Source organism: Streptomyces sp. NPDC014861, from assembly GCF_043081625.1.
Lineage (GTDB): Bacteria > Actinomycetota > Actinomycetes > Streptomycetales > Streptomycetaceae > Streptomyces.
The window spans coordinates 1-56,371 of record NZ_JBIBWV010000008.1 but is presented as its reverse complement, the minus strand read 5'-3'; the positions used below and the strand labels follow the sequence as shown (position 1 = coordinate 56,371).

Genomic DNA, 56,371 nt, shown 5'->3' with positions numbered 1-56,371 from the left:
CTTGTACGGGAACTTGAGGTCCTCGTAGATCCACCAGTCGGTCGGCGGTCCGTCCGGGTCCATCGTGATCTGGTACTTCCCGCCGACGTAGGCGAGCTCCCCGATCCCGGCGGTGACCGCCTGCGGCCCGCGCTCCCGGTACTTCGCGGGCAGCCACGTGTCGAAGAGGTGGGCGGGCTCGATCACGTGGTCGTCGACGCTGATGATGCGGGGCAGGTCGGTCATGGAAGCCCTCCAGTAATCTGATGGAGCGTCAGATCTTGCTGAGGCAAGGCTAACCCCGGGGGTCTGGACCGACAAGGACCGTCCCCTTACGCTCTCCGCACGAACTGACGTTCCGTCAGATCAAGGCGTCCCAGGAACGCACGGAATGGAGGCTCAGGTGACCGCGACCGAAACCGCGCAGGCCCTGGCACTGGGCGAGTCCCGCACGCTCTGGGAGCTCGTCGAGCGCCGCGCCGCCCTCACCCCCGACCGGCCCATCCTCCTCCAGGACGACCGCGTCCTCACCTTCGGCGCCCTGCGCGAGCGCGCCGAGCGCTGCGCCGCCGGGCTCCACGACCGGGGCGTCCGGCCCGGCACCGTCGTCGCCTGGCAGCTCCCCACCCGCCTGGAGACCGCCGTCCTCTCCTTCGCGCTCGCCCGCCTCGGCGCCGTCCAGACCCCCGTCATCCCCTTCTACCGGGACAAGGAGGTCGGCTTCGCGCTCCGCGCCTCCCGGGCCGAGCACTTCGCCGTCCCCGGCGTCTGGCGCGGCTTCGACCACACCGCCATGGCCCGCCGGCTGGACGCGCCCGGCGTCTTCGAGGCGTACACCTCCGAGAACCTCCCCGACGGCGACCCGGCCGTCCTCCCCCCGCCGCCCGCCTCCGGCACCGACGTCCGCTGGATCTACTGGACCTCCGGCACCACCTCGGACCCCAAGGGCGTGCTGCACACCGACCGCTCGCTGCTCGCCGGCGGCGCCTGCCTCGCCCACGCGCTGCGGCTCACCGCCGCCGACGTCGGCTCGATGGCCTTCCCGTACGCCCACATCGCCGGGCCCGACTACACCGTGATGCTCCTGCTGTACGGCTTCCCCGCCGTGATGCTCGAACAGTTCGCACTGCCCGAGTCGCTGGCCGACTACCGCCGCCACGGCGTCACCGTCGCCGGCGGCTCCACCGCCTTCTACTCCATGTTCCTCACCGAACAGCGCAAGAACCCCGGCGAACCCGTCATCCCCACCCTGCGGCTGCTCGCCGGCGGCGGCGCGCCCAAGCCGCCCGAGGTCTACCACGCGGTGCGCAAGGAGCTGGGCTGCCAGCTCACCCACGGCTACGGCATGACCGAGGTCCCCATGATCACCATGGGCGACCCCGAGGACACCGCCGAGAACCTCGCCACCACCGAGGGCAGGCCGCCCGCCGCCATGGAGGTCCGGATCACCCCGTCCGGCGAGATACGGCTCCGCGGCGAGGCCGTCTGCTCCGGCTATCTCGACCCGGCGCAGACCGCCGCCGCCTTCGACGAGGACGGCTTCCTCGTCACCGGCGACGTCGGGCACCTGACGCCGAGCGGCCACCTCGTCCTGACCGGACGGATCAAGGACATCATCATCCGCAAGGGCGAGAACATCTCGGCCAAGGAGATCGAGGACCTGCTCCACGAGCACCCGGCCGTCGGCGACGCCGCCGTCATCGGCCTCCCGGACGCCGCGCGCGGCGAGCGGGTCTGCGCCGTCGTCGAACAGCCGGCGGGCGCCCCGCCGCTGACCCTGCCGGACCTCACCGCCTTCCTCCGCGCGGCCGGGCTCTCCGTCCACAAGCTGCCGGAACAGCTGGAGGTCGTGGACGCCCTGCCGCGCAACGAGACGCTGCGGAAGGTCCTCAAGTACAAGCTCAGGGAGCGGTTCGGGGCAGCAGACCGGGAGTGGCCTGGGGCGGCAGCGGGTCCGCGGGGGGCGGGGCCGGCCTGAACCGGGGCTCCGGGACGCGTACGGCGGTGGACTCCTCGCCCGCCAGGGCCGCCGGCAGGTCCGCGTACACCTCGAAGAGGCGGGTCACGCCGAGCGCGGCGAAGACCCGGGTGACATGGCTCTGGCCCTCCTCCGCCTCGGGGAGGACCAGCCTCAGCCGCCCGCCGCAGGAGCGCACCAGCCGGCGGACGCCGACGAGCACGCCGATGCCGCTGGAGTCGCAGAACAGCACCCCGGACAGGTCGACGACGAGGTCGTGCCGCCCCGCGGCGACGGCGTCGTGCACCCGCCGCCGTATCAGCGGCGAGGTCACCAGATCCAGCTCGCCGCGCAGGCTCAGCACCATCCATCCGTCGCGGTCGTTCTCGTCGGCCTCGATCGTCGTCACGGACGGGCGCCTGCCCCGAGGGGCGTGGCCGAAACCCCTTGAGCCGGGTATGACGCTTTCCTTACCATCCGTTCCTGCGTGAAGGCCGCACTTGCGGCAAACAGGCGTGCGTTGTCGGCCGGTCGCACTAGTTTGGGCGGAGGACACGACAGGACAGGGACCGGCGGCGGGCGAGGCACAGCGGCGACAGGCGTTCGACGGCAGACGCCCGGGTGGCAGGCGCTCGACGCCGGACGCCCGGTGGCAGGCGCTCGACAGCGGGCGTTCGGCGGAAGCGGAAGGTGGAGGCTCGGATGGCGAACGACACACCACCCCGCTGGGACCGCAGGATGCAGCAGCGGCTCGCCCGCGGGGAGGCCGCCGCCCTCGGCGAGCTGTACGACCGCTTCGCCTCCCTCGTCCACAGCCTCGCCCACCGGGTCCTCGACGACGACCAGGCGGCCGACCAGGTCACCCGGGAGGTCTTCGGCTACATCTGGGAGAACCCCGACGCCTACGACCCCCGGCAGGGCAATCTGCGCTCCTGGGTGGCCCGGCTGACCCAGCGGCAGGCCGTCCACCGGCTGCGGGAGACCGAGGCGACGGCGTACGCGGAGACCGGCGTCGGCTCGGCGGAGGAGCTGGAGGCCAAGGTGCGCCGGGCCTCCGCCGCGGCCCGCGCCGACTACATCGTCACCTCCATGCCGGCCCCGCTCCGCAAGGCGCTCGAACTGGCGTACTTCCAGCGGCGGGACTACCGCCAGACCGCCGCCGACCTGTCGATCAGCCACGAGGAGGCCCGCCGCCGGCTCCGGCTCGGCCTCCAGCTGCTCTCCACGGCGAACACCCGCCCCCTCGACGGACCGCCGGGCGGCTACGGGCGGGCGCTGTGACCGGGGCGAACGGCGAGGGCGACGACCTCGCACGCGCCTCCTGGATACCGGGCCCGCGCGAGGCTGCGGACGACCACGCGGACCTCACGGGCGCGGTGCCCCCGGAGCTCTCCCACACGGTGCTCAAGTCCCTCCTCGGGGCGTGGGCGCTGTCGGCGTGTTCGGGCGCGGAGAGCAGGGCCGTCGAGGACCACCTGACCGTGTGCGCGCCCTGCGCGGACGAGGCGCTGCGGCTACGGGACGCGGTGGCGCTGCTGCACGAGGACCGGGACCTGGACCTTGATCCGCTGCTGCGGTCGCGGGTCCTGGAGAACTGCCTGGGCCGCCGCCCGGCCCGCATCCCGCTGCCCGGATGGGCGACCCCGTACGACGCGGAGACCGCCCGCCTCGACGCGCTGCTGCGGGACATCGGCGAGTCGGAGTGGCACGCGCCGGTCCGGCTCAAGTGGTACGAGGACGACCGGCCGATCCGGCGGAAGTCGACCGTCGCGGGGGTGATCGGCCACCTCCTGGCGGTCGACGGCCTGGTGTCCGGGGCCCTCGGCCTCGCCGACCCGCTCGGCCCCGACGTGCCGGAGCTGTCGCCGACGGAGCGCACGGAGGCGTTCTGGGAGGCGCTGGACCGGCCGCCGAACCGGACGCTGCGAGCACCGTGGCGGGACCAGAGCCACGCGCTCGTCCGGACGGTGTCCTTCGCCGGCCGCGGGGTCTCGGACCTGACGGTCACCTACGGCGACTTCGCCCTCCCGCTGAAGGACGCGCTCCTGGAGCGGGCCTTCGAGTGCTGGGTCCACGCGGACGACATCGCGAACGCCGTCGCCTACCCCTACGACCCGCCGAGCGGCCCGCACCTGCACGCCATGATCGACCTGGCGGCCCGGCTCCTCCCGGCCGCGGTCGCCCATCGCCGCCGCGCCGGCCGGGCGGCCACGCCCCGCCGGCTCGTCACCGCGGGCGCGCCGGGCCGCTCGCTCCACCTGGAGGTCGAGGGCGCGGGCGGCGGCCACTGGTACGTCCCGCTGGACTCCCCCGCCGCACTCGGCTCCCCCGACCACACGGTCGCGCACGTCGCGATGGACGGCGTCGAGTTCTGCCAGCTCGTGGCGGGGCACATCTCCCCGCAGGAGGCGGCGGCCGGCCAGGAGGGCGACCGCGAGGCCATCCGGGACGTCCTCTCCGCGACGGCGTCCCTGAGCCGCCTCTAGGGCCTGGCACGGCCGGCCGGCAAAGGGGCGCCGGCACGGCCCGTGGCCGGCCCGCTCCGGGGCTACGCGAAGATGACGGTGCGGCGGCCGTTCAGGAGGATGCGGCGCTCCGCGTGCCACTTGACCGCGCGAGCCAGCGCCTGGCACTCCACGTCACGCCCGACCGCGACCAGCTGGTCCGGCGTCACCTCGTGGCCGACGCGCTCGACCTCCTGCTCGATGATCGGCCCCTCGTCGAGGTCCGCCGTCACGTAGTGCGCCGTCGCCCCGATGAGCTTCACGCCGCGCGCGTGCGCCTGGTGGTACGGCTTGGCGCCCTTGAAGCTCGGCAGGAAGGAGTGGTGGATGTTGATGATCCGCCCGGAGAGCCGCTTGCAGAGGTCGTCGGAGAGGACCTGCATGTAGCGGGCGAGGACGACCAGCTCGACGTTCTGCTCCTCGACGAGCGCCAGCAGCTCCGCCTCCGCCTCCGGCTTGGTCTCCTTGGTCACCGGGATGTGCCGGAAGGGCAGGTCGTAGGAGGCGACCAGCTCGGCGAAGTCCGTGTGGTTGGAGACGACGGCGACGATCTCGACCGGCAGCCCCCCGATGGACGACCGGAAGAGCAGGTCGTTCAGGCAGTGGCCGAACTTCGAGACCATGAGCACGACCCGCATGCGCTCCTCGGCGAGGTGGATCTGCCAGTCCATCTGGAAGGAGTCGCCCACCGCCGCGAAGCTCGCCCGCAGCTTCTCCACGGTCACCGGCGCCTCGGCCGAGAAGTGGACCCGCATGAAGAAGAGACCCGTGTCCCGGTCTCCGAACTGCTGGCTGTCCTCGATGTTGCATCCGGTGATGAAGAGGTAGCTCGACACGGCGTGCACGATGCCCTGCTTGTCCGGGCACGAGATGGTGAGGACATACTGGTCGGTCATCCGGACAGCGTGCCACACCCCGCCGCCCGGTCCGTACCGCCGTCCGTCCACCGGACCCGCCCCGCGCGCGGGTTCACGCGCGCGTGAGGATCCTCAGCACGTCGAGCGAGCGCGGCGGCACGTCCGGGTCGTCCCCGTCGGCCGTCGCGAGGCGCACGTGCGCCTCGCGGGCCGCCTGGACCGCCTCGGGCCAGCCGGCGTGCTCCTGGTAGGCGGAGAAGGGCGCGTCGGGTCCGACCTGGTGGAGGATCCTCAGGACCCGCAGGACGGCGACGTCGACGAGCTGCGCCTCGCCCGAGTCCCGGAAGATCGCGCCGACGTAGCGCTCGGCGGACCAGTTGTCGAGCCAGGTGTCCTCGACGAGCCGGTAGACGGCGTCGGTGACGTCCCCGTACCCCTCCTGGCCGGCGAGCCAGACGGACCGGTGGAACCCGGGGTCGGAGAGCATGTGCAGCGCCGAGCGCGCGTTCGCGCGCCAGCGCCACCACGGCATGTCGTTGAGCGGCATGCCGCCCATGGTGGAGGAGCGACGGCCGCGACGGGAAGAGTTAACCGGACCGGGGACGGAACCGGGGGCGGAACTGGACATCGCTCGATCGTACGGTTCCCCTCCGACAACCGGATTCCACCCCTCCTCTTAGGGGCCCCGACCCTCGCAATTCACCGTCATGTCACCCACCGTTGAACGGTGCACACTCCCGCGTTACCCCTGGCGCGGAATGGTGCATGCCCATGACCGGTAGGCGACTGACCTCACTCCTCGCGTCCGTCACCGCTGCGGCGGCGGGCGCGTCGCTCCTCACCGGGTGTGGCGTGCTCCCTGGTGCCACGGGGGGCTCCAGGGAGCCCGTCACGGTGATGACCTGGGCCCCCGACCAGACCCGCGCGACCAACATGCCCGGTATGCCCGCCATGGCCCAGGCGTACGCGCGCTGGGTCAACTCCCAGGGCGGCATCGACGGGCACGAACTGCGCGTCCTCACCTGCAACGAGCAGAACACCCCGGCCGGCGCCGCCGCGTGCGCCCGCCGCGCGGTCCGCGAGGGCGCGGTCGCCGTCGTGGGCTCGTACAGCCAGAACGGCCGCGCCTTCATGGCCCCCCTCGAAGCGGCCGGCATCCCGTACATCGGCGGCTACGGCCTCACCGAGGACGAGTTCACCAGCCACCTCTCGTACCCCGTCAACGGCGGGCTCGCCTCGCTCATCGCCGGGCACGGCATGCAGCTCGCCGAGGGCTGCCGCCGGGTCTCCCTGGTGCGCCCGGACACCCTCGCCGGCGACCGGCTGCCCAAGCTCCTCGACGCCGGCCTGAAGAAGGCGAGCAAGCGCGGCGCCTTCGACATCCCGGCCGTCGAGGACGCCACCGAGTACACCGCCCAGGCCACCCGCGCCCGGGAGAAGGCCGGTACGGAGGACGGCTGCGTCGCCGCCGTCCTCGGCGAGCGGACCCAGACCTTCTTCGACTCCTTCCGCCGCCTGCCGGAGCGCGGGGACGAGTCCGGACGGACCGGCGGCGGGGGGAAGGGCGGGAGCGAGGGCTCCGTACGGATCTCGTCCGTCCTCGGCAGCGTCGGCCAGCCCGTCATCGACCGCACCGGCGGCGCCCGCAGCCCCTTCGAGGGCGCCTACGTCACCGGCTGGTACCCGGACGCGGACGACAGGAGCTGGGAGCCGATGCGGAAGGTCATCCGGGACCACGCCTTCGTCGACAACCGGGTCGACCCGTCCGACACCGGCGTGCAGACCACCTGGATCGCCTACACCGTCCTCAAGGAGGTCATCGAGTCCCTCGACAAGGACACCGTCACCGCCTCGCGCATCGCCGACGCCCTCGACCGGGGCGCCCAGGTGGACACCGGCGGCCTCACCCCGAAGCTGCGGTGGATGTACGAGGACCTGCTCGGCGCCCCGGACTTCCCCCGGATCGTCAACCACGAGGTGACCTTCCAGGTCGTGCGGAAGGGCCGGCTCGTCGCGCAGAAGCCCGGCTTCGTCGACGTCGGCCCCACCGTCACCAACCGCGGCTGACCCGCACCGGTCCGCCGCCCCCGGCTACAGCTGGGTGGCGGACCGCTTCGACAGTCCGAACTTCTCGGCGGTCGGGTTCCACAGCCCGGCCGCCTCCTTCTTGGCCTTGGTGGCCGTGCCGCTCTGCTCGTTGGCCGCCTTGAGCCGGTTGGTGCTCTTGGCCTTGCCGCCCTTGCAGGCGTCCTTGGCCTTCATCTGGTCCGCCCAGCCCGCGTAGTGGTCGTCGGCCGCGGCGGACGCCTGCCACGCGCGCGTGAGCGCCGACGCCAGCTTCTGGTGGTCGGGCAGCTTGTCCATGCCGATCGTCTGGAGCTTGGTCACCAGGCTCCGGCGCTGCTCGGCCGCGCCGCGCAGGTCGGCGGCGGCCTTGTCGAGGTTCTTGCACTGCTTGATCGCCTCGACCGAGCTGATCACCGCGTCCCGGCTGTCGTTGCTCGTCGCGAGGAGCTTGTCCAGCTCCTTCGCCTGCGGCTCCGCCGGGTCCGCCTGCTTCTCCGGCGCCTCGGAGGCCTCGCCGCTGGGCGCGGGGGCCTGCGAGCTCGGGGCGGCGCTCGGCCCGGCCGTGGGCTCCTTCTCGTCGCCGCCGCTGAGCAGCGCGCCCACGCCCAGACCGACGACCGCGCAGCCCACCACCACGGCGGCGATCAGCGCGACCGGCGACTTCCGGCGCGGCGGCTCCGGCTCGTCGTCGTAGTAGTAGGCCTCCTGCTGCCCCCCGGGCGCCTGGTACCCGCCGCCCCCGCCCTGGAAGCCGTACTGCTGCTGCGGCGGCGCCTGGTGGTGCTGCTGGGGGTGCTGCTGGTACGGCGCCGGGGCCGGAGGCTGCTGCTGGTACGGCGGGGGCGCGGGCTGCGACGGCGCCGAGTCCCGGAAGAGGCTGTCGAACTCCGCGGGCGGCTGCGACGCCCCCGGCCCGCCGGGCACGGGACCACCGGGCACGGGCCCGCCCGGTACGGGCCCCGCGGCCACCGGCGCGATGAACTGGGTGGCGTCCGAGGCCCCCGGCGCGGCGGGCTGCTGAGGCAGCCGCCCGGTCCCGAGGAACTGGGTATGCCCGCCGCCGCCCGGCCCGCCCTGCGGCGGCACGGGCGCGATGTGCTGCGTCGCCTGCATGTCGCCGTGGGCCGCGACCGGCGGCGGATAGCCGTACCCCACCGGCGGCACACCGCCCGGCACGGGCGCGATGTGCTGCGTCGCCTGCATGTCACCGTGGGCCGCGACCGGCGGCGGATAGCCGTACCCGGCCGGGGGCATCGCCCCCGGGGCGCCCTGCGGCTGCGGCGGCACCGGGGCTATGTACTGCGTGGCCTGGAGATCACCGGCGGCCGGCGCCTCGGGCGGCAGCGGCTGCGCGGGAGGCAGCGGCTGCCCGCCCGGCTGGGGAGGCCAGGCACCGCCCCACGCCTGCGCGCCCCCCTGCTCCGGACCCTGTCCGTTCTGCGTCACCGGGACTCCTACTGATGGACCTACGGAATCGTCGGGTCACGCTACCGGGTGCGCCCCGGGCTCCGCACACACGTGTGAGCCCGGTAACACCCTTCGTACGGAACGCCTCCCGCCCGCCGACCGTCCGGCCGCCGCGGACCCGGCGGGATCCGGAACGAACGGCCTACGCCGCGTGCACCTCCACGCGCGCCTCGAACTCGCGGACCACCGGCTCGGCCGCGAAGGGTTCCAGGCGGTCCCTCAGGTCCTCCAGGTACTCCGCGCCGCGGGACGACCGCAGGGTGCCGAGGAGTTCGAGCGCGCGCGTGCCCGTACGGCACGCCTCCTCGACCTCCCGCTGCTGTGCCCGCGCCGACGCCAGCAGCGCCAGCCCGATCGCCCGCCGCCGGGCGCGCCCCTCCGGGTGCCCGGCCAGCGACTCCTCCGCCGCCCGGACCGCCGCCTCCGAGCGCCCCAGGTCCCGGTAGCAGTGCGCCAGTTCGTCCGCGAGGTACGCCTCGTCGAAGTGGGCGATCCACACCGGGTCGTCGCCCGACTCCGGATCGGCCGCCTCCAGCGCGCGTGCCGCCCGGCCCGCCGTCGACTCGAAGGCCCGCACGTCACCCATCAGCGCGTGCCCGCGCGCCTCCGCCGCCAGGAACATCGCCTCCGCGCGCGGCGGCACCCGCCCCCGGGTCCCCTCCTGCGCGGCGCGCGCCAACTGGGCGATCTCCCGCGGGTTCCCGAGCTCCGCCGCCAGGTGGCTCATCGAGGCGGCCAGCACGTAGCCGCCGTAGCCCCGGTCCCCGGCCGCCTGCGCGAGCCGCAGCGCCTGGATGTAGTACCGCTGGGCCAGGCCGGGTTCGCCCGTGTCCACGGCCATGTACCCGGCCAGCTCCGTCAGTCGGGCGACCGCCCCGAACAGCTCCCGGCCGACCGTCTCCCGGTACGAGCCCGCCAGCATCCCCGAGACCACGCTGTCCAGGTAGTGCACCACCACCGGGCGGACGTGCCCGCTGCCGAAGCGCCGGTCCAGATCGACGAGCGCCGCCGTCATCTCCCGTACCGCCGCCACGTCCGCGCGGCCCACCCGCGCCCCCGCCGCGCGCGCCACCTGCGCGTCCGCGCCGGTGATCAGCCAGTCCCTGCTGGGCTCGACGAGCGCCGAGGCGGCGACCGAGGACCCGGTCAGGAAGTCCCGGCGGCCCACGTCGCTCCGGTACAGCTCGCAGACCTGCTCGATCGCGCCGAGCACCGTCGGCGCGAACTGGAGGCCGATGCCCGCCGCGAGGTGCCGGCCGTTGGCCATCCCCACCTCGTCGATCGTCACCGTGCGCCCCAGCTTGCGGCCGATGGCCTCGGCGATGACGCCGGGCGCCCGGCCGCGCGGCTGCTGCCCGCGCAGCCAGCGCGCCACCGAGGTCTTGTCGTACCGCAGGTCGAGGCCGCGCTCCGCGCCGACCATGTTGACCCTGCGGGCGAGGCCGGCGTTGGAGCACGCGGCCTCCTGGATGAGCGCCTGGAGCCGTTCGTTGGGCTGTCGCGGCACAAGTGGCCTGGCTGCCATAGGTGGAACCCCCAGACGGGACAGGTACGGACACGAAGTGATCACTGCCCTGCGGATATCAGGTCAATGCCGATGTGAACACGCGAAACCGGACACGTCGGTCGGCGGCCCGCGGGACCCCGCCCCGCCCCCGTCCCGTGTCCGCCCCGCCCTCTTCCGTACCCCTCCCCCGCTCCCCGGTCCCCCGCGCGCCCCCGCGCGTGCACCCATGCGCCCCGCATGCAGGATCGATGCCTCACCCCCGGCGCCGCCGTGCCCGTAACCCCAGGTGACGGGCGCAGTTGTCTTCACCGTGGATGAGACCATCGGAGTCACGACGGAAGCCGCACAGATCCCCCAGCAGCGAGGCGAGCAGCTGCTCGACAGCGCCGTGCGGTATGCGGAAGAGCGGCACTGGGACGTGTTCCCGGGGACTTGGCTGGAAGCCGTCGAGGGCCGGGAGCACTGCTCCTGCGGCACGGCCGACTGCCCCCTGCCGGGCGCCCACGCCGTGAAGCCCGACTGGGCGACGCTGGCGACCGGGAGCGCGGTCGGCGCCCGCCGCATGTGGTCGAAGCAGCCGAAGTCCTCGATCCTCCTCCCCACCGGCCGCACCTTCGACGCGATCGAGGTGCCCGAGGCGGCCGGTTTCCTGGCGCTCGCGCGGATGGAGCGCATGGAGCTCACGCTGGGGCCCGTGACCTGCACCCCGGACCGCCGGATGTTCTTCTTCGTGCTGCCGGGCGCCTCCGCGAAGGTGCCCGACCTCATCCGCAAGCTCGGCTGGGCCCCGGCCTCGCTCGACCTCGCCACGCGCGGGGAGGGCCATTACGTGGCGGCGCCGCCCACCCGGATCGGCGGCCGGGGCGCGGTGCAGTGGGCCCGCCGGCCCACCCCGGCCAACCGCTGGCTGCCGGACGCGGAGGAGCTGATCAGCGCGCTCGCGTACGCGTGCGGGCGCGAGGCGGCCGAATCGCGCGCACGCCGCCAGTGACCTGGGGTTTCCCCGGGGTCGCCCCTTAGGCTGGCCGAAATGGCGCGAACAGCGCCTCACGGGGACAACCGAAGGGTTGGCGGACCATGCCTGACCAGGCATCTGACGGAATGTTCGAACCGACGGGCGCCGCACCGGAATCATCCGGTGCGGCGCCCGCGGTGCAGGTGGAGGGGGTGTGGAAGCGGTTCGACCAGCAGATCGCGGTGCACGGCATCGATCTGGTCCTGCCGGCGGGGAAGTTCATCGGGCTCGTCGGGCCGAACGGCGCCGGCAAGACCACCACCCTCTCCATGATCACCGGCCTGCTGCGGCCCGACTCCGGCCGGATCCGGGTGGCCGGCCACGACGTGTGGGACGACCCCGAGTCGGTGGCGCGGGTGAAGGCGCGGATCGGGATCCTGCCGGAGGGCCTGCGGCTCTTCGAGCGGCTCTCGGGCCGTGAACTCCTGGCGTTCAGCGGGCGGCTGCGGGGGCTGCCCGGCGCGGAGGTCGACAAGCGGGCCACCCAGCTCCTCGACGTGCTGGACCTGGCCGGTTCGCAGCACAAGCTGGTCGTCGACTACTCGACCGGCATGCGGAAGAAGATCGGGCTCGCGGCGGCGCTGCTCCACAACCCGGACGTGCTCTTCCTCGACGAGCCCTTCGAGGGCGTCGACCCGGTGTCGGCGCAGACCATCCGGGGCGTCCTGGAGCGGTACACGGGCTCGGGCGCGACCGTCGTCTTCTCCAGCCATGTGATGGAGCTGGTGGAGTCGCTGTGCGACTGGGTCGCGGTGATGGCCGGGGGCCGGATCAGGGCGCAGGGTCCGCTGGCCGAGGTGAAGGGGGACGCGGCCACCCTCCAGGAGGCGTTCCTGGAGCTGGTGGGCGCGAACGGGCGGATCGCCGCGGGCGATTCGCTGGACTGGCTGGGCGGCAAGGGCGAGACGCGATGACGGCGCCGACGACGGCACCGGGGGCGGGGGCCGCCGCGGCCCCGGTGTCGCTCACCCCGGTCTTCGTCCGCCTGAAGCTGGCGCTCATGCGGAACGGGCTGCGGCAGTCGAGCGGGCGCACGGCCGCCTTCGTGGCCTCCCTCGTGATCGTGCTGCTCTTCGCCGCCTTCATGGTGCTCGGTTTCCTGCTGCTGCGGGGGAACGCGGCGGCCGGGGCGGTCTCGGTGCTGTCGGTCGCGGTCTTCGCGCTGGGCTGGGCGGTGATGCCGCTGTTCCTGCCGAGCGGGGACGAGACGCTGGACCCCTCGCGGCTCGTGATGCTGCCGCTGCGGCCCGAGCCTCTGGTGCGGGCGCTGCTCGTGTCCTCCCTGGTGGGCACGGGCCCGCTCTTCACGCTGTGTCTGGCGTTCGGGGCGGCCGTCGCCGTGGCGCACGGCGTCGCCGCGGCGGTGACCGCGGTGCTCGCGGTGCCGCTGGTGCTGCTGGTGTGCGTGGCGCTGTCGCGGGCGATCGCCACGGCGAACGTGCGGCTGCTGACCTCCCGCAAGGGGCGGGACATGGCGCTGCTGTCCGGTCTGGTGATCGCGCTGGGCATCCAGGTGGTCAACTTCGGCGCCCAGGCGCTGGGCCGGGCGAAGGACCTGTCGCTGCTCGACACGGTCGCGTCGGTGGTGGGCTGGCTGCCGGCGGCCTCCGCGGTGGCAGCGGTGCGGTCGGCGTCCGACGGGGACCTCCTGCTCGCCGCGGCGCGGCTCGCGGTCTCGGTGGCGGCGGTCGCGGTGCTGCTGTGGTGGTGGCGCCGGAGCCTGGTGCGGCTGATGGTCGAGCCGGACGGTTCGACGATCGGCGCGGCGCCGGACACGGTCAAGGACCCGGCGGCGGGGCGCGGGCTGCTCGTCAGGATGCTGCCCGGAGGCCGTACGGGCGCGGTGATGGAACGGTGCTTCCGCTACATCTGGCGGGACCCCAAGACGAAGGCCTCGTGGGTGACGGTGCTGGCGATCGGCGTGCTCGTGCCGGTCTTCAACGCCTTCCAGGACGCCGGCTCGGTCTACTGGGCCTGCTTCGCCTCGGGCATGCTGGGCATGCAGATGTTCAACCAGTTCGGGCAGGACTCGTCGGCGTTCTGGATGGTCGCGCAGACGATCTCCTCGCCGGCGGACGCGTTCGCGGAACTGCGGGACCGGGCCTACGTGATGAGCGCGATCACCGTGCCGTACACGGTGGTCGTCGCCGTGGTGACGGCGCTGATCGGCGGCGGCTGGTCGCAGCTCCCCGAGGTGTTCGGCCTGGCGTTCGCGCTACTGGGCGCGATGCTCGCGCTGGGCGTGGTCGTCTCGGTCACGTACCCGTACGGGATCCCCCAGGATTCGCACCGCAACATCGCGCCCGGCCAGGGCGGCATGGCGGTCGCCGCGATCTTCGGCGGCATGTTCGCGGGCCCGCTGCTGTGCGCCCCGCTGATCGGCCTGCTGATCTGGCTCCGCGTGAGCGACCAGCACGCGCTGCTGTGGCTCCTGCTCCCCCTGGGCGTGACCTACGGCGCCCTGCTGACCTGGGGCGCCCTCAGGATCATGTCGGTGCGGATGGCGAAGCGCCTGCCGGAGATCCTCACGGCGGTCAGCAAGGGCTGACCGCGCGACGAGGCGAAGGGGCCGCCCGGCGCGACACCGCGCCGGGCGGCCCTTCGGCGTCTTCCCGGGCTTCCCGGCCCGGGGCTCGGCCGTCTCCGCTCAGCGGAAGGTGTGGGTGACGGTGATCGGGCCGACGATGTGGGCGTTGAAGTCGTCCAGGTCCTCGGCGGGGACCCACAGCTCCAGGATGGTGCGACCGCCGGCCTGCTGGACGGGGTAGCGGGAGACGAAGGCCGTGTCGACCTCGAAGCGGGTGACGTGGCCGACGCCGCTGTGCTTCACGTTCCAGTCGCGGGCGATGCGGATCGCGTACTCCTCGTCGAGCACCGGGTAGAAGATCGGCTGCTCGGGCAGGCGGGGCGGCCAGGCGCGCCAGTCGAGCCCGCGGACCAGGGCGAGCTCCTCGGGGCCGGTGGGGCGCCAGAGGGTCGTCGTCGGTCGCCGCGGGGCGCGCTGGGGCCGGGTGCTGGTCATGGCCGAGACGTCAGCGGGGCGAGGATCGCGGCAGCGACGGGTTTTCCACAGGGGGTTGTCCACAGGGGTGTCGGGGGCGGGGGGTGGCGGTCATGATGCTGGGGAGGGGTTCGGGTGGCGATGGGGGAGGTTCGCGTGGGGGTCTTCGGGCGGCGGAGGCGAAAGGTCGAGGCGGGGCGGGGCGCGGGCGGTGAGGACGCCGGCGCGGGCTCGGGGATGACGGAGGCGGAGCGGGAGCGGCTGACACGGCTGACGCAGGAGGCGTACGAGCAGGGCGTCGGGCACCAGGTGCTGCCGAGCCGGGCGGGAGCGGCGCTGGAGGCCTTCGACCGGTCGGCGCGGTATCTGGACGAGCTGTGCCGGGCGGCGCCCGACGACCCTCGGCTGTGGCACATGCGGGGCGCGCTGCTGTACTCGCGGGCCTCGACGCGGCTGGCGCTGGGGCAGGCCGAGGAGGCCGTGGCGGACCTCGGGGCGTGCGTGGACGCGTACGGACGGAGCGGCCTGCCGAACGGCGCGCTGCTGGCGGCGGACGCGCTGATACGCCGCGCGCGGGCGTACGGGGACGCGGGGCGTCCACTGGCCGCGCTGACGGACGTGGACCGGGCGATCGGCGCCTATGTGGCGGTCGGCGCTTACGAGTCGCCGCATCCGCTGCTGCCGGACTTCGCGCGGGTCCTGGCGCTGGCGTCCGTGGTGCAGCTGAAGGTCGGGGACGTCGACCAGGCGCTGGCGTGCGCCCGGCAGTCGCTGGCCCGCTACAAGGACCTGACCGGGCAGCGGGGCGGGCTCGGCCGGGAGGAGGCCGGGTACATGGCGGACGCGGCCGGCGACACCGCCTCGCGGCTGGAGGCGGCCCGGGGCAACTGGGACACCGCGCTCGGGGTCGATCTGGTGGTGCGGGAGGCGGCCGAGGCGGGTGTCGGCGGGCTCGGGCGGGCGCTGGCCCGGGAGGGGCTGCACCTGCGGCTGGCCGGCCGGGTGCGGCAGGCCGCGCCGCTGCTGGCCCGGGCCGACGAGCTGGAGCCGGGGGCGGTGGACCGGGAGGAGCGGGCGGCCGCGCTGCCGCTGCCCCCGTCGCTGGCGGACGCGCTCCTGGCGGGCGAGGACCTGCTGCGGGACCGGCGGGACGGGCAGGCTGCGCGGGGTGAACTGGCGCGGCTGCGCGAGGAGTTGACCGCGCACGAGTCGTACTCGTCGTCGGTGCGGGTGCGGATGGGGTCGACGTTCGCGCCGAGCGCCGCCGTCCTGGTGCGGGCCGCGGACCTGCTGCTGCGGGAGGGACGGGTCGCGGAGGCGTGGCGGATCGCGCTGGAGACCCACCTCATATGCGACTCGATCGTCCGCCGCGCGGGGGACGAGGCGCCGGGCCTGCTGCCGGGGCTCGCCGGGCCGTGGGGCGACGCCCTGGAGGTGGCCTCGCGGGCGGCGGTCGCGGCGGGCCGGGACTCGTTCGTGGCCGACGTGTCGTCGGCCGCGGCGGCGCTGCGCGCCACACTCGCGGAGCTCCCGGCCGCAGCGGACGCCACGGCCGCCACCCCGGCGGACAGCTGAGGGGCTGAGCACCCAGGGGGCGGGACCGGGTTGGGGCGGGCAGGGCCGGATCGGATCGGATCGACGGATCGGGTCGGGCCAGGCCGGTCGTGGCCGGCCAAGCGGGTCGGCCCGGCTTCTGGAGGGTCCTGGCGGCTCAGGAGGCCAGGGTCGCGGCCTGTGCCTGCCTGCTGTCGTAGTCGGCGCGGGCGCGGGCGATCTCCTGCTGGTGGGTCTCCGTCCAGCCGACGAGGGCCTGGATGGTGGTGTGGAGGGTCGCGCCGAGCGGGGTGAGGGCGTACTCGACGCAGGGCGGGACGACGGGGTAGACGGTACGGCTGACCAGGCCGTCCCGTTCGAGCTGGCGGAGGGTCACGGTCAGCATGCGCTGGCTGACGCCCTCGATGCGGCGGCGGAGTTCGGAGAAGCGGAGCGGCTGACGGTCGAGGTGGGCGATGGTCAGCAGCGACCACTTGTCCGCGACGCGGTCGAGGATCTGACGCACCTCGCACCCCTCGCGGGCGTCCCACTGGAGGACGTCGTAGTCCTGCTCGGTTCCCTCGCGGTAACCAGGTGACGTGAAAGTGCGTTCTTCCATGCTTCCCCAGGCTGCCGGATGATTTCGGTGACGACAAGCGGGAAGCGGACCCCCTTTCCGTGACCTTCCGTCAGTCGTCGTGTCCTGACGTGGACTTCAGGGGAACTCCACGTGCTCGGACCAGGAACGCGGAGCGTTCCGCACCACCCTTCCTTCGCCGACAGGAGCTTCGCCATGCCCTCATCACCGACCCTTCCGAGCAGCGGCTCCGACCGCATGAGCGGGCGCGCGTGGGGCGTGCTCCTCGTGCTGTGCGGCGCGATCTTCCTGGAGGGCATCGACGTCGCCATGCTGAACGTGGCGCTGCCCTCGATCCGCGAGGACCTGGGCCTGTCCACCGGCATGCTCCAGTGGGTGATGAGCGCCTACGTCCTCGGCTACGGCGGCTTCATGCTGCTGGGCGGCCGGGCGGCCGACCTCTTCGGGCGCCGGCGGATGTTCGTCCTCTGGCTCGTGGTCTTCCTGCTCTTCTCCGGACTCGGCGGCTTCGCCACCGAGGGGTGGATGCTGATCGTGGCCCGGTTCGTGACCGGTGTCGCCGCGGCCTTCATGACCCCGGCGGGCCTGTCGATCATCACCACCGGTTTCGAGGAGGGCCCTCGGCGCAACAAGGCCCTGCTCTTCTACTCCGGCACGGCGGCGGGCGGCTTCTCCGTCGGCCTGGTCGTGGGCGGTCTGCTGGCGGCCGTCGACTGGCGCTGGGTGTTCTTCGCGCCCGTCGTGCTCTCCCTGGTCATCCTGATCGCCGCGGTCGCGCTCATCCCCAGGTCCCCGCGCCCGGAGCGGACGGGCCAGGGCGTCGACGTGGCCGGCGCGCTCAGCGTGACCGCCGCCATCCTGCTGCTCGTCTTCGGTGTGGAGCGCGCCTCGCACGTCTCCGCCGCCTGGACCGTCGGCACGATCGCCGCGAGCCTCGCCCTCTTCCTCGTCTTCGTCGCCGTGGAGCGCAGGTCCGCCTCTCCCCTGGTCCGCCTGGGCATCTTCCGCTCGGGCAGCCTCGTCCGGGCCAACCTGGCCGGCATGTTCTTCGCCGCGGGCTTCTTCGGCTTCCAGTTCGTCGCGGTGCTCTACCTCCAGGAACTGCGCGGCTGGTCGACCCTCCAGACGAGCTTCGCCCTGATCGTCATCGGCGTGGACGCGATCCTCTCGCCGACCCTCACCCCCCGCCTGGTGGAGCGGTTCGGCAACGCCCGGGTCATCCTCGGCGGACTGCTGCTGGCCTCCCTCGCGTACGCGCTCTTCCTGCCGGTCGGCGCGGACTGGACGTATCTGGCGATGTTCCCGACCCTGCTCCTTCTGGGCCTGTCCTTCTCCCTGGCGTACGGCCCGCTGACGATCGTCGCGACGGAGGGGATCGCGGAGGAGGAGCAGGGTGTCGCCGGCGGACTGCTGTACACGTCCTTCCAGTTCGGCGCCGCGCTCGGCCTGTCCGCCGTGACCGCCGCCAACATCGCCGCCACCGACCCGGGATCGCCCACTGGGCTCCTCGACGGCTACCGGGCCGCCCTCGTCGTGCCCCTGGTCGCCGCCCTGGTCGCCGTCGCCGTCAGCGCCTTCGGACTGCGCGGCCGGCGGGGCGGGGCGCCTATCGCCTCGGGCACACCGGATGCCTCGGTGCCGGCGAGAGTTCGGTGAATCCCGCGGGTTCGGTGAATCCCGCGAGTCCCGCGAGTCCCGCGAGGGCGGGGGCGTCGGGGTCGTCGGGGACGGCTGATCCGGCGGGCGTCCAGGGCGTCGGCCCGGCGGGACGACCGGCGTCACCCCGCTGCCCCTCCGGCGGAACCCCGCTCGCGTGCCTCGGGGAGGTCCACGGGGTCAGCGTGCCGGGCCGCAGCCCCCGTCGAGCTAGTCGAGCTCGTCGAGCCGGGCGCGGAGCCAGGCGGGGTCGGGGTTGGTGTGGTGGCGGCCGGCCAGGAGGACGGTGGGGACGGTCTCGTTGCCGTCGTTCACCGCGCGTACGGCCGCCGCCCCCTCCGGGTCGCGCCAGATGTTCACCCAGTGGGCGCGGCCGGCCCGGCGGCCGAGGCGGACGCGCAGGCGCAGGCAGAAGACGCAGCCGGGGCGCCAGTAGACGACCGGCCGCCCGTCGGCCTCGCCTCGGCGCAGCGCCTCCGCCGAGGTGACCGACCTCGGGAAGGCGAGCGGGGAGGTGACGGCGGCGAGGAGCAGGAACGCCGCCAGGAGGACCAGACCCGCCACCGGGCTGCCGTCCGCCAGGCGACTCCCGCCGGCGAGCAGCCCCGCGAGGGCCAGGAGGATCGGCGTCAGCCAGGCACGTATCACCGGGCCAGGCTAGCCGCCCCGGCGCGGGGGTGGCGGGCGCGGACGGCGTCGACACAGGTGTCCCTGGACGTCGGGCCGCCGAAGCGGAGCCGGTCGTAGGCGGTGAAGTCCGGCTCCAGCGCGTCGAGTTCGTCGACGAGCGCGTGCAGCCGCGCGGTCCAGTCCGCCGAGCCGGCGTCCGGTGCGCTCTCCGCCGCACCGATCGCGCCCGTCAGGTACTCCTTGCGCCGGATCGTCTCCGGTGCGACCGTGCGCAGGCAGACGTACTGACCGCTGAGGTACGCGTCCCACTCGGCCCGCCCGGCGCCCGCGTCCTCCCAGTGCCCGGTGAACCACGCTTCGAGGCGGTCGATCCCGCCGGCCCGCTCCGCGAGGTCGAACAGGTCGCCCGGCACCATCTCGGCGCCGTCGGAGCGCAGGTACGAGGGCAGCGGCAGCCGCCGTGCCAGCATCAGCCGCCGGACCTCACCGGCCTCGCGCCCCCGGGCGGCGCACAGTTCGTCCAGCGGTACGAACTGCGCGCTGACGTAGGCGTCGTCGGCGGCGGACATCGGGTGGTCGCCGTTCACCTCGCGGAACCGTTCCGCGACGCGCCGCCTCAGGGCGTTGTCGGATGTGGCGTCGGGCGTGGTGTCGGGCGTGGTGTCGGGCATGGGGTCTCCCGGGAGGGGCGGGCGCGCGGGCCTGTCCCGCGCGGGTTCACCGACGCTAGCCGCGGGACGGTTCGGCCCCCGCCGAACCGTCCGCCGCGCCCGGCAGGAGGCCCGTGCGGTCGAGGGCGTCCCAGGCGCGGCCGGGGTGATCGGCGAAGGCCTCGGCGACGCGGGTGCGCCAGTCGCCACGGACGGCGGGCGCGTCCGGGCGCTGGGCCCCCGGGTCGGCCCGCCTTGCCGCCTCGCTGCGGCAGGGCCCGCAGAGCGTCTCGTCCGCGACCGGCCGGAACGCGTGGGGCTTGCCGTCCGGCCCCTGGCAGTTCACGAGCGGACCCGGCGCCGGGGGCGGGGCCTCGTCGAACGGCGCCCCCGTCAGGCGCGGCGGCAGTTTCTCGGTCAGCCGGTGCCGGAGGAACCCGGCCGCCGAACGGACGCCGGTACGCGGCAGATGCGCCGTCAGCGCGTGCCGCAGGTCCGCCGTCGAGACGCCCCGCCGCAGCCACTCCGCCGCGAGGGCGGCGAGCCCCCGTGCCTCCCGGGCACCGAGCCGCAGGTCGCGGTCGGCGTGGTGGAGCGTGAGCAGGAGCCGTTCGGCGTGGACAAGGGGGGCGTCGGGCGGGGACGGCTGCGGCTGCTTGTCGTCGCGACGCCGCCCTTCCGGCCCGCCCGGCCCCTCCGGCCCCTCCGGCCCCTCCGGCTTGCCCGGCCCACCCGGCCCGCCCGGCGCACCCGGCCCGCCCAGCTCGTCCGGGTGCTCCGAGTCCTCCGGCTCGTCCCGGTCGTCCGGGTCACCCGCCTCGCTCCGGTCGTCCGGGCGGGCCGACGCCGGGCCCCCGGTCGGAACCGGGGTTCCGGCCGACGCCGTGTCCCCGGCCGGAGCCGGGGTTCCGGCCGACGCCGTGTCCCCGGCCGGAGCCGGGGTTCCGGTCGGCGCCGGGTCTTCGGTGGGTGGGTGCAGGTGGTTCTTCTCCCGGTCTTCGTCTTTGGGGTGACCCCCGGCGATCGGACCGCCTCGCCCACCGACCGTCGGATCGGGCACAGTCGGTGACCGGTCGCCGTCCCGTACCGCCCTGGCCTCCTCACGCGTGAGGCTGACGTTCGTGACGAGCTGGGTGGTCTTCCAGAGCCCCTGACCGTCCTGCCATCGCCACTCGTGCAGATGTCCGCACGTGGTGAGCGATTCCTTCGCCTTCTGGTAAGTCCTCGGCTTCATGCCCAGGTCGACGGCGTGTTCGCCGAGCGGCTTCGTGGTGGCCGCGCTCTCCGGGAGTCCCTGGAGGTAGACGAGGAGGACTTTCGCGTCGCTGGTCAGTCGCGGATTCCGGACGACACTGTGCGAGACCTTCGTGTACGCCGACAAGGGCGCGATAGCATGCCGAAGCATTTCTGGTGGACTCCGTATCCACTGGTGGTGAAGGCCCTCGGATGGTGTTGGCGCACCCCCGGGGGCCGCTCCTTTTACGGAGCGTGATGTTGGCGTCACCGTAGCGCAGACTCCACCGCCCGGCGCAACAACTCTCCTTCTACGAACGGATCTTCGAGCGTCGGGAGCGACCTCCAGCCCAGCGGCCACGTCGTCCCGCCGAACGCGGGGATCCCGACGTTCCGCGCCGCGTGAAGCAGGAGGCAGCGGCAACGCGCAGGGCCTCCACCCCTCTCCGGGGCGGAGGCCCTTCCGTCGTGCGGGGTCGGATCAGAACGCGCCGTTCAGGCCCCACCAGTTGCTGTCGGCCCGGTTCCAGGCCGTGAGGGCGCCGGTGCCGAGGCCGCGGTAGGTGCGGAGTTCGTCCGCGTGCTCCGGCTCCAGGCCGGGGCGCCGGGCGATCGCCGCGAGGTCGGGCTTGCCGTCGCCGGTGAAGTCACCGATCGAGAGGAAGGAGCCCATCGGGTTCCAGCCGCCCGTGCCGACCAGCTTGCGCGCGCCGAGCGAACCGGAGGCGGTACCGGGGTACAGCCACAGCTTGCCCGTGGACGCCTCGCGGGCGTACACGTCGACGCGGCCGTCGCCGTTCGTGTCGCCGGGGCCGGTCAGCGCGTTCATGCTGTTCCAGCCGCCCGCGCCGACCAGCTTGCGGGCACCGAGCGAACCGGAGGCCGTACCGGGGTACAGCCACAGCTTGCCCGTGGACTTCTCCACCGCGAGGAGGTCGGAGCGCTTGTCGCCGGTCAGGTCGCCGACGGCGGTGATCCGGGACATGGCGTTCCAGCCGCCCGCGCCGACCAGCTTGCGCGCGCCGAGCGAGCCCGTACCCGTGCCCGGGTACAGCCACAGCTTGCCGGTGGACGCCTCGCGGGCGATCACGTCCTCCTTGCCGTCACGCGAGAAGTCGCCGTGCCGGACCATGGCGTCCATCGCGTTCCAGCCGCCCGCGCCGACGAGCTTGCCGACGTAGTCGCCGGACAGGAACCAGAGGCGGCCGGCCGTGTCGCGGACGAGGACGTCCGCCTTCCGGTCGCCGTTCAGGTCGCCGAAGTCGGCCGCCTTCGGGGAGGTCTCCGCGTACCACGTGGGGTGCGCCTCGCCGCCGCACTCGCGCTCGGTGGGAGCGAGCTCCACCGAGCCGGCGTGCGGGTCCACGACGATGTCGTAGCGGTCGTGGAGGTCCTCGTTCGGGTCCAGCGTCCACACGGTGCCGAGCTCGTAGTTCGGCAGGTCGTAGACGCAGGCGAACTTCGAGGTGCGGTTGAGCTGGGACCGGAACGTGTTGTTCCACGCGCCCAGCGTCGGCAGGGACTTGTTCGTCTTGAACATCGGTCCCGTGGCGTCTTCCGTCTTCCAGGCGCAGAAGTAGCCCTTCGGGCAGTCGCTCGCCGCCGCCTGCGCGGGGCCGGCCGTCGCCGTGCCCAGGGCCCCCAGGGCCGCCAGACCCAGCAAGGACGCCAGGCCCCGCTTCATCACCTTTCGCACATTCCCCCCTCTTGGTGTGGCCAAATGGTGTGTCAGAAAGCGCCGTTGAGGTTGTTCCAGTCCGCGTACGGGGCGGCGGCACCCGGCTGGAAGCCGGTCGTGGGCTTGCCCAGGTACGCGGTCTCGACGCCGTCGCGGGTGAGCGCGACGAGGTCGTGGTGGCCGTCCGCGCTGTAGTCGCCGACGGCGAGGAAGGAGGCCATGCCGCCCCAGCCGCCGCCGATCAGCACACGGGAGCCGACGGCGGACGACGCGCCCGGGTACAGCCACAGCTTGCCCGTGGACGCCTCGCGGGCGAGCAGGTCGGCCTTGCCGTCCTTGGTCATGTCGCCGAAGCCGACGAGGGCGTTCATGCCGTTCCAGCCGCCGGCGCCGAGCTGCTTGCGGGCGCCGAGCGCGCCGGTGGACGTACCGGGGTACAGCCACAGCTTGCCCGTGGACTTCTCCACCGCGAGGACGTCGGAGCGGTTGTCGCCGGTCAGGTCGCCGAAGGCGGTGAGCTGCGTCATGGCGTTCCAGCCGCCCGTGCCGATCAGCTTGCGGGCGCCGAGGGTGCCGGTGCCGGACCCCGGGTAGAGCCACAGCTTGCCGGTGGACGCCTCGCGGGCGATCACGTCCTCCTTGCCGTCACCCGTGAGGTCGCCGTGGCGGGTGAGGGTGTTCATGGCGTTCCAGCCGCCGCCGATCAGCTTGCCGGTGCCGTCACCGGGCAGCCACCACAGGCGGCCGGCCTTGTCGCGCACGAGGACGTCGGCGGTCCGGTCGGCGTTCAGGTCGCCGAAGCCGGCGGCGGTCGGCGCCTTCTCCGCGTACCACTCCGGGTACGCGGCGAGGCCGGTGCACTCGCGCTCGGTGGCGACGAGGCGGAGCGAGCTGACGGTGGTGCTGCCCGCGCCGCCCCACTCGGTGCCCGACGGGTTCGGGTCGATCTGCCAGACGTCGCCGTCGTAGCCGTGGTTCGGGTCGTCGTGGAGACAGGCGAACTTCGTGGTGCGGTTGGAGACCGAGCGGAACTTGTTGTCCCAGCTGCCGAGCGTGGGGGCGTCGGCGGTGGTCTTGAACATCTCGCCGGTGGCGTTGTCCGTCTTCCAGGCGCAGAAGTAGCCCGCCGGGCAGTCGGCGGGGGCCGCCTGGGCGGGGGCCGCGGCGCCCGCGAGGACGCCGAGGGTGGTGAGGGTGGTGAGGCCGAGAGCGGTGGCCGTGGTGGCCAGGCGTCGGCGCAGGGACGTGGGCATGCTTCTTCCTCCGATGTGCGGCGCGGAGCCGGGATCCTCCGCTCGACGCGCCGTGGCAGGGAAATGTACCCCGCCGGGTGGCGGGGTACATGCCGGGGGTCGGCAGCAGACGGGTGGGCGGGCCTCAGAAGACGGTGCTCAACTCGCGCCAGTCGTGGTGGAGCGCCCAGCCGGGGTGGAACGAGCCGCTGCCCCTGCCCTGATACACCACCAGGCATCCGTCAGCGGAGCACTCGTCGCTCCTGTAGCGGCTATTGGTGATCGCGACGACATCGTTGAGGCCGTCATAGCCATGGTCACCGACCGCGACGAGCGAGGCCATCACGTTCCAGCCGCCGCCGAGGAGGGTGCGGGAGCCCAGGGCGCCCGCCTTGCCCCGGTACAGCCACAGTTGCCCGGTGGAGGGCTGCCGGGCGACCAGGTCGGCCTTCCCGTCGCCGGTGACATCGCCGGTGGCGGTCAGGGCGTCCATGGAGGTCCAGCCGCCGGAGCCGATGAGCCTGCGGGCGCCGAGCTTGCCGGTGGACGTCCCCGTGCCCGGGTAGAGCCACAGCTTGCCGGTGGCCTTCTCGACGGCGAGGAGGTCGGAGCGGTTGTCGCCGGTCAGGTCGCCGAAGGCGGTGATGCGGGTCAGGGAGTTCCAGCCGCCCGTGCCGATCAGCTTGCGGGCGCCGAGGGATCCGGTGCCGGTGCCGGGGTACAGCCAGAGCTTGCCGGTGGACGCCTCCCGGGCGATCACGTCCTCCTTGCCGTCACCGGTGAGGTCGCCGTGGCGGGTGAGGGCGTTCATCGCGTCCCAGCCGCCGCCGATCAGCTTGCCGTTGCCGTCACCCGGGAGCCACCAGAGGCGGCCCACCGTGTCGCGGACGAGGAGGTCGGCCTCGTCGTCCCCGTCGAGATTGGCGAAGGAGGACCGACCACCGCCCGTCGGCTCCGCGTACCAGATCGGGTACGCGGGCCCGTAGCACTCCCGCTCCGTAGGGACGAACTTGATCGAGCTCAGCGAGCCGATGCCGGAACCGCCCCATTCGCCGGTCGACTGGTGGGGCTCCCTCGTGCTCATGCTCCAGTACGAGGTCCGGAAGCCGGGCTCGTCGTACAGACAGGCCCACTGGGTGCTGCGGTTGACGACCGACTGGATCTGACCGTCCCAGGAACCGAGCGAGGACAGGCTCTTGTTCGTCTTGAACATCGTGCCCGTGGCGTGGCCCGACTTCCAGCCGCAGAAGTAGCCCTTCGGGCAGTCCTCGGGCGCGGCCTGCGCCGGGGTGGCGGCCGGGCCGAGGGCCGTGAAGGTGGTGAGTGCGGTGAGCACGGCGAGGCCGAGCGCCGCCGGCTTGACGGTACGGGCCCTGGCGGTGCCCTGCGCCCGGGCGCCGGACTGGGCCACCGCGCGACTGCGCGGCCTGAACTGAAGTGGCATGGTGCGATTCCCCTCCGAGTGCGGCGCGGAGCCGAGCCCTGAGGGGCCTCCCTCTCGACGCGCCGTGGAGGGAAAATACAACGTGGGCGTGGCGGGGCGGAGAGCCCCCCTCCTTACGAAGGGCCTCTCCCCGGCGAAGGCCCTCCCCGACGGCGCGAAGAGGCCCCGGCCCCGAGGCACGGTAGGGACCGCCGGCCCTCCTGGTGAAGCGCCGGGGCTCTGCGCCTCCGGCTCTCCGATTCCCTTGCCCCCGGAAGATCGGAGCCGCGCCGAGGGCCGGGGTGGTCGGGGCAGTGTGCCCGGTCAGGACCCGGGGTCAGGGTGCCTGTGAGGGGCCGGGGGTCAGGGTGCCGGTCAGGGGCCCGGGGTCAGGGTGCCGGTGAGGGGCCGGGGGTCAGGGTGCCGGTCAGGGGCCCGGGGTCAGGGTGCCGGTGAGGAAGGGGTCGAGGGCATCCGCCCAGGCCCGGGGATGGGTGTAGTGGAGGAGGTGGCCGGCGTCGGGGATCTCGGCGTAGGCGCCGTGCGGGAGGACGCGGACCATCTCCTGCGCCTCGGCGCGGCCCAGTTCGCCGTCGAGGCCGCGGAGCACGAGGGTGGGGCAGCGGACCTGGGCGAGGGAGTCCCAGTGGGCGTCGTGGACCCAGGTCTCGCGGGAGGTGAGCATCTGCTCCGGGTCGAAGACGGGGTGCCAGCCGTCCGCCCGCTCGGCCATCACCTCGGCGAAGAACGCGCCCCGCGCCGGGTTCGGCGTCTCCACCCACGGGTCGTCCGCGCCGAACCAGCGGTGCACGGCGTCCAGTGTCGGGAAGGGCGCCGGCCAGCCGCGGAACCAGTCCTGCCAGGCGCGCTGCGAGGCCGCGCCGAGCGCGGAGGCCCGCATGTCGCAGATGACCAGGGCGCGGACCAGGTCCGGGCGCTCGGCGGCGAGCTGCCAGGCCGTCAGCGCGCCCATGGAGTGGCCGACGAGGGTGACGGGAGCGAGCCCGAGCCGCTCGATGACGGCCGCCGCGTCCGCCACGTACGCCTCGCGGGTGAAGGGGCCGCCGGGCGGCTTCTCGCTCGCGCCGTGGCCCCGCTGGTCGAGCGCGATCGTGCGGTGCCCGCCGGCGAGGAGGCCGGCGGCGCGGGCCCAGTGGGCCGCGTGGCCCATGAGGCCGTGGAGGAGTAAGACCGGGGCGCCGGACGGGCGGGGAGGCGCGGCGCGGTCCTCGGGGCCCGAGGGCTGCCGGGCGATGCTCACGGCGGTGCCGCGCGGCAGGGCCGGGCGCGAGGCCGTGCGGGCCTCGGGGCCGGTGGCCGTACCGCCCTCGGCCGTGAACTCCCAGGCCGCCAGCCGGATGCCGTCGGCTCCGGTGACGTCGAGTCGTCGCGCCATGATCTGGCACCCCCTCTCTTCCCGTCGAACCTCGCCAGACTATCGAACTCGCATTCGAAAATGCGCCTCTGCCGCGCAACACCCCTCGTTCGAGTGACAGGGCTCAAGGATTGGTGCGCGCGGCCGAGGGGAGATCTTCAACGGGAGGCGGACCGCTCGGGGAAAACGGTCCGAGGGGACCGACCTTGAGAGCTCGGGGCTCCAGGTCGGAACAGGGGAGGACAGGCCCCGGCGCCGCGAGGCGCCGGGGCCCTCTGTCGCTCCGGGGGTCCCGTCGGCGCCCGGCATCCCGTCGGCGGCGGCTCCGGACAGCCCGTCGGTGGCGGCGCCCCGCCTCCCGTCGGCAGCGGCGCCCGAGACGCGCGGCACTCGGCGTACGGCCCCCGTCGCTCCCATGGCCCCACCCTTCCGCGCATCACGCAACGCACGCACTTCGCTCCAGCCTGGCACGCCGAGGGCACGCGCGGGGCCATTCCGGCGTAAACGGGGCGCGCGGTGCGGCGCTCACGCCCGCGGAAGGCCACCGGGCCCACCCGGGGGCGGAGCGACCGACCCCGCTCGCGACCGCCGACCCCCGACCGCCGGGCGCGACGGGGCTGGCACGCGGCCGCCACACACGACGGGGGCAGGCACGCGGCCGCCACACGCGACGGGGCCGGGCGCGCTTTCCGCGCGCCCGGCCCCGCATGACGTCCCGCTCCGGCGCCTCAGCGCTTCGCGACGAAGACGTGCGCCGCGACCTCCGCGTCCAGCTCCGCCGCCTCGCCGCTGGAGCCCACGAGCACGCCGCCCGCCGACTCCGAGACCGACACGACCGAGCCGGGCTGCACGCCCGCGCGCCGCAGCGTGTACATGAGCTGGGCGTCCGTCTGGATCGGCTCGCCGATGCGGCGGACGACCACCGTCTTGGCCTCGCTCGCGTCCAGATCCGCCAGCGACACCATCGAGTCGTCGAGGAAGGACTCGGCCTCGGCCTTCTCGCCCAGCTCCTCCAGGCCCGGGATCGGGTTGCCGTACGGCGACTCCGTCGGGTGGCGCAGCAGCTCCAGGACGCGGCGCTCCACCGCCTCGCTCATCACGTGCTCCCAGCGGCACGCCTCGGCGTGGACCTGCTCCCACTCCAGGCCGATCACGTCGACGAGCAGGCACTCGGCGAGGCGGTGCTTGCGCATGACGCGGGTCGCGAGCTTGCGGCCCTCGTCGGTCAGCTCCAGGTGGCGGTCGCTCGCCACGGCGACCAGGCCGTCCCGCTCCATGCGGGCGACCGTCTGGCTCACCGTGGGGCCGCTCTGGTCGAGCCGCTCGGCGATCCGGGCACGCATCGGGACCACACCTTCCTCTTCGAGCTCCAGGATGGTGCGGAGATACATCTCCGTGGTGTCGATCAGTCCGGACATTCGTGCCCCTCGATGAGTCGTGCGCTGGCCCTGCACCAATTCTTGCGCATCCGGCCGACAAGCGGGCGGCCCCCGCCCCGGAGCGGGAGAACTGGGGGCACCGGGGCGGGGGAGGCAGTATTGACAGAGCAATGGTCCAGACCGCACCGTGATCGGCGACCTCGACGAGAAGGAGCCTCCTCACATGGGCGAGAGCAAGCTGGCCGGACAGTTCTTCGACGCCGCGATCGGTCTGCTTCAGGAGGTGCGCGACGGGGACTCCGCGGAGATCGCCGCCGCGGGCGCCGCTGTCGCCGAGGCCGTCGCGAACGGCAACCGGCTCTTCACCTTCGGCGCCGGGCACTCCTCGCTGCCCGCCCAGGACGTCGTCTACCGCGCGGGCGGCTTCGCCCTGATGAACCTCCTCGCCGTCCCCGGCGTGGTCGGCGTCGACGTCATGCCGGCGACCCTCGGCTCCGCCCTGGAGCGGGTCGACGGCCTGGCCGGGGCCGTCCTCGACTCCTCCCCCGCCGGCGCCGGAGACGTGCTCTTCATCATCTCCCTCTCCGGACGCAACGCCCTGCCCGTCGAGATGGCCATGAACGCCCGCGCGCTCGGCCTCACCGTCGTCGGCGTCACCTCGGTGGCGTACGCGACGGAGACGAAGTCCCGGCACGTCTCCGGGACGTACCTCAAGGACCACTGCGACATCGTCCTCGACTCGCGGATCGCCGTCGGCGACGCCGAGCTGACCCACGAGGGCATCGAGGCGCCGTTCGCCCCCGCCTCCACGGTCGTCACCAGCGCCCTGATGCAGGCCACCATGGCCGCCGCCGCGGAGGAGCTGGTCCGGCGCGGCATCGAGCCGCCGCTGCTGCGCTCCGGGAACGTCGACGGCGGGCACGAGTGGAACGGCCGCGTGATGACCGAGTACGCGGACCGGATCTTCTACCGCCACTGACGGGCGAGGGCGCGTCAGGGCAGCGGCGGTACGTCCAGTGCCGCCGCCACCCTGGCCGCGACCGTCTCCGCGTAGAGCGCGTCCTGGCGGTCGAAGGCGCCCCGGGCCGCCGTCCGCAGGAAGGTGAGGACGCCGACCGTACGGCCCCGGGACCGCAGCGCCGTGCACAGCGCGTGCGCGGTGTCCGCCGGCCAGTGCCGGTCCGCCGCCCACGCCGCCGCGTCCCGGCCCGCGTCCACCCGCACCGAACCCGCCCGGTCCCACGCCTGGAGCGCCGGATGCTCGGGGCCGTACCGCTGCGGGAAACCGCCGCCGAGGCCGTCCGCGTCGGGGGCGCCCGCCGGGGACGCCACCGCGCGGGTCAGCCGCCGGGCGCCCGCCACCCGGTCCACCAGGCCGTGGTCGGCGAACCCCGCCAGCGCGAAGTCCAGCAGCACCGCCACCGCCTCCGCCGGATCCGCGTACTCGGCCGCCGCCACGCCCGCCCGGTGCAACTGGCTCCAGCGGAACCGGGTCCGGTCCGCCTCCCGCGCCGCCAGCCGCTCCCGCGTCACGTCCTGGAACAGCCACGCCACCCCCAGCGGCACCGGCTCCTCCGTCAGCGGCGAGGCCAGCCGCACGAATCCGCTGCGCCAGCACCGGCGCCGCTCCCCGACACCGGGGGCCGCCGCCAGCGTCACCCACAGGTCCGCAGGGGCCGGCGGTCCGCCCTCCGCCAGCACGTGCTGGAGCGCGCCCTCCAGCTCCTCCACCCCCTGGGCCACGACATCGCCCAGCGGGCGGCCCAGCAGCGTCGTCCGGCCCGTGCCGATCGCCCGCGCCGCGTGCCCGTTGACGACCGCGGGGCGCAGGTCGGCGTCGATCAGGACGACGCCCCAGGGCGCGTCGTCGAAGAGCGCCTCGCTCAGCGCGATGGACCGCTCCAGGTCGATCTGCACGTGCACCTCGCTGAAGGCGCAGTACACCCCGGCGGGCCGCCCGTCGGCGCCCCGCACCCCCGCCGACTGGCTGCGCACCAGCACCCGACCGCCGTCCTTGCGGAGCAGCGCCAGCTCGTGCACCTGCCGGCCGGGCGTCCGCATCGCGCCCATCAGCCGCGCCAGCGTCTCCTCCGCGTCGGCACTGCGCGCCGCCCAGCCGTCGAACCCGCGCCGCCCGACGGCCTCCGCCGCCGGCCAGCCGAGGATCCGCTCGGCCTCGCGGTTCCAGTGCGTGACCGTCCCGCCCGCGTCCAGCGCGCAGAGCGCCGCGTCCATCCCGTCGAGCAGCGCGGCCAGCAGGTCGCCACCCGCCCCCGGCACGGAAGCGGTGTCCCGCGCGGACCCCGTGAAAGCACTCACCCGGCACTCCCCCCGGTAACCCCCCTGATGCAGGCCATTCAACTGGAACGTGACCCAGAACACATCAGGTTCGGCGAAACGGATTCGCGGGAAGCGGCCGAGAGGTCCGGGGTGGGGTCAGGTCGGGGAGACGAAGCCGGATTCGTAGGCGGCGATGACGGCCTGGGTGCGGTCGCGGGCGCCGAGTTTGGCGAGGACGGCGCTGACGTGGGACTTGACGGTCTCGGTGCCCACGACGAGGCGGGCGGCTATCTCGGCGTTGGAGAGACCGCGGGCCATGAGCCGCAGGACGTCCTCCTCACGGTCGGTCAGGCGGGCGCGGAGCAGGGCCTCGTGGGCCTCGTTCGCGGGGCGGTCACGGGCGTACGAGGCGGCCAGGTCGCGTACGGCGGCGGGGAAGAGCAGGGAGTCGCCCTCCGCGACGAGGCGGACCGCGTGGACGATCTCGGCGGGGCGGGCGCGCTTGAGGAGGAAGCCGTCGGCTCCGGCGCGGAGGGCGCCGTAGACGTACTCGTCGTTCTCGAAGGTGGTGACGACGAGGATCTTCGGCGGGGTGTCGATCGTGCGGAGGACCGCGCGGGTGGCCTCGATGCCGTCCATGAGGGGCATCCGGACGTCCATGGCCACGACGTCGGGGCGCAGGCTCCGGACCAGCGGGATGACGGCGGCGCCGTCCGCCGCCTCGCCCACGACCTCGATGTCGGACTGGGCCGCCAGGACGGCCCGCAGACCGGCCCGGACGAGGGGTTCGTCGTCGACGAGGAGGACCTTGATCACCATGCGGCCAGCCTAGCCACCGCGCCCGGCGCGGAACCGGGGCGCGGCGCGGCGGGAGGGCGGAGCCCGGACCGCCGGCGCGGCGCGGGGGCCGCGGTCCGGGCGGCAGGTACGGCGGGAGGGCGCGGCCTGGCCAGGAGGGCGCGGCCCGGACCGCCGGCACAGCGAGAGGGCGCAGCCCGGCAGGCCGGCACGGCAGGAGGGCGCGGCAGGAGGGCGCGGCAGGAGGGCACAGCCCCGGCGGTCGGCGCGTCACAGGGGGCGGGGCCCGGCGGTGCGGCGGGAGGACTGGGGGGTCGGTCAGCGCAGGGGGAGGGCTACGGTCACCTGCCAGGTGCCGTCCGCCACGCCCGCCTTCGCCTCGCCGCCCAGGAGCGCGGCCCGTTCGCGGATGCCGCGCAGGCCGCTGCCCGAGCCGGGGACGGCGGGGGGACGGCCGTCGGGCAGGGGGTTGGTGACCAGGAGGCTGAGCCGGGAGTCGTCCGCCGTCACCCGGACCTCCACCGGCACCGGGCCCGCGTGGCGCAGGGCGTTCGTCAGGGCCTCCTGGAGCATGCGGTACGCCTCCCGGGAGACCGGGCCCGGAAGCTCCTCCACAGGGCCGGTGATCTCGGCCTCGACCACCGCGCCCGAGGAGCGGGCCGAGTCCAGGAGCCGGGCCGCCTCGTCGAGACCGGGGCCAGCGCCGGCCGGGCGGCGGCCGGTCTCGCGCAGGAGCAGCAGGACGCGTTCCAGGTCCTCCAGGGCGGCCCGGCCGGTCTCCTCGATGGTGGCGAGCGCCCGATCGGTGAACTCGGGGTCCCCGGCCGCCCGCGCGGCCCCCGCCTGCACCACGGCGAGGGTGAGGGCGTGGCCGAGGGAGTCGTGCAGCTCACGGGCGATCCGGTTGCGTTCGAGGAGCCGTTCCGTGCGGTCCTCCAGGGCCGCCATCCGCTCCCGCACCGACGGGCCGAGGAGCCGGCGGGCCACCCGCGTCTCCAGCCGGCCACCGGCGACGACCAGCGCGAGCAGGGCCAGGGCGGGGAGCGGGGCCAGCGCCGCGGCCCCCGCGAGCGGGGTCACGGAGCCCAGTACCGGCTCCTCCACCGACACCCCCGACAGCACCAGCGTGACCTGGAGCAGCCAGATCGTCAGCAGCCAGGCCGCGAGCCCCGCCTCCATCCGGAAGACCAGCCACAGCGCCGTCCTGCCCCGGTCCGTCCAGGACGCCGACGGGGTCGCCGAGATGCCGGTGTCGACCTCGCCGCTAGCCGCCTCGCTCGTGCCCCGCACGCGCGCGTGCTTCCCGGGAAAGAGCATCAGGCGCGCCTGGAGGCCCTCGGCGCGGCGGGCCGACGGCAGCAGGGCGGCCGCCGCGACCAGCGGGACCGGCAGCGCCGCCGCGATCAGCCAGTCCACGACGCCCGGGTCGGAGAGGCCCGGGTAGATGAGGCCCCCGGCGAGCGGCACGATCGCGCCGATCAGCAGGTGCAGCCAGCGCGTGTACGTGACCGCGCGGACCAGGGGGCGTACGAGGGTCTCAAGGAGCGGCGGCGGTGCGGGCATTCGGCGATCCTCTCAAGGGGCCGTCCCGGGCGGCTCCCCCGCACGGGGGAGACGGTCCCCTCCGGCAGGGGATGGCCCGGGGCCGCCGGATCGCGAGGCTTGAGCCATGACCAGCATCGACGTCAAGAACCTCACCAAGGAGTACGGCGGCAGGAGCCCGGCGCGGGCCGTGGACGGGCTGACGTTCCGTGTCGAGCCGGGGCGCGTCACCGGCTTCCTGGGACCGAACGGGGCCGGGAAGTCCACCACCATGCGGCTCGTCCTCGGCCTCGACCGGCCGACCTCAGGGTCCGCGACGATCGGCGGACGCCCGTACCCGACCCTCGACGAGCCGCTGCGCACGGTCGGCGCCCTCCTCGACGCGCAGGCCGCGCACCCGTCCAGGACCGGCCGCGACCACCTCCGGTTCCTCGCCGCCAGCAACGGCCTGCCGGCCCGCCGGGTCGACGAGGTGCTGGCCGAGACGGGCCTGGAGACCGCCGCCCGCCGCCGGATCCGCGGCTACTCGCTGGGCATGCGGCAGCGGCTCGGCATCGCCGCCGCGCTCCTCGGCGACCCGGGGGTCCTGATGCTGGACGAGCCCGCCAACGGCCTGGACCCGGAGGGCATCGTCTGGATCCGCGAACTCCTCCGCCGGCTCGCCGCCGAGGGACGCACGGTCCTGGTCTCCAGCCACCTCATGAACGAGACCGCGACCTTCGCCGACCACCTGGTGGTCCTGGGCCGGGGCCGGCTCCTCGCGGACGTGCCGATGCGGGAGTTCATCGATTCCCACAGCCACGCGCGCGTGCGGGTGCGGACCGGCGATCCGGTACGTCTGCGGGCCACGCTCCTCGCGAAGGGGTGGGCGGTCGGCGACACGGCGGACGCGGACGGCCGGTGGGTGGTGGAGGGCGCCTCCGCCGAGGAGATCGGGGCGGTCACCGCCCGCGAGGGCATCCCGGTCTTCGAACTCGCCGACGAGCGCGCCTCGCTGGAGCAGGCGTACCTGGCCCTCACGGCGGAAGCCGCCGAGTTCACCGCCCGCACCCCCCAGGAGGTCTGACCGTGTCCCCCACCGCCGTGCTGCGCTCCGAGTGGATCAAGATCCGGTCGATCCGGTCGAGCTTCGGCTCGCTGCTCGCCGTCCTCGTCGCCTCCCTGGGCATCGCCCTGGCGGTCTTCCCCGCCATCGGGCAGCCGGAAGCGGCGACCGGCGACATGGACCCGCTGTTCTGGCTCTACTACCCGATGAACTTCGTGCAGATCGCCGCCATCTCCTTCGGCGCGACCGCCGCGTCCTCCGAGTACCTGAACGGCGCCCTGCGGAACTCCCTGGCGGCCGTGCCGCGCCGGGGCCTCTTCTACGCGGCGAAGGTGGCGGTCGTGGGGGCGGGCGCGCTCGCCGTCGGCGTGGTGGCCGGTTTCGTCATGTTCTTCACGGCCAACGCCTTCCTCGGGGAGTACGCCGTCGGCCTCGGCGACCCCGGCGCCCTGCGGTCCTGCTTCGGTGCCGGGCTCTACCTGGCGCTGATCACGCTGTTCTCGCTGGGGCTGACCTTCCTGCTGCGCAGCGCGGTGGCGGTGCTGAGCCTGCTGATCCCGTTCATCCTGATCGTGTCCTTCGTCATCGGCGGGGTGTCCGAGGGCGCCGCGACCTGGCTCCCCGACCGCGCCGGCCAGCAGATCCTCTTCCAGGACCCGCTCGGGCCCCTCGGCGCCTGGACCGGGCTCGGCGTGACCGCCCTGTGGACCGCGGCGGCGCTCCTCGCGGGCTGGTGGGCGGTGCGCCGGCGGGACGCCTGAGGCCGGGCGGAAAGGGCTCCGAATAATCGCTTGTGGCGCTCCCCGGGGCTTCGTAGGGTGTGGTCACACGCGAAAGGAGGTGATCCGAAAAAATGGTTTCTTTTCGGACTCGTGAGGTGACTGCGGGCTAAGGCCTGCCGTCGCACGATGTGCACCTCGGCAGGCCAGCTGCCGAAACCCAAGCAGTCACCCGACCCGTGGGCCGCCGGTAAGTCCGGCCGGCTCCCGTCCGAACCTAGGCGGACGGGACCAAAGGCCCACGGGTCGTCTGCGTTCCCGGGGCCGTACAGGTCCCTGGAGCCGTGCGGACCACCCGGGGCCCTCCCGGGGCCTTGGGCCGCCGGACGCGGCCACAGCCACAGCCACAGCCACAGCCACAGCCGGGGCGTCTACGGCGCCAGTCGCTCCACGTGCCAGCCCTCGCCCTCGCGGACGTACCGCAGCCGGTCGTGGAGGCGGTTCTCGTGGCCCTGCCAGAACTCGACCGTGTCCGGGACGACCCGGAAGCCGCCCCACTCGGGCGGGACCGGGACCCGCTCGGTGTCCGGGTAGCGGGCGGCAAGCTCCTCGTAGCGGTCCAGCAGCTCCTGCCGCGAGGCGATCACCGACGACTGCTCGCTCGCCCAGGCACCCAGCTGGGAACCGTGCGGGCGGGTGCGGAAGTAGGCGGCGGTCTCGTCGCGGCCGGTGCGCACGGCACGGCCGGTGACGATGACCTGGCGGGCCAGCGGATGCCAGGGGAAGAGCAGCGCGACGTGCGGGTTCGCGGTCAGCTCGGCGCCCTTGCGGGAGCCGTAGTTGGTGAAGAAGACGAAGCCGGCGGTGTCGTAGTGCTTCAGCAGGACCGTACGGGACGAGGGCCGCCCGTCGGGGGTCGCGGTCGAGACGATCATCGCGTTCGGCTCGTGGATCGCCGGACTGGCGGCGGTCTCCTTGAACCAGGCCCCGAACTGCTGGATCGGATCGGGGGCGAGATCGGCCGCGGCCAGTTCCTTGGTGCGGTACTGCTCGCGCATGTCGGCGGGGTCCAGGGCGTCGGTCACGGGGCCATCCTGCCGCAGCACCCCAGTGTGCCCGCCACGGCGTGGCACCAACCCTTCGTCGCCGGATCGGCGGAGTGTGCCGGATGTCACGCTTCCCCGCATCATCGGAACCGTACAGACTCGACGGCTGGATGACTGTTGAGTCCCACCAGCGACCGCCGTTAGGTTGATCGATCATCGATAGAGGGAGCCGCCTGATGTCCGACTTCGTACCGGGCCTCGAAGGAGTCGTCGCGTTCGAGACCGAGATCGCCGAACCCGACAAGGAAGGCGGCGCCCTGCGCTACCGCGGGGTCGACATCGAGGACCTCGTCGGACACGTCTCCTTCGGCAACGTGTGGGGTCTGCTCGTCGACGGCGCCTTCAACCCCGGTCTGCCGGCCGCCGAACCCTTCCCGATCCCGGTGCACTCCGGCGACATCCGCGTCGACGTGCAGTCCGCGCTGGCCATGCTGGCGCCGGTCTGGGGTCTCAAGCCGCTCCTCGACATCTCCGCCGAGCAGGCCCGCGACGACCTCGCCCGCGCCGCCGTCATGGCCCTCTCCTACGTGGCCCAGTCGGCACGCGGCCAGGGCCTGCCGATGGTGCCGCAGAGCGAGATCGACAAGGCCGAGTCGGTCGTCGAGCGCTTCATGATCCGCTGGCGCGGCGAGCCGGACCCGAAGCACGTCAAGGCCGTCGACGCCTACTGGACCTCCGCCGCCGAGCACGGCATGAACGCCTCCACGTTCACCGCCCGCGTCATCGCCTCCACCGGCGCCGACGTGGCCGCCTCCCTCTCCGGCGCGGTCGGCGCCATGTCCGGCCCGCTGCACGGCGGCGCGCCCTCCCGCGTCCTCGGCATGATCGAGGAGATCGAGCGGACCGGCGACGCCGTCGCGTACGTGAAGCAGGCTCTCGACAAGGGCGAGCGCCTGATGGGCTTCGGCCACCGCGTCTACCGCGCCGAGGACCCGCGCGCCCGCGTGCTGCGCCGGACGGCGAAGGAGCTGGACGCCCCGCGCTACGAGGTGGCCGCCGCGCTGGAGAAGGCCGCCCTGGAGGAGCTGCACAGCCGCCGTCCTGACCGGGTCCTGGCGACGAACGTCGAGTTCTGGGCGGCGATCGTGCTGGACTTCGCCGAGGTCCCGGCGCACATGTTCACGTCGATGTTCACCTGTGCCCGTACGGCCGGCTGGTCGGCGCACATCCTGGAGCAGAAGCGCACCGGCCGCCTCGTGCGCCCCTCGGCCCGCTACACGGGCCCCGGCCAGCGGGACCCGCGCGAGATCGAGGGCTTCGCCGACATCGTCGGCTGACGACTGTCGGCTGATGCCTGGCGGCTGACGGCTGTCGGCTGTCGGCTGATGCCTGGCGGCTCACGGCCGGCGCCCTCCGGCTGAGGGCTGCCGGCTGCGGCTGCCGGCTGCGGCTGTCGGTCGGTGCCCTCCGGCTGTCGGCCGTCGCCCGTCGGCTAGGCCGGGAGGTCCTGTCGGAGGAGGAGGTCCGCGTGGTGGCGCGCCGCGACCAGCGGGTGCGCGCGGACCTTCCCCTTCAGCTCGTTGCGGCCGTACTCGGCGAAGAGCGGGTTCGCCGGGTCGGTCGTCACGCCCGGCGCCCGCTCCGCGTACGGGAAGTCCAGCGGGGCGATCCGGGCGTCGAGCCGCGGGTTGTAGAAGAACGGGACGGAGTAGCGCTCCGTCGCCCCGGGCGGGGAGACCACCCGGTGGTTGGTGGCGATCAGATAGCCGTTCGTCGCGACTTCGAGGAGTTCGCCGAGGTTGACGACGAAGGCGCCGGGCAGCGGCGGCACGTCGTGGAACCTGCCGTCCTCCCGCTGCACCTGGAGCCCGCCGACCTGGTCCTGGAGCAGCAGGGTCAGGAAGCCGTAGTCCTTGTGGGCACCGACGCCCTGGTCGTCGCCGTCGCCGCTGCTGCCCGGATAGCGCACCAGCTTGAGGTGCGGATGGGCGCGGGGCCCGAAGATGTCGGCGTAGAAGTCCTCGCGGGCGCCGATCGAGGCGAGCAGTTCGCGCAGCAGCTTCTCGGCGACGCCGCTGAGCCGGTCGATCCAGTGGAGCGCCGCCGTACGCAGCTCGGGCAGGGCCTCCGGCCACTGGTTGGGGCCCTCCAGCCACCAGTACGGGGGCTCCCAGGGCGCGGGGGCGCGGGCGGGCCGCTCGGCGCCGATGTCCAGCTGGTCGCGCCAGTCGCGGGAGCCGCCGGTGCGCTCGTCGCCGACCCGGGTGTAGCCGCGGAAGTGCGGTGAGTTGAGGTTGTCGACCGCGCGCCGGTCCGCCTCCGGGAGGGCGAAGAAGGCGTGCATGGCGTCGGTGAGCGCCCGTACCTCCGCCTCGGTCACACCGTGCCCGACCAGCTGGAAGAAGCCGACGTCGTGCGCGGCGGAGTGCAGCTGGGCGTGCAGCAGCCGGCGGGCGCCGGGCCCGCGGCCGGCGGCCGAGAGGTCGACGATCGGGAGCTGCGAGGCGTACGAGAGGGCGGGGGTGGAGGCGGTGGAACGGGTGGGTGCGCTGAGGCTCATGGGTGCGTCCGCGGGTGTACGGGTCCCGGGGCGGCCGCCGGGGTGGGGCGGGGGCCGCGGGTGCCGGTCGACAGGGGTCGGTGAAGGGACCCTCGCGGGGCGGAGAGGTGGGCGCCCCTGGGGTCAGACGTCGCGGCGACAGCTCATGCTCGTGACGCGGACGAAGTCCACGTGACGGCGGCGAACGAGCGGAGGCATGCGACCAGCGTACTGCGCGCACGACGGATCGCCTGTGGCCCGCGTCACAGGGGGTCGCGGCGCGGGCGGGCGGGCGCCCGGTGTCTCCCGGCGGTCCGACGCGGGGGTGCGGGTACGTCTCCCGCCCGGTCCGGCACGGGGGTGCGGCCGGGGCCGGGGCGGAGACCGGCGCGGGGGCTCGGGGGCCGGGCGGGTGCGTTGGGGCCGGGTCCGGGCCGGTGGGTCGGCTCAGGGGAGACCGGTGGGCCGAGGTGCCGGTGGGTCCGCTCAGGGGAGGCCGGCGGGTCCGGTCGGGGGGCGGTGGGGGTGTGTCGGGTGGGGTGGGGTGGGGCAGAGTGGGGGTGTGTTGATCACCGTCGCGGATGTCGAGGCCGCATCAGAGCGTCTTGCCGGGCACGTGCTGCGGACGCCGACGCTCCCCAGCCCCGGGCTGAGCGAGCTGCTCGGCGCCGACGTCACCGTCAAGCTGGAACTGCTCCAGCGCACCGGCTCGTTCAAGGCGCGCGGGGCCGCCGCCAAGCTGCTCGCGCTCGGGCCCGCCGAGCGGGCCGCCGGGGTCGCCGCGGTCAGCGGCGGCAACCACGGCATCGGGCTCGCCGTCATGGCGGGCGCGCTCGGGGTCCGCGCCACCGTCGTCATGCCCCGCTCCGCGCCCGCCCGGGCGGTCGCCCGGGCCGAGGCGGCCGGCGCCGAGGTGCTGCTCGCCGACACCATGAAGGGCGCCTTCGCGCTCATGGAGGAGCTGTGCGACGAGGGCCTCACCCTCGTCCACCCCTTCGACGACCCGCTGGTCGTCGCCGCGCAGGGCACCGTCGGCCTGGAACTCGCCGAGGACGCGGGGGAGCTCACCGACGTCCTGGTCAGCATCGGCGGCGGCGGCCTGATCTCCGGCGTCGCCACCGCCCTGCGCGCCCGCCGCCCCGGCGTCCGGATCTGGGGCGTGGAGACCGACGGCGCGCACGCCATGACGGCCGCGCTCGCCGCGGGCGGCCCGGTGCAGGTCGAACTCTCCTCCGTGGTGAGCACGCTGAGCGCGCCGACGGTCTCCTCGCTCACCCACGCGCACGTCGCCGCGCTGGTCGAGGAGGTCGTCACGGTCACCGACGCGGAGGCCGTCCGCGGCACGCTCGACCTGGCCGAGCACGCCAAGGTCTGGGCCGAACCCGCCGCGGGCTGTCTCCTCCCGGCCGCCCGGAGGGTCCTCGACCGCGTCGGCCCCGACGCCCGCCTCGGCCTGGTCGTCTGCGGCGGCAACGCCACCACCACCGACGTCACCGCCTGGGCGGAACGCTTCGGAGTCCCGTCCTAGGACGTCGGTGACGGGCCAGGTCAGGTCAGGTCAGGTCAGGTCAGGTCAGGGGGAGGCCAGCGCCTCGTCGATGAGGCGGGACCACTGGGCGACCACGCGGTCGCGGCGGGTGGTGTCGTCGGTGAGGAGAGTGGCCAGGCCCAGGCCCCGGGCCATGTCCAGGAGGCCCTGGACGGTCTCCCGGACGCCGGGGCGGGACTCGTCGGCGCCCAGCAGCTCGACGGCGATCCGGTGCGACTCGCGGCCCACCCGGGCCTCAAGCTCGGTCACCCGGGCGCGGAGCTGCTCCTCGTTCGACGCGGCCACCCACAGCTGGAGGGCGGCCCGGAAGAGCGGGCCGGTGAAGAGGCCGACGAGCGCGGCGACGGTCTGCGCCCGGTCGTCGGTGGGCAGCGACCGCAGTGCCTGCGAGCGCTCCTCCGCGACGTACTCGACCGCCGCCGTGAACAGGTCCTCGCGGGTCGGGAAGTGGTGCTGGGCGGCGCCCCGGGAGACCCCCGCCCGTTCGGCGACCGCGGCCACCGTGGAGCCCGCCCAGCCGTACTCGGCCAGGCAGGCCACGGCGGCCTCCAGGAGCCGCTGCCGAGTGGCCCGGCTCCGGTCCTGCTTGGGGCTGCGGTCGGCGGCCGGGGCACGGTCGGAAACCCCGTTACGGTCGGCGGCCGGGGCACGGTCGGAAGCCCCGCTACGGTCGGCGGCCGGGCTCCGGTCGACGTCCGGACTCCGGCCGGAGGCCCCGCGCCGGTCGACGGCCGGATCGCGGTCGGGGGCCGGACTCGGGTCGGCGGCCGGACTCGGCTCGGACGCCCCGGCGCCGTCGGAGTCCGGCTGTCCGTCCTGCTGCCGGTGCGCGGTCACAGCCGCCATTCGGGGTCCCGTCGTTCGAGGAAGGCCGTCATGCCCTCGCGCGCCTCGGCGGAGGCGAAGAGCGTGGCCGATCTCTGCACGAGCTCCTCCGCGTCGCGCTCGAAGGTCTCCAGGACTCTAGCGGTGAGCAGCCGCTTCGCCTCGCGCAGGCCCTGCGGCGAGCCCGCCCGCAGGCCGTCGAGGATCGCGTCGAGCTCGTCCTCGCCGGCCGTGACGAGGCCCATCGTCCGGGCCTCGGGGACGCCGAAGCGCTCGCCGGTGAGGTAGTGGCGGGCGGCCGCGCGCGGCTCCAGCCTCGGCAGCAGGGTCAGCGAGATCACCGCGGGCGCCACCCCGATCCGTACCTCCGTCAGGGCGAAGTCCGCCCCCTCCCCGGCCACCACGACGTCGCAGGCGCCCAGCAGGCCGAGGCCGCCCGCGCGGGCCCGGCCGCCGGCCCGTACGAGCCCGACGACCGGCTTCGGCAGCTCGACGATCTGCCGGAGCAGGTCGACGAAGGCGTACGGGCTCGGCGGCGCCTTCAGGTCCGCGCCCGCGCTGAAGGTGGAGCCGGTGTGCGTGAGCACCACCGCCCGTACCGACGGGTCCTTCCCGGCCGCCGCCAGCGCCTCGCCGAGTTCGGTGACGAGCGCCGCCGAGAGGGCGTTGCGGGTGTCCGGTGCGTCGAGGGCGAGGGTGGTGATCCCCCGTTCCTCGGTGACGGCGACCAGGGTCATGTGCGGTTCCTCAGCTTTCTCGCAGCTCGCGACGGAGGATCTTTCCGGAGGCGGCCCGGGGGACCGCGTCGATGAACTCGACGGCCCGGACCTTCTTGTACGGGGAGACCCGGGCGGCCACGTGGGCCATGACGTCCTCGGCGGTCAGCCCGGGCGCGGCCGGCTGGCGCACCACGAACGCCTTCGGGATCTCCGTGCCGTCGGCGTCGGTCACGCCGATGACGGCGGCGTCGGCGACGCCCTCGTGGGTGAGGAGCAGGGCCTCCAGCTCGGCCGGGGCGACCTGGAAGCCCTTGTACTTGATGAGTTCCTTCACGCGGTCCACGACGTAGAGCCAGCCGTCGGCGTCGACGCGGCCGATGTCGCCGGTGTGCACCCAGCCGTCCGCGTCGATCATCGCGGCGGTGGCGTCCGGCCGCCCCAGGTAGCCCTTCATGACCTGCGGGCCCCGGATGGCGATCTCGCCCTCCTCGCCGGGGGCGGCGTCCTTCGACGGGTCGTCGAGGGACAGGATCCGCATCTCGGTGGAGGGCAGCAGTCTGCCGACCGTGCCGGGCGGCGGGTTCTGGGCGGAGAGCGGGGTGACGTGGGTGCCCGGGGACAGCTCGGTCATCCCGTACGCCTGCCGCACCGGCGGCACTCCGAGCCGGGCCGAGCACGCCTCTGCGAGCGCCGCGTCGAGCGGGGCGGCGGCGGAGACGATGTACTCCAGCGAGGACAGGTCGTAGTCGGCGACGGCCGGGTGCTTGGCGAGCGCGAGGACGATCGGCGGGGCCACGTACAGGCCGTTGATCCGGTGCTTCTGGATGGCGCCGAGGAAGACGTCCAGCTCGAAGCGCGGGAGGACGACGACGGTGGCGCCCTTGCGGAGCGGCGCGTTCATGAGGGCCGTGAGCCCGTAGATGTGGAAGAACGGAAGGACCGCGAGGATGCGGTCGCCCGGTCCCATCGGGATGAACGGATCCAGCTGCGCCAGGTTGGTCGCGATGGAGGCGTGGGTGAGCATCACGCCCTTGGGGACGCCGGTGGTGCCCGAGGAGTACGGGAGGGCGGCGACGTCCTCCTCCGGGTCGACGGCGATCACCGGCTCGGGCGCCGTGGAGGCGAGGAACGCCTGGAGGGAGCGGACGCCCTCGCCCTCCGGCGCCGTGTCGCAGACGAAGATCTCCTCGACGCCGCCCGCGAGTTCGGCGGCGGCCCGGGCGGCCGGCAGCAGCGGCGAGACGGTGACGATCCAGCGCGCGGCGGAGTCCCTCAGCTGCTTGGCGAACTCCTCGGGCGTGGCGAGCGGGTGGACGGTGGTGACGGAGGCGCCGGCGCGGGTCGCGGCGTAGAAGGCGACCGGGAAGAGCACGGTGTTGGGGCTGTGCAGCGCGAGCACGTCCCCCTTCCGCACCCCGGCCTCCGCGAGACCGGCGGCGACCCGCCGGTGGAAGGCGTCCACCTGCGCGTACGAGAGGGACAGCTCCCCGGCCCCGTCGACCAGCGCGGGCGCGTCCCCGAAGGCGGCGGCCCCGCCGAGCACGGCGTCGTGGATGGGGAGGGACAGGGTGGAGACCGGCTCGTACTCGCTGTGGAACACCATGCGTTGCCCCCTGGAGAGGTGAAAGGTGGCCGCCAGGATCGCTGCTGCGGGTACCGCTTGGGGAGACCCTGTCAGCCACCCGTAAAACAATCAAGCATGCCTGCATGGTTCGGGGCGGGCGGGGCCGGGGCACGGCGCTCCCGGCCCCGGGCGGTGTCACCGACTCCGGGGCCGCGCCCCCCGGCCCCGAGTCCCGGGACCGTGTCACCGCCCCGGACGGTGTCCCCCCGGCCCCGGACGGTGTCCGGGGCCGGTGGCCTCACTCGCAGGCGACGCCGTCGCCGTCGCGGTCCAGCTTGCGGCTGTAGCCGGGGTCTCCGGCGTGGATGGGGGCGGCGCCGGCCGCGCGGACGGCGGCGCAGTTGGCGTAGTAGACGTTCTGCGCGGGGGCCTCGGTGGTCGGCTCCGGCTCGGGCTCCGGCTCGGCCGTCTCCGGCGGCCGGGTCGCCTGCGTCGGCTTCGGCTTCGGGGCCTGGGTGGTGGGCGCCTGGGTGGTGGGTTCGGGGGCCTTCGTGGTCGGGGGCTCGGTGGTCGGCTCCGGCGTGGGCGTCGGGGCCTCGGTGGTGGGTGCCTCGGTCGTCGGCTCGGGCGCCTCCGTGGTCGGGGCCTCCGTCGTCGGCTCGGGCGTCGGGGACGCCGTGGCCGTCGCCGTCACCGCCGGCTTCGGGTCCCCGTCCGTGCCCTTCTTCTCCTTCTCCGGGTCGGTGACCAGGAACAGGACGAACCAGAGCGCGGACAGCACCGTCGCCACGATCTTCGTGCGGCTCGTCCACCGGCCGAGCCACGCCAGGGCTATGCCCACCGGCGGGAGGAGGACGAGCAGCGCGATGATCAGGGCGGGGTGCTGCCACCAGCGGCGCGGCGGCTGCCAGGCCGGGGCGGGCTGGTAGGGGTTCGGCTGCGGGTACACGCGCGGCTCCAGAGGCGTGAAGGGGACGACGGGCACCGAGCGGGGTGCCGTGGCCGTGGATCGTACACAGGACCTTCACAACTGGTGGGCCGTATCCGAGGATCGGAACCCGCGGGCCTGAACCCGTCGGCCGGAACCCGCCGGCCGTGCCCCGGAGCCCCGCGGCGGGAGCCCCTGCCCGGATCAGTACGACTTGGGCAGCCCCAGGGTGTGGGTCGAGACGAAGTTGAGGATCATCTCCCGGCTGACCGGGGCGATCCTGGCCACCCGGGAGGCCGTGACCAGGCGGGCGAGGCCGAACTCCTTCGTCAGGCCGTTGCCGCCGAGGGTGTGGACGGCGGTGTCGACGGCCTTCACGCACGCCTCCGCCGCAGCGTACTTCGCCATGTTGGCCGCCTCGCCCGCGCCCAGGTCGTCGCCCGCGTCGTACAGCTTCGCCGCCTTCTGCATCATCAGGCGGGCGAGTTCGAGCTCGATGTGCGCCTGGGCGAGGGGGTGCGCGATGGCCTGGTGGGCGCCGATGGGGGCCTTCCAGACCTGCCGCTCCTTGGCGTAGGCGACCGCGCGGTCGAGGGCGTACCGGCCCATGCCGATCGCGAAGGCGGCCGTCATGATCCGCTCCGGGTTGAGGCCGGCGAAGAGCTGGAGCAGCCCCGCGTCCTCGTCGCCGACCAGCGCGTCGGCCGCCAGCCGCACCTCGTCGAGGGTCAGCTCGAACTGCTTCTCGTCCGCGTCGAGTTCCATCTCGATGTGACGGCGGCCGAAGCCGGGGGTGTCGCGCGGGACGATGAAGAGGCACGCCTTGAGATTGCCGGTGCGGGCGTCGGAGGTACGGCCGACGACGAGGGTCGCGTCGGCGATGTCGACGCCCGAGACGAAGACCTTCCGGCCGTCGAGGACCCAGCCGTCCTCGGTACGGGTGGCGGTGGTGGTGATCCGGTGCGAGTTCGAGCCCGCGTCCGGTTCGGTGATGCCGAAGGCCATCGTCCGCGAGCCGTCGGCGAGGCCCGGGAGCCACGCCTCCTTCTGCGCGTCGGTGCCGAAGCGGGAGATGACCGTGCCGCAGATCGCCGGCGACACCACCATCATCAGGAGCGGGGCCCCGGCGGCCCCCGCCTCCTCCAGCACGATGGACAGCTCGGCCATGCCGCCGCCCCCGCCGCCGTACTCCTCCGGCAGGTTCACGCCCAGGTAGCCGAGCTTGCCGGCCTCCGCCCACAGGGCCGCCCGGTCGAAGCCGGGGCCGTGGCGGCGGCCGAGCGCGGAGACGGCGGCGCGGAGCTCGGTGTGCTCCCGGGGCTCTATGTCGGTGCTCATCGGTGCTGGTCCTCCCGGTCTTCGGCCGGTACGTCTCCGGCCGGGACGTCTTCGGTCTGTACGACGGCGAGCAGGGCACCGACCTCGACCTGGCGGCCGGGGGCGGCGTGGAGCGCGGTGAGCGTGCCGGAGGCGGGAGCGGTGACGCGGTGCTCCATCTTCATCGCCTCCAGCCAGAGCAGGGACTGCCCGGCCTCGACCCGGTCGCCGACGGCGAGGCCGTCCGCGAGCCGGACGACGGTGCCGGGCATCGGCGCGAGCAGGGAGCCGGGGAGCGTCCGCTCGCGCGGGTCGGTGAAGCGGGGGCGGACGGCGAGCCGGTGGGGACCGACGTGGACGGTGCCGTCGCCGTACCCGGCCGGCTCGAAGTCCTGGACGACGCCGCCGACTTCGAGGCGTACGCGATCGGGGGCGGCGCTCACGACCCGGACGCCCTCGGGGGCACCGACCTCGTAGCCGCCGTCCCGGGTCGGCCGGTAGCGGACCTCGTGCTCCCCGAAGGTCTTGACCTGCTCCCTGGAGCGCACGTTCCGCCACCCTCCCCCGAAACGGCCGGAGTTGCGGGCCGCGTCGGCGAGCGCGGCGGCGACGGCCGCGAGCTCCGCGCCGTCCGGCGGGGCGGCGAGGGCGTCGAGGTGCCGGTCGTAGAAGCCGGTGTCGAGGCTCCGGTGGTCCTGGAAGCCGGGGTGCCGCAGCGAGGCGACGAGGAGGTCCCGGTTGGTGGCCGGACCGTGGATGACGGCCCGCTCCAGGGCGTGGGCGAGCCTGCGGACGGCCTCGGCGCGGGTCGGCGCGTGGGCGACGACCTTGGCGAGCATGGCGTCGTAGTGCACCGGCACGGTGTCCCCGGAGGCGTAGCCGGTGTCGACGCGGACACCGGGCACGCCGAAGGCGTGCAGGCGGCCGGTCTGCGGGGCCCACCGCGCCGCCGGGTCCTCGGCGTAGAGCCGGGCCTCCACCGCGTGGCCCCGGGCGGCCGGCGGCTCCGGCGGGAGCGGGGCCCCCTCGGCGACGGCCAGCTGGAGGGCGACGAGGTCGACGCCGTACACCTCCTCGGTCACCGGGTGCTCGACCTGGAGGCGGGTGTTCATCTCCAGGAAGTGCGCCTCGGGGATCCCCTCCGCCCGGGCGGAGGCCTGGGGGGAGCCCACGGCCCGGGGGGAGCCCACGGCCCGGGCGGAGCCGACAGCCGGGGCGGAGCCGACAGCCGGGGCGGAACCCGCGGCCCGGGGGGAGCCGACTGCCGGGGCCGAGCCCACAGCCGGGGCGGAGCCCACAGCCTGGGAGGAGCCCGCGGCCCCGGGGGCGTCCGCGACCAGGAACTCCACCGTGCCCGCGCCGACGTAGCCGACCGCCTTCGCCGCCGCCGCCGACCGCTCGTACAGCTCCTCGATGAGCGCGGGCGGCAGGCCCGGCGCCGGGGCCTCCTCGATCACCTTCTGGTGCCGGCGCTGGAGGGAGCAGTCGCGGGTCCCGAGCGTCCACACCGTGCCGTACGCGTCGGCGAGCACCTGCACCTCGACGTGCCGGCCGTTCTCCACGTACGGCTCGACGAACACCTCGCCGTCCCCGAAGGCGCTCGCCGCCTCGGCCGCGGCCGCGGCCAACGCGTCCGGCAGCTCGGCGAGTTCGCGGACGATCCGCATGCCACGCCCGCCGCCGCCCGCCGCCGCCTTCACCAGGACCGGCAGATCGCCGGCGGTGACGTCGGTGAGCGGCGCGATGCCGAGGAGCTCCTTGGCCCGGGTCTTCGACGCCATCGCCTCGATGGCCTCCGGAGGCGGCCCGATCCAGGTCAGCCCGGCCCCGGTCACCGCCCGCGCGAAGTCCGCGTTCTCGGAGAGGAAGCCGTACCCGGGGTGGACCGCGTCCGCGCCCGCGGCGAGCGCCGCCGCCACGACGAGGTCCCCGCGCAGGTACGTCTCCGAGGGCGCGGCCCCCGGCAGCCGTACCGCCGCGTCCGCCTCCCGCACGTGCAGCGCGTCCGCGTCGGCGTCCGAGAAGACGGCGACGGTCCTGATGCCCAGCTCGCGGCAGGTGCGGAAGACGCGGCAGGCGATCTCGCCGCGGTTGGCGACGAGCAGCGTGGAAATCAACTGGTGCCTCACATTCGGAAGACGCCGAAGCCGCCGCGCGCGCCCTCGACCGGTGCCGTGTGGATCGCGGACAGGCACAGCCCGAGGACCGTGCGGGTGTCGCGGGGGTCGATGACGCCGTCGTCGTAGAGCAGCCCGGAGAGGAACGCCGGCAGCGACTCGGACTCGATCTGGGCCTCGACCAGGGCCCGCAGACCGGCGTCCGCCTCCTCGTCGTACGGCTGCCCCTTCGCCGCCGCCGACGCCCGCGCCACGATCGACAGCACGCCCGCGAGCTGCTGCGGACCCATCACGGCGGACTTGGCGCTCGGCCAGGCGAAGAGGAACCGGGGGTCGTACGCCCGGCCGCACATGCCGTAGTGCCCGGCGCCGTAGCTCGCCCCCATGAGGACGGACAGGTGCGGCACCTTCGAGTTCGACACCGCGTTGATCATCATCGCGCCGTGCTTGATGATGCCGCCCTGCTCGTACTCCCTGCCCACCATGTAGCCGGTGGTGTTGTGGAGGAAGAGCAGCGGGATGTCCCGCTGGTTCGCCAGCTGGATGAACTGCGCGGCCTTCTGCGACTCGGCGGAGAACAGCACGCCCTGCGCGTTGGCGAGGACGCCGACCGGATAGCCGTGCAGCCGCGCCCAGCCCGTGGCGAGCGAGGGGCCGTAGAGCGGCTTGAACTCGTCGAAGTCGGAGCCGTCGACGATCCGGGCGATCACCTCGCGCGGATCGAACGGCGTCTTGAGGTCGCCGGGCACGATCCCGAGCAGTTCCTCGGCGTCGTACTTCGGCGGCTCGACGGCCAGCGGGTCCGGATCCCGGTGCGCCTTGCGGTGGTTGAGGCGCGCCACGATCCGGCGGGCCTGCCGGATCGCGTCGGGCTCGTCGACGGCGTAGTGGTCGGCGAGGCCGGACACGCGCGCGTGCATCGCCGCGCCGCCCAGGGACTCGTCGTCGCTCTCCTCGCCGGTCGCCATCCTCACCAGCGGCGGCCCGCCGAGGAAGACCTTCGACCGCTCCTCGATCATCACCGTGTGGTCGGACATGCCGGGCACGTACGCCCCGCCGGCCGTCGAGTTGCCGAAGACGACCGCGACCGTCGGGATGCCGGCGGCGGAGAGCCGGGTCAGGTCGCGGAAGAGCGCCCCGCCCGGGATGAAGATCTCCTTCTGGGAGGGCAGGTCGGCGCCGCCGGACTCCACGAGGGAGATCACCGGGAGCCGGTTGGCGAACGCGATCTCGTTCGCCCGCAGCGCCTTCTTCAGGGTCCACGGGTTGGAGGCGCCGCCGCGCACGGTCGGGTCGTTGGCGGTGATCAGGCACTCGACGCCCTCGACGACGCCGATGCCGGTGACCAGGGACGCGCCCACGGGGTACGCGCTGCCCCAGGCGGCGAGCGGGGACAGCTCCAGGAACGGCGAGTCCGGGTCGACGAGCAGCTCGATCCGCTCACGGGCCAGCAGCTTGCCGCGCGCGCGATGCCGGGCGGTGTACTTCTCGCCGCCCCCCGCGAGGGCCTTGGCGTGCTCGGCGTCGAGAGCGGCGAGCTTGTCGAGCATCGCGGCCCGGTGGGCGGCATGGTCGGGTCCACCGGTGTCGAGGGCGGAGGCGAGGACGGTCACGGAAGTTCCTCCGGGGGGACGGGACGAGCGGTCGCGGGGCGGGCCTTCGCGGGCGCCGAGCGCACGGCGGCGGGCGTCGGTCGGGCGGACGCGGGCGTCGTGTGAGCTGTCGCGGGCGCCGAGCGCACGGCGGCGGGCGTCGGGTGGGCCGTCGGGAGGCGCGCGGCGGCGGGCCCCGGACGGAGGGCGCGGGACGGGGGCGCGGGGCGGGCCTTCGCGGGCGCCGAGCACACGGCCTCGCGCGTCGGGTGGGGCGTCACAGCAGGCTCTCGGGGACGTCGACGTGGCGGGAGCGGAGCCATTCGCCGAGCGCCTTGGCCTGAGGGTCGAAGCGGGCCTGCGAGGCGACGCCCTCGCCGAGGATCCCCGCGACGGTGAAGTTCAGCGCCCGCAGGTTCGGCAGCACGTGCCGGGTGACGTCCAGCTCCGCCGTCTCCGGGAGGAGCGCACAGAACAGGTCGGCGGTCAGCGTGTGGACGAGCCACCGCCACTCCGCGTCCGTCCGCACCCACACCCCCACGTTGGCGTCCCCGCCCTTGTCGCCGCTGCGGGCCCCCGCGATCCGCCCGAGCGGCGCCCGCACGGTCGGCCCCGGTGGCGGCGGCGCGGGCAGGGCCGGCTCGGGTACGGCCTCCAGGGCGCGGGTCGCCGGCGGTACGGGGATCGCGGCGCGGGTCCCGTCGGGCAGCACGGCCGTGTGCGGGACGTCGCCGGCGGCCACGTACGCCGTCTCGAAGACCCCGTAGGGGGCGCCCCTGCCGGGCGGCGCGGTGACATGGAAGCCGGGGTAGCTCGCGAGGGCCAGCTCGATCGCCGCCCCCGTCAGGGCCCGGCCCACCTTCTCCGGGTCCTGGTCGCGGACGACGAGCCGGAGCAGCGCGCTCGCCGTCTCCTCGGTGCCCGCGTCCTCCCGGTCGGTGCGGGCCAGCTCCCAGCGGACGTCGGCGGGCGGGTTCTTCGCCAGGGCCTCCTGGACCTGCTCCCGGACGAACGCCGCCTTGGCCTCGACGTCGAGGCCCGTGAGGACGAAGACGACCTCGTTGCGGTGGCCGCCGAGCCGGCAGCGGCCGGCCTTCAGGGTGGGCGGCGGGGCCTCGCCCCGCACCCCGTCGATCCGCACCCGGTCCGGGCCGTCCTGGGTGAGCCGCACGGTGTCGAGCCGGGCGGTCGCGTCGGGCCCGGCGTACCGGGCGCCGCCCGTCTCGTACAGCAACTGCGCGGTGACGGTGCCGACGTCGACGACGCCCCCGGTGCCGGGGTGCTTGGTGACGACCGCCGAGCCGTCCTCGTACAGCTCGGCGAGCGGGAAGCCGGGGCGCAGCAGCGACCGCGGGTCCAGCTCGCGGAAGAAGGCGTAGTTGCCGCCGGTGGCCTGGGTGCCGCACTCCAGGACGTGTCCGGCGACGACCGCGCCGGCGAGCCGGTCGTACTCCTCCGGGCCCCAGCCGAAGTGCCACTGCGCGGGCCCGGTGACGAGCGCCGCGTCGGTCACCCGGCCGGTGACGACGACGTCGGCGCCGGCCGCGAGACAGGCGGCGATGCCCGCCCCGCCCAGATAGGCGTTGGCGGTCAGGACGCCGGGCTCGGACGGCAGCAGGTCGCCCTCGACGTGCGCCACCCGGGTCGGCAGCCCGAGCTTTGCGGCCAGCTCCCGCAGGGCGTCGGCGAGCCCCGCCGGGTTGAGGCCGCCCGCGTTCGCGACGATCCGCGTGCCGCGCTCGTGGGCGAGCCCGAGCCCTTCCTCCATCTGCCTCAGGAAGGTCCTGGCGTAGCCGGCGGACGGGTCCTTCAGCAGGTCGCGGCCGAGGATGAGCATGGTCAGCTCGGCGAGGTAGTCCCCGGTCAGCACGTCGAGCCGGCCGCCCGTCAGCATCTCGCGGACGGCGGTGAAGCGGTCGCCGTAGAAGCCCGAGGCGTTCCCGATCCGGAGCGGGGTCATCGCGCCTCCCCCTTCGGCGCGCGCCCGGCGCCGGCCGGCCCGGCGAAGGCCTGCGCGATCCGCAGCCAGTGCTCGGCGTCGTCGCCCTCGGCCCGCAGGGCGGTGTCGTCGCGGTGCACCCGCTGGGTGACGAGGAGGCAGAAGTCGAGGGCGGTCCCGGTGACCCGCTGGGCGGCCCCCTCGGGCCCGAAGGCCCACGACTCCCCGCCGGGAGCGGCCAGTTCCACCCGCACCGGCTCGGCGGGCGGCCGCTCGCCGCGCACCAGATAGGCGTAGTCACGGGCCCGGTGCCCGATCCAGGCGACGTGCCGCAGCCGGGCGGTGGGCGCCCGTACGACCCCGAGCGCGTCGGCCACGTCCTGCCCGTGCGCCCAGGTCTCCATCAGCCGCGCGGTCCCCATCGCCGGAGCGCTCATCGGCGGCCCGTACCAGGGGAAACGCCCGCCCGGCTCGACCGCGAGCAGCGCCTCCCGAAGGAGCTCCCGCCCCTCCCGCCAGCGCCCCAGCAGCTCGGCGGGCGGCAGCGCGGCCCCCTCCTCCGCCCCGTCGGCGACGAACCGCTCGGGCGCGGCCATCGCCTTCTCGACCTCCACGGCGAACGCCTCGGGGTCGGTGACGGCGAGCAGGGCGGCCCGGTCGGTCCAGGCGAGGTGAGCGATCTGATGGGCGACGGTCCAACCGGCGGCGGGCGTCGCGACCGCCCACCGCTCCTCGCTCAACCCCCCGACGATCCGGTCGAGTTCATCACCCTCGGCACGCAGATCGGCGAGAACCGTACGGACGGCTCCGGGGTCGGACACGGTGCGCTCCCCTCGGGAGGACGGGCCTGAGGAGTGGGAGCATGGCAGCGATCCAGGAAACAATCAAGCATGCTTGCTTGAAAATACGGACCCGCACGGCACGCCGGTGCGGGGATCCGGCCGGGGATCCCGCCGGCACGCGGCACGCCGGTGCGGGGATCCGGCCGGATAGGCGGCCGGAACCGGACAGTCCCGGCCGCGGCGGCCACCGGCCGTGGATCTTCCGCGTGGAACACCAGGGACACCCGAAGGCCGCGAGCCCCCTCGCCACCAGCTCCGGCTCCGACCTCGACCCCCTGCCCCCTGTACCCGACCCCGCCCCTGACCCCAGGGCCCCGAACCCCAGGCCCAAACCCAAGCCCAGACCCAGGCCCAGGTCCCCCCGAGGAACACCTCCGTGCTGACCGCGATATTCCAGGACCGTCTCGCCCACCTCGCCGGCTACGCGCTGGCCGCGCTCGCCCTCGGGGGCGCGGCCTGGTGGGCCGCCCGCCGGCGCGGGAGCCCGCGCGGCCCGTGGTGGGCGGGGCTCGTCGCCACCCTCACGGGCATCCTCTGCGTCACCTTCATGGGGAGCGGCCGGGCCACCGGGACCTGCGTCGTCAACCACGACGTCCTCGAGCCCTTCGGCACGACCCAGGGGTTGTGGAACCTGGCGATGACCGTGCCGCTCGGCTTCTTCGCGCTCGGGGCGGTCCGCCGCCCGCTTCCGGTCCTCGTCGGGGTCGTCGCGCTGCCGCCGGCGATCGAGTTCGTCCAGGGCTCCGTGGACGGACTGGGCCGGATCTGCGACAGCTCGGACGCCCTGGCGAACATCCTCGGCGGGCTCGCGGGCGCCGCCCTGGCCGCCCTGCTCCTGCGGCGGGCCCCGGGCTTCGCGCCGAGGGGCGGGGCCCGGGGCGCGGGCGTCGCCGCCGCCGTCCTCCTGGTGGCCGGCATGGTCCTCGCGCGCACGGCGATCGCGTTCACGCACCTGGACGGCACGGGCCTCTCCCCCGCCGACTCGGCCCAGCACAGGGCGGCGGAGGCCGCGGTACGGGAGGCGTTCGGCGACAGGTACGGCGTCCGGAAGGTCTACCACCAGCCCTGCCTGGACGTCCCCTGCTCGCACCTCGTCTTCGGGGTCCTGCCGCCCGGCGCGGGCCCTGAGGACCCGGGCGGCATGGGCTCCCTGTCGTGGCCGGACGGCAAGCGCCTGACCGTCGAGCCGGGGACCGCCGGCTTCACCGGCCCGGGCTCGGCGCCGGGCTTCCCGGTGCCGGGCGCCGGCGCCGCCCCGGACACGGAGGCGGAGGCGTACGAGACCGCCCGCCGCTACATGCGCGCCCACTACCCGTGGGCGGAGACCGCCGCCGACACGACGACGTACCCGTCCGGGCCCGGGGCGTCCCAGGGCTGGGTCACCGCCTGGCGCTGGGTGGACGGCGGCGTCGTCATGCCCCGCACCCTGAACGTCCACGTCGACCGGACCGGCCGCGTCGCCCGCGTCGACGTGACCCTCGGACCCACCCGCCTGGACCTCCCGGACCCGAAGCAGAGCGCGGACCAGGCCGCCGGGGCCGTACGCCGGCACCTGGAGGCCGGGGGCGCGGCGCTGCCGCCGGGCGTCCGCGTCGAGGCGTACACCCTCCAGGCGGTCGAGCGGGGTGGTGCCTGGCGCCCGGAGTGGTTCGTGGGCTTGGTCGACGACGGAGCCGTGCCGGAGCTCGACCCGCGCGTGTCGGACGCGGCGGAACGCTGGTACGTGGACGCGGTGACGGGCGAGGTGTACCGGGACGCCTTCGGTACGGCGCCCGCCGCGGAGGAGCACCCCCGGTGAAGCGCCCCCGGTGAAGCGCCGGGAAGAAAACACCGCCGGGGCCGATGAGTTCCGCGCGGGCCTCCGGTCCTACAGCATGAGAACGAACGAGAAGACCACGGCGGACGGCAACGGACGCACCGAACAGAACGAGGAACACGCCATGCGCACTCTGATCACCTCCGCCTTCGTCTCCCTCGACGGCGTCGTCGAGGCCCCCGGCGGCGAGGAGGGCTACCGGAACTCCGGCTGGACCTTCAAGGACATCGACTTCCTGCCGGAGGCGTACGAGATCAAGGGGCGTGAGCAGGGCGAGGCGACGGCGATCCTGCTCGGCCGGGTCAGCTACGAGGCGTTCAGCCCCGTGTGGCCGGGGATGGCGGACTTCGCCGAGTACAAGGAGATGCCGAAGTACGTCGTCTCCACCACGCTCACCGAGGGCGACCTCGTCTCGGACTGGGGCCCGACGACCATCCTCCGCACCCTCGACGAGGTCGCCGCCCTCAAGGAGACCGAGGGCGGCCCGATCATCGTCCACGGCAGCGCGACCCTGAACCGCGCGCTCGCCGACGCCGGTCTGGTCGACCGCTACCACCTGCTGGTCTTCCCGTTCCTCCTCGGCGCCGGCAAGCGGCTCTTCAGCACCACGGACAAGGACGCCCAGAAGCTGAAGCTGGTCGAGCACGAGGCGTACGCCAACGGCATCCAGAAGCAGGTCTTCGACGTCGTCCGCTAGCCGGTCGAGCCGTCGGGCCGACGCCCGGCGACCCGACGCGGTTCACATGCCCAGCAGGCCGAGCAGGCGCCCCAGCGCGTCCGCGACGGGCTGGGCCAAGGGGCCGACGACTGCGGCCAATTGGCCGAGTCGCGCCAGGGTGAGCGCCTGCCGCTCCAGCGCCGCGCGGTCCGGGGCCAGTGCGGGGAGGGCCGCCTCGACGGTGCGGGCCTGTTCCGGGTCGAGGTGGACGAGCAGGGCGCGGAGTTCCGCGCTCAGCTCCTCCACGGCGGCCCGGAGGGCCGGGTCGGGAGCGGCGGCGCCCTTCTGGATGCCGATGTTGTGGTCACCGTGCTGGTTCACCACGTCGCCGTGGTAGGTCGTGTATCGCGTCGGCTCGGTCACAGCTTCTTCCCCACGTTGAACCTGCCGTGCTGGTTGATGACGTCCCCGTTGTAGTTGTTGAGCTGGTGGACGTACGCGGTGAACTCGGCCTCCGGATGGTCGATCGCGTGGACGATCTGCCCGGCGACGACCCTCAGCTCGTCCACGCTGGGCAGGGTCACGACCGCAAGCGAGCCACCCGCGGTCTCCACCGCCAGCACCGGCCTCGGCGGCTTCATCGCCTCGATGACGAGGAAGATGACCAGGCCGAGCAGCACGGCCAGGAAGAACGGACCCCCGCCCTCCCCGATCCTTGCCTCGCCGCCGCTCACCACGTTGAGCAGGACGTAGGCGACGACGGTGATCCCCAGCCACTTCAGGAAGCGGAGGAAGGCGGAGCCCCGGTACGGCTTGAGCCTCAGGGCGTCGACCCGTGTGATGTTCCGCAGCGGTACGGCGGACGCGCCGACCCACAGCACGCGCCCTTTGACCTCGATCTTCAGGACGTCCTTCGGATCCGGTAGCGGAGGGAAGAGCGGGGCCGCCGGCCGGCCCGGAGGGTCCGGCGGTGGCGGCGGTGGCGGCGGTGGCGGATCGGACGGCGGCGGGTCTGATGGCGGCGGCGGTTCGTCGGGCGGCGGCGCGAAGCCTCCGATGGCGGTCATGAGCCCCCCGTGCACTCGTGCCTCGTCCCGCGCTCAGCGGGAGCCCCATTAAGCGCCCTCGTCGGCGCGCAGGGCAGGAGAGAACCGGCCAATTCCCTTTTGTGTGGCGCCAGTTCGCCGCCGAGCGGTTCGTTCCTAACCGGCGCGGCGGGGGCGCGGGAGGAGCTCGCCGCCGCAGTTGGGGCAGACGCCGGCCATCGCCTCCGTACAGGGCACGCAGAAGGTGCACTCGTACGAGCAGATCCGGGCCGGTCCGTCGGCCGGCAGGGCCGTCGTCTCGCAGCGCTCGCAGTGGTCGCGCATCTCCAGGGCCATCTCGGACTCCCTCTCGTCGGTTCCGTCGGTCGGTGGATTCCATGATCGGCGGGCGCCGGGCGGGCGGAAACAGGGCCTCGGCCAGAGTTCGACAGGATCAGGCCTGAATCCGGGGGCCGGGCCGGACGCGGACCGCCCCGCCGGCGTGGGTGCCGGCGGGGCGGAGGGCGCTTCGGGGCGGGTGACCTGCTGGGGGTCCTCCGGGGTGACCGAACCAACCGGGGTCCTCCTCGGGGTCCTCCTCGGGGTCCCCTGGGGGTCCCCTGGGGGTCCTAACTGGGGTCCTACTTGGGGTCCTTGTCGAAGGTCTTCGTCGACCAGACGTGGCCGAGGACGGTGAGGCCGACGCACCAGGCGACCGCGAGCCAGCCGTTGTGGCCGATCTCGGTGCCGAGGAGGAGGCCGCGGAGGGTCTCGATGGCGGGGGTGAAGGGCTGGTACTCGGCGATCGGCTGGAACCAGCCGGGCATCTGGTGGACCGGGACGAAGGTGCTGGAGATGAGCGGGAGGAAGATCAGCGGGAGGGCGTTGTTGGAGGCGGCCTCGGCGTTGGGGGAGACCAGGCCCATGCCGACGGCGATCCAGGTCATCGCGGTGGCGAAGAGGACGAGGAGACCGAAGGCGGCCAGCCACTCCAGGGCGGTGGCGCCGTCGGCGCGGAAGCCGATCGCGACGCCGACCGCGCCGACGAGGACCACACTGGCGACCGACTGGAGGACGCTGCCGACCACGTGTCCGACGAGGACGGAGGGGCGGTGGATCGCCATCGTCCGGAAGCGGGCGATGATCCCTTCGCTCATGTCGTTGGAGACGGAGACCGCCGTGCCGATGACGGTGGAGCCGATGGTCATCAGGAGCAGGCCCGGGACGAGGTAGGCGACGTACGCGTCGCGGTCCGCGCCGCCCATGCCGGCGCTCATCACGTCGCCGAAGATGTAGACGAAGAGCAGGAGCAGCATCACCGGGGTGAGCAGCAGGTTCAGCGTCAGTGAGGGGTAGCGCCGGGCGTGCAGGAGGTTCCGGCGGAGCATGGTGGTCGAGTCACGGACGGCGAGGGCGAGGGTGCTCATCGGACAGCCTCCTTCGGCTGGGCGGGGACGGTGGCGGCGGTGCCGGCGGTGAGGGCGAAGAAGACGTCGTCGAGGTCGGGGGTGTGGACGGTGAGCTCGTCGGCCTCGATGCCGGCGGTGTCGAGGCGGTCGAGCAGCCCGCGCAGGGCGCGCTGGGTGCCGTCGTTGGCGATCTGGAGCGTCAGCGCCTCGTCGTCGCGGGCCGCCTCGGTGAGGGTGGCGGCGGCGGTGCGGTAGGCGGTGGGGTGGGTGAAGCGGAGGCGGACGTGGCCGCCGGGGATCTGGCGCTTGAGCTGTTCGGCGGTGCCTTCGGCGACGATGCGGCCGCCGTTGAGGACGGCGA

At 74.2% G+C, this 56,371-nt stretch carries 50 protein-coding genes and 1 pseudogene (1 of these 51 cut by a window edge); 16 read left to right on the top strand and 35 right to left on the bottom strand.

The window, feature by feature from the left end; all coding sequences use genetic code 11:
- A protein-coding gene (locus ACF1BN_RS18435; RefSeq protein ID WP_392332651.1) for an amidohydrolase family protein crosses the window boundary here: on the bottom strand, window positions 1-225 show its 5' end (the start). It extends 966 nt beyond the left edge of the window; only the first 225 of its 1,191 coding nucleotides appear in the window; the start codon lies at window positions 223-225; the stop codon falls past the left edge of the window.
- A gap of 157 nt (window positions 226-382) precedes the next feature.
- Here ACF1BN_RS18435 and ACF1BN_RS18430 point away from each other — a divergent pair, with 157 nt between their 5' ends.
- Window positions 383-1,957 carry a class I adenylate-forming enzyme family protein gene (locus tag ACF1BN_RS18430; protein WP_392332650.1) on the top strand — a complete coding sequence of 525 codons (1,575 nt, stop codon included), beginning with the start codon at window positions 383-385 and terminating at the stop codon, window positions 1,955-1,957.
- Here ACF1BN_RS18430 and ACF1BN_RS18425 read toward each other — a convergent pair.
- Window positions 1,881-2,345, bottom strand: coding sequence for an STAS domain-containing protein (locus ACF1BN_RS18425; RefSeq protein ID WP_392332649.1), 465 nt, complete (start codon window positions 2,343-2,345; stop codon window positions 1,881-1,883). The two genes, ACF1BN_RS18430 and ACF1BN_RS18425, sit on opposite strands and share 77 nt — an antisense overlap.
- Before the next feature lie 293 nt (window positions 2,346-2,638).
- Here ACF1BN_RS18425 and ACF1BN_RS18420 point away from each other — a divergent pair, with 293 nt between their 5' ends.
- Both ACF1BN_RS18420 and ACF1BN_RS18415 read left to right on the top strand, forming a co-directional pair.
- Entirely contained in the window at window positions 2,639-3,217 is a 579-nt protein-coding gene (locus ACF1BN_RS18420) for a sigma-70 family RNA polymerase sigma factor (RefSeq protein ID WP_376595602.1), read from the top strand.
- Complete coding sequence (locus ACF1BN_RS18415; RefSeq protein WP_392332648.1) at window positions 3,214-4,422, top strand: maleylpyruvate isomerase N-terminal domain-containing protein; 1,209 nt, start codon at window positions 3,214-3,216, stop codon at window positions 4,420-4,422. The genes ACF1BN_RS18420 and ACF1BN_RS18415 overlap by 4 nt, the downstream gene beginning before the upstream one ends.
- Before the next feature lie 62 nt (window positions 4,423-4,484).
- Here ACF1BN_RS18415 and purU read toward each other — a convergent pair whose 3' ends face one another.
- Together purU and ACF1BN_RS18405 are read right to left on the bottom strand one after the other, a co-directional pair.
- Window positions 4,485-5,336, bottom strand: coding sequence for a formyltetrahydrofolate deformylase (gene purU, locus ACF1BN_RS18410; RefSeq protein ID WP_392332647.1), 852 nt, complete (start codon window positions 5,334-5,336; stop codon window positions 4,485-4,487).
- Window positions 5,337-5,409: 73 nt separating this feature from the next.
- Window positions 5,410-5,925: a hypothetical protein gene (locus ACF1BN_RS18405; protein ID WP_392332646.1), complete on the bottom strand. Its 516-nt coding sequence runs from the start codon at window positions 5,923-5,925 to the stop codon at window positions 5,410-5,412.
- Window positions 5,926-6,068: 143 nt separating this feature from the next.
- On the opposite strand from ACF1BN_RS18405, the gene ACF1BN_RS18400 reads away from it, so the two are divergent.
- On the top strand, window positions 6,069-7,364 hold the full coding sequence (locus tag ACF1BN_RS18400) for an ABC transporter substrate-binding protein (protein ID WP_392332645.1): 1,296 nt from the start codon (window positions 6,069-6,071) through the stop codon (window positions 7,362-7,364).
- 24 nt (window positions 7,365-7,388) lie between these two features.
- On the opposite strand, the gene ACF1BN_RS18395 is transcribed toward ACF1BN_RS18400, so the two are convergent.
- Window positions 7,389-8,810, bottom strand: coding sequence for a hypothetical protein (locus ACF1BN_RS18395; RefSeq protein ID WP_392332644.1), 1,422 nt, complete (start codon window positions 8,808-8,810; stop codon window positions 7,389-7,391).
- A gap of 163 nt (window positions 8,811-8,973) precedes the next feature.
- Window positions 8,974-10,356: a transcriptional regulator gene (locus ACF1BN_RS18390; protein ID WP_392332643.1), complete on the bottom strand. Its 1,383-nt coding sequence runs from the start codon at window positions 10,354-10,356 to the stop codon at window positions 8,974-8,976.
- Window positions 10,357-10,648: 292 nt separating this feature from the next.
- On the opposite strand from ACF1BN_RS18390, the gene ACF1BN_RS18385 reads away from it, so the two are divergent.
- The 3 genes from ACF1BN_RS18385 to ACF1BN_RS18375 all read left to right on the top strand — a co-directional run bounded on the left by ACF1BN_RS18385 (window position 10,649) and on the right by ACF1BN_RS18375 (window position 13,901).
- The gene (locus ACF1BN_RS18385; RefSeq protein ID WP_392332642.1) at window positions 10,649-11,329 is read left to right on the top strand and encodes a bifunctional DNA primase/polymerase; all 681 of its coding nucleotides are present in this window, start codon (window positions 10,649-10,651) and stop codon (window positions 11,327-11,329) included.
- A 110-nt stretch (window positions 11,330-11,439) separates the two neighbouring features.
- The gene (locus tag ACF1BN_RS18380; protein WP_392332641.1) at window positions 11,440-12,267 is read left to right on the top strand and encodes an ABC transporter ATP-binding protein; all 828 of its coding nucleotides are present in this window, start codon (window positions 11,440-11,442) and stop codon (window positions 12,265-12,267) included.
- Window positions 12,264-13,901, top strand: a complete 1,638-nt coding sequence (locus tag ACF1BN_RS18375; RefSeq protein ID WP_392332640.1) for a transporter — start codon at window positions 12,264-12,266, stop codon at window positions 13,899-13,901. Before ACF1BN_RS18380 ends, ACF1BN_RS18375 begins: the two co-directional genes overlap by 4 nt.
- A gap of 99 nt (window positions 13,902-14,000) precedes the next feature.
- On the opposite strand, the gene ACF1BN_RS18370 is transcribed toward ACF1BN_RS18375, so the two are convergent.
- The gene (locus ACF1BN_RS18370) at window positions 14,001-14,375 is read right to left on the bottom strand and encodes a hypothetical protein (protein WP_392332639.1); all 375 of its coding nucleotides are present in this window, start codon (window positions 14,373-14,375) and stop codon (window positions 14,001-14,003) included.
- 135 nt (window positions 14,376-14,510) lie between these two features.
- Here ACF1BN_RS18370 and ACF1BN_RS18365 point away from each other — a divergent pair, with 135 nt between their 5' ends.
- Window positions 14,511-15,929, top strand: coding sequence for a hypothetical protein (locus tag ACF1BN_RS18365; RefSeq protein WP_392332638.1), 1,419 nt, complete (start codon window positions 14,511-14,513; stop codon window positions 15,927-15,929).
- A gap of 136 nt (window positions 15,930-16,065) precedes the next feature.
- Here ACF1BN_RS18365 and ACF1BN_RS18360 read toward each other — a convergent pair whose 3' ends face one another.
- Complete coding sequence (locus ACF1BN_RS18360; protein ID WP_392332637.1) at window positions 16,066-16,506, bottom strand: winged helix-turn-helix transcriptional regulator; 441 nt, start codon at window positions 16,504-16,506, stop codon at window positions 16,066-16,068.
- A 216-nt stretch (window positions 16,507-16,722) separates the two neighbouring features.
- Between ACF1BN_RS18360 and ACF1BN_RS18355 the strand changes: the two genes are divergently transcribed.
- Entirely contained in the window at window positions 16,723-18,141 is a 1,419-nt protein-coding gene (locus tag ACF1BN_RS18355) for an MFS transporter (protein WP_392332910.1), read from the top strand.
- 210 nt (window positions 18,142-18,351) lie between these two features.
- Here the strand turns inward: ACF1BN_RS18355 and ACF1BN_RS18350 are convergent, their stop codons facing one another.
- From ACF1BN_RS18350 to ACF1BN_RS18315, 8 genes are all read right to left on the bottom strand, one after another.
- Window positions 18,352-18,789 (bottom strand): glutaredoxin domain-containing protein, encoded by a 438-nt coding sequence (locus ACF1BN_RS18350; protein ID WP_392332636.1) that lies wholly within the window; start codon window positions 18,787-18,789, stop codon window positions 18,352-18,354.
- Window positions 18,786-19,442, bottom strand: a complete 657-nt coding sequence (locus ACF1BN_RS18345; RefSeq protein WP_392332635.1) for a DUF6058 family natural product biosynthesis protein — start codon at window positions 19,440-19,442, stop codon at window positions 18,786-18,788. Before ACF1BN_RS18345 ends, ACF1BN_RS18350 begins: the two co-directional genes overlap by 4 nt.
- 55 nt (window positions 19,443-19,497) lie before the next feature.
- Window positions 19,498-20,802, bottom strand: coding sequence for a hypothetical protein (locus tag ACF1BN_RS18340; protein WP_392332634.1), 1,305 nt, complete (start codon window positions 20,800-20,802; stop codon window positions 19,498-19,500).
- 333 nt (window positions 20,803-21,135) lie between these two features.
- The gene (locus ACF1BN_RS18335; protein ID WP_392332633.1) at window positions 21,136-22,338 is read right to left on the bottom strand and encodes an FG-GAP-like repeat-containing protein; all 1,203 of its coding nucleotides are present in this window, start codon (window positions 22,336-22,338) and stop codon (window positions 21,136-21,138) included.
- Between the two features lie 44 nt (window positions 22,339-22,382).
- Window positions 22,383-23,585 (bottom strand): FG-GAP-like repeat-containing protein, encoded by a 1,203-nt coding sequence (locus tag ACF1BN_RS18330; RefSeq protein ID WP_392332632.1) that lies wholly within the window; start codon window positions 23,583-23,585, stop codon window positions 22,383-22,385.
- Between the two features lie 124 nt (window positions 23,586-23,709).
- On the bottom strand, window positions 23,710-25,008 hold the full coding sequence (locus ACF1BN_RS18325; protein WP_392332631.1) for an FG-GAP-like repeat-containing protein: 1,299 nt from the start codon (window positions 25,006-25,008) through the stop codon (window positions 23,710-23,712).
- A gap of 406 nt (window positions 25,009-25,414) precedes the next feature.
- Window positions 25,415-26,383: an alpha/beta fold hydrolase gene (locus ACF1BN_RS18320; RefSeq protein WP_392332630.1), complete on the bottom strand. Its 969-nt coding sequence runs from the start codon at window positions 26,381-26,383 to the stop codon at window positions 25,415-25,417.
- 707 nt (window positions 26,384-27,090) lie between these two features.
- Window positions 27,091-27,780 carry an iron dependent repressor, metal binding and dimerization domain protein gene (locus ACF1BN_RS18315; RefSeq protein ID WP_392332629.1) on the bottom strand — a complete coding sequence of 230 codons (690 nt, stop codon included), beginning with the start codon at window positions 27,778-27,780 and terminating at the stop codon, window positions 27,091-27,093.
- Window positions 27,781-27,964: 184 nt separating this feature from the next.
- Between ACF1BN_RS18315 and ACF1BN_RS18310 the strand changes: the two genes are divergently transcribed.
- Complete coding sequence (locus ACF1BN_RS18310; protein WP_360314967.1) at window positions 27,965-28,720, top strand: SIS domain-containing protein; 756 nt, start codon at window positions 27,965-27,967, stop codon at window positions 28,718-28,720.
- Window positions 28,721-28,734: 14 nt separating this feature from the next.
- Here ACF1BN_RS18310 and ACF1BN_RS18305 read toward each other — a convergent pair whose 3' ends face one another.
- The 3 genes from ACF1BN_RS18305 to ACF1BN_RS18295 form a co-directional block, all read right to left on the bottom strand.
- Window positions 28,735-30,060, bottom strand: a complete 1,326-nt coding sequence (locus tag ACF1BN_RS18305) for a PAS domain-containing protein (protein WP_392332628.1) — start codon at window positions 30,058-30,060, stop codon at window positions 28,735-28,737.
- 117 nt (window positions 30,061-30,177) lie between these two features.
- Window positions 30,178-30,840, bottom strand: coding sequence for a response regulator (locus ACF1BN_RS18300; protein WP_392332627.1), 663 nt, complete (start codon window positions 30,838-30,840; stop codon window positions 30,178-30,180).
- 297 nt (window positions 30,841-31,137) lie between these two features.
- A complete protein-coding gene (locus ACF1BN_RS18295; protein WP_392332626.1) occupies window positions 31,138-32,382 on the bottom strand; it encodes a sensor histidine kinase in 1,245 nt (414 codons plus the stop codon).
- 106 nt (window positions 32,383-32,488) lie between these two features.
- On the opposite strand from ACF1BN_RS18295, the gene ACF1BN_RS18290 reads away from it, so the two are divergent.
- Complete coding sequence (locus ACF1BN_RS18290) at window positions 32,489-33,427, top strand: ABC transporter ATP-binding protein (protein WP_392332625.1); 939 nt, start codon at window positions 32,489-32,491, stop codon at window positions 33,425-33,427.
- Window positions 33,424-34,167, top strand: a complete 744-nt coding sequence (locus tag ACF1BN_RS18285; protein WP_392332909.1) for an ABC transporter permease — start codon at window positions 33,424-33,426, stop codon at window positions 34,165-34,167. The genes ACF1BN_RS18290 and ACF1BN_RS18285 overlap by 4 nt, the downstream gene beginning before the upstream one ends.
- 389 nt (window positions 34,168-34,556) lie before the next feature.
- On the opposite strand, the gene pdxH is transcribed toward ACF1BN_RS18285, so the two are convergent.
- Complete coding sequence (gene pdxH, locus ACF1BN_RS18280; RefSeq protein WP_392332908.1) at window positions 34,557-35,183, bottom strand: pyridoxamine 5'-phosphate oxidase; 627 nt, start codon at window positions 35,181-35,183, stop codon at window positions 34,557-34,559.
- A gap of 224 nt (window positions 35,184-35,407) precedes the next feature.
- On the opposite strand from pdxH, the gene ACF1BN_RS18275 reads away from it, so the two are divergent.
- Entirely contained in the window at window positions 35,408-36,508 is a 1,101-nt protein-coding gene (locus ACF1BN_RS18275; protein WP_392332624.1) for a citrate synthase 2, read from the top strand.
- 155 nt (window positions 36,509-36,663) lie between these two features.
- Here the strand turns inward: ACF1BN_RS18275 and ACF1BN_RS18270 are convergent, their stop codons facing one another.
- On the bottom strand, window positions 36,664-37,731 hold the full coding sequence (locus ACF1BN_RS18270) for an isopenicillin N synthase family dioxygenase (RefSeq protein WP_392332623.1): 1,068 nt from the start codon (window positions 37,729-37,731) through the stop codon (window positions 36,664-36,666).
- Between the two features lie 544 nt (window positions 37,732-38,275).
- On the opposite strand from ACF1BN_RS18270, the gene ACF1BN_RS18265 reads away from it, so the two are divergent.
- Window positions 38,276-39,238 (top strand): threonine/serine dehydratase, encoded by a 963-nt coding sequence (locus tag ACF1BN_RS18265; RefSeq protein WP_392332907.1) that lies wholly within the window; start codon window positions 38,276-38,278, stop codon window positions 39,236-39,238.
- A 45-nt stretch (window positions 39,239-39,283) separates the two neighbouring features.
- Here ACF1BN_RS18265 and ACF1BN_RS18260 read toward each other — a convergent pair whose 3' ends face one another.
- The 9 genes from ACF1BN_RS18260 to ACF1BN_RS18220 all read right to left on the bottom strand — a co-directional run bounded on the left by ACF1BN_RS18260 (window position 39,284) and on the right by ACF1BN_RS18220 (window position 51,081).
- Entirely contained in the window at window positions 39,284-39,811 is a 528-nt protein-coding gene (locus ACF1BN_RS18260) for a TetR/AcrR family transcriptional regulator (RefSeq protein ID WP_392332906.1), read from the bottom strand.
- A 281-nt stretch (window positions 39,812-40,092) separates the two neighbouring features.
- A complete protein-coding gene (locus ACF1BN_RS18255) occupies window positions 40,093-40,821 on the bottom strand; it encodes an enoyl-CoA hydratase family protein (protein WP_392332622.1) in 729 nt (242 codons plus the stop codon).
- Between the two features lie 10 nt (window positions 40,822-40,831).
- The gene (locus tag ACF1BN_RS18250; protein WP_392332621.1) at window positions 40,832-42,406 is read right to left on the bottom strand and encodes an AMP-binding protein; all 1,575 of its coding nucleotides are present in this window, start codon (window positions 42,404-42,406) and stop codon (window positions 40,832-40,834) included.
- 259 nt (window positions 42,407-42,665) lie between these two features.
- Window positions 42,666-43,316 (bottom strand): excalibur calcium-binding domain-containing protein, encoded by a 651-nt coding sequence (locus ACF1BN_RS18245; RefSeq protein WP_392332620.1) that lies wholly within the window; start codon window positions 43,314-43,316, stop codon window positions 42,666-42,668.
- A 183-nt stretch (window positions 43,317-43,499) separates the two neighbouring features.
- On the bottom strand, window positions 43,500-44,633 hold the full coding sequence (locus ACF1BN_RS18240) for an acyl-CoA dehydrogenase family protein (protein WP_392332619.1): 1,134 nt from the start codon (window positions 44,631-44,633) through the stop codon (window positions 43,500-43,502).
- Window positions 44,630-46,729, bottom strand: coding sequence for a biotin carboxylase N-terminal domain-containing protein (locus tag ACF1BN_RS18235; RefSeq protein WP_392332618.1), 2,100 nt, complete (start codon window positions 46,727-46,729; stop codon window positions 44,630-44,632). Before ACF1BN_RS18235 ends, ACF1BN_RS18240 begins: the two co-directional genes overlap by 4 nt.
- An 8-nt stretch (window positions 46,730-46,737) precedes the next feature.
- A complete protein-coding gene (locus tag ACF1BN_RS18230) occupies window positions 46,738-48,342 on the bottom strand; it encodes an acyl-CoA carboxylase subunit beta (protein WP_392332617.1) in 1,605 nt (534 codons plus the stop codon).
- Between the two features lie 256 nt (window positions 48,343-48,598).
- Entirely contained in the window at window positions 48,599-50,281 is a 1,683-nt protein-coding gene (locus ACF1BN_RS18225) for an acyclic terpene utilization AtuA family protein (protein ID WP_392332616.1), read from the bottom strand.
- Complete coding sequence (locus tag ACF1BN_RS18220; RefSeq protein WP_392332615.1) at window positions 50,278-51,081, bottom strand: TIGR03084 family metal-binding protein; 804 nt, start codon at window positions 51,079-51,081, stop codon at window positions 50,278-50,280. The genes ACF1BN_RS18225 and ACF1BN_RS18220 overlap by 4 nt, the downstream gene beginning before the upstream one ends.
- 397 nt (window positions 51,082-51,478) lie before the next feature.
- On the opposite strand from ACF1BN_RS18220, the gene ACF1BN_RS18215 reads away from it, so the two are divergent.
- Window positions 51,479-52,900: a VanZ family protein gene (locus ACF1BN_RS18215; protein WP_392332614.1), complete on the top strand. Its 1,422-nt coding sequence runs from the start codon at window positions 51,479-51,481 to the stop codon at window positions 52,898-52,900.
- 142 nt (window positions 52,901-53,042) lie between these two features.
- Window positions 53,043-53,615 (top strand): dihydrofolate reductase family protein, encoded by a 573-nt coding sequence (locus ACF1BN_RS18210; RefSeq protein ID WP_392332905.1) that lies wholly within the window; start codon window positions 53,043-53,045, stop codon window positions 53,613-53,615.
- A gap of 42 nt (window positions 53,616-53,657) precedes the next feature.
- Here ACF1BN_RS18210 and ACF1BN_RS18205 read toward each other — a convergent pair whose 3' ends face one another.
- From ACF1BN_RS18205 to ACF1BN_RS18185, 5 genes and pseudogenes are all read right to left on the bottom strand, one after another.
- Window positions 53,658-53,999, bottom strand: a complete 342-nt coding sequence (locus tag ACF1BN_RS18205; protein ID WP_392332613.1) for a hypothetical protein — start codon at window positions 53,997-53,999, stop codon at window positions 53,658-53,660.
- Window positions 53,996-54,643, bottom strand: coding sequence for a DUF6232 family protein (locus ACF1BN_RS18200; RefSeq protein WP_392332612.1), 648 nt, complete (start codon window positions 54,641-54,643; stop codon window positions 53,996-53,998). The genes ACF1BN_RS18205 and ACF1BN_RS18200 overlap by 4 nt, the downstream gene beginning before the upstream one ends.
- Window positions 54,644-54,778: 135 nt before the next feature.
- On the bottom strand, window positions 54,779-54,958 hold the full coding sequence (locus ACF1BN_RS18195) for a DUF1272 domain-containing protein (RefSeq protein WP_392332611.1): 180 nt from the start codon (window positions 54,956-54,958) through the stop codon (window positions 54,779-54,781).
- A 284-nt stretch (window positions 54,959-55,242) separates the two neighbouring features.
- Window positions 55,243-56,028, bottom strand: a complete 786-nt coding sequence (locus tag ACF1BN_RS18190) for an ABC transporter permease (RefSeq protein ID WP_392332610.1) — start codon at window positions 56,026-56,028, stop codon at window positions 55,243-55,245.
- Window positions 56,025-56,371 (bottom strand): annotated as a pseudogene (locus ACF1BN_RS18185) (ABC transporter); the annotation flags it as partial. The gene ACF1BN_RS18190 and the pseudogene ACF1BN_RS18185, both read right to left, overlap by 4 nt.

Coding starts and splice junctions, on each gene's coding strand:
- ACF1BN_RS18420 (WP_376595602.1), top strand. CDS start 2,639: ATGGCGAACGACACACCACCCCGCTGGGACCGCAGGATGCAGCAGCGG.
- purU (WP_392332647.1), bottom strand. CDS start 5,336: ATGACCGACCAGTATGTCCTCACCATCTCGTGCCCGGACAAGCAGGGC.
- ACF1BN_RS18405 (WP_392332646.1), bottom strand. CDS start 5,925: ATGTCCAGTTCCGCCCCCGGTTCCGTCCCCGGTCCGGTTAACTCTTCC.
- ACF1BN_RS18400 (WP_392332645.1), top strand. CDS start 6,069: ATGACCGGTAGGCGACTGACCTCACTCCTCGCGTCCGTCACCGCTGCG.
- ACF1BN_RS18390 (WP_392332643.1), bottom strand. CDS start 10,356: ATGGCAGCCAGGCCACTTGTGCCGCGACAGCCCAACGAACGGCTCCAG.
- ACF1BN_RS18380 (WP_392332641.1), top strand. CDS start 11,440: ATGTTCGAACCGACGGGCGCCGCACCGGAATCATCCGGTGCGGCGCCC.
- ACF1BN_RS18375 (WP_392332640.1), top strand. CDS start 12,264: ATGACGGCGCCGACGACGGCACCGGGGGCGGGGGCCGCCGCGGCCCCG.
- ACF1BN_RS18370 (WP_392332639.1), bottom strand. CDS start 14,375: ATGACCAGCACCCGGCCCCAGCGCGCCCCGCGGCGACCGACGACGACC.
- ACF1BN_RS18360 (WP_392332637.1), bottom strand. CDS start 16,506: ATGGAAGAACGCACTTTCACGTCACCTGGTTACCGCGAGGGAACCGAG.
- ACF1BN_RS18355 (WP_392332910.1), top strand. CDS start 16,723: ATGAGCGGGCGCGCGTGGGGCGTGCTCCTCGTGCTGTGCGGCGCGATC.
- ACF1BN_RS18345 (WP_392332635.1), bottom strand. CDS start 19,442: ATGCCCGACACCACGCCCGACACCACGCCCGACGCCACATCCGACAAC.
- ACF1BN_RS18335 (WP_392332633.1), bottom strand. CDS start 22,338: ATGAAGCGGGGCCTGGCGTCCTTGCTGGGTCTGGCGGCCCTGGGGGCC.
- ACF1BN_RS18330 (WP_392332632.1), bottom strand. CDS start 23,585: ATGCCCACGTCCCTGCGCCGACGCCTGGCCACCACGGCCACCGCTCTC.
- ACF1BN_RS18325 (WP_392332631.1), bottom strand. CDS start 25,008: ATGCCACTTCAGTTCAGGCCGCGCAGTCGCGCGGTGGCCCAGTCCGGC.
- ACF1BN_RS18320 (WP_392332630.1), bottom strand. CDS start 26,383: ATGGCGCGACGACTCGACGTCACCGGAGCCGACGGCATCCGGCTGGCG.
- ACF1BN_RS18315 (WP_392332629.1), bottom strand. CDS start 27,780: ATGTCCGGACTGATCGACACCACGGAGATGTATCTCCGCACCATCCTG.
- ACF1BN_RS18310 (WP_360314967.1), top strand. CDS start 27,965: ATGGGCGAGAGCAAGCTGGCCGGACAGTTCTTCGACGCCGCGATCGGT.
- ACF1BN_RS18300 (WP_392332627.1), bottom strand. CDS start 30,840: ATGGTGATCAAGGTCCTCCTCGTCGACGACGAACCCCTCGTCCGGGCC.
- ACF1BN_RS18295 (WP_392332626.1), bottom strand. CDS start 32,382: ATGCCCGCACCGCCGCCGCTCCTTGAGACCCTCGTACGCCCCCTGGTC.
- ACF1BN_RS18290 (WP_392332625.1), top strand. CDS start 32,489: ATGACCAGCATCGACGTCAAGAACCTCACCAAGGAGTACGGCGGCAGG.
- pdxH (WP_392332908.1), bottom strand. CDS start 35,183: ATGCGCGAGCAGTACCGCACCAAGGAACTGGCCGCGGCCGATCTCGCC.
- ACF1BN_RS18275 (WP_392332624.1), top strand. CDS start 35,408: ATGTCCGACTTCGTACCGGGCCTCGAAGGAGTCGTCGCGTTCGAGACC.
- ACF1BN_RS18270 (WP_392332623.1), bottom strand. CDS start 37,731: ATGAGCCTCAGCGCACCCACCCGTTCCACCGCCTCCACCCCCGCCCTC.
- ACF1BN_RS18255 (WP_392332622.1), bottom strand. CDS start 40,821: ATGACCCTGGTCGCCGTCACCGAGGAACGGGGGATCACCACCCTCGCC.
- ACF1BN_RS18250 (WP_392332621.1), bottom strand. CDS start 42,406: ATGGTGTTCCACAGCGAGTACGAGCCGGTCTCCACCCTGTCCCTCCCC.
- ACF1BN_RS18240 (WP_392332619.1), bottom strand. CDS start 44,633: ATGAGCACCGACATAGAGCCCCGGGAGCACACCGAGCTCCGCGCCGCC.
- ACF1BN_RS18225 (WP_392332616.1), bottom strand. CDS start 50,281: ATGACCCCGCTCCGGATCGGGAACGCCTCGGGCTTCTACGGCGACCGC.
- ACF1BN_RS18210 (WP_392332905.1), top strand. CDS start 53,043: ATGCGCACTCTGATCACCTCCGCCTTCGTCTCCCTCGACGGCGTCGTC.
- ACF1BN_RS18200 (WP_392332612.1), bottom strand. CDS start 54,643: ATGACCGCCATCGGAGGCTTCGCGCCGCCGCCCGACGAACCGCCGCCG.
- ACF1BN_RS18195 (WP_392332611.1), bottom strand. CDS start 54,958: ATGGCCCTGGAGATGCGCGACCACTGCGAGCGCTGCGAGACGACGGCC.
- ACF1BN_RS18190 (WP_392332610.1), bottom strand. CDS start 56,028: ATGAGCACCCTCGCCCTCGCCGTCCGTGACTCGACCACCATGCTCCGC.